The 56,084-nt window shown below is 55.7% G+C and carries 51 protein-coding genes and 2 pseudogenes; 28 read left to right on the forward strand and 25 right to left on the reverse strand.

The window, feature by feature from the left end; translation table 11 throughout:
• Positions 1-27 precede the first annotated feature (27 nt).
• The 3 genes from HDF16_RS25540 to HDF16_RS25550 form a co-directional block, all read right to left on the reverse strand.
• Positions 28-225, reverse strand: coding sequence for a hypothetical protein (locus HDF16_RS25540; protein WP_184222985.1), 198 nt, complete (start codon positions 223-225; stop codon positions 28-30).
• Between the two features lie 1,302 nt (positions 226-1,527).
• Positions 1,528-2,274: a hypothetical protein gene (locus tag HDF16_RS25545; RefSeq protein WP_246410121.1), complete on the reverse strand. Its 747-nt coding sequence runs from the start codon at positions 2,272-2,274 to the stop codon at positions 1,528-1,530.
• A 346-nt stretch (positions 2,275-2,620) separates the two neighbouring features.
• Positions 2,621-3,025, reverse strand: coding sequence for a hypothetical protein (locus tag HDF16_RS25550; RefSeq protein ID WP_184222989.1), 405 nt, complete (start codon positions 3,023-3,025; stop codon positions 2,621-2,623).
• 289 nt (positions 3,026-3,314) lie between these two features.
• Between HDF16_RS25550 and HDF16_RS32175 the strand changes: the two genes are divergently transcribed.
• Both HDF16_RS32175 and HDF16_RS25560 read left to right on the forward strand, forming a co-directional pair.
• A complete protein-coding gene (locus HDF16_RS32175) occupies positions 3,315-4,307 on the forward strand; it encodes a tyrosine-type recombinase/integrase (RefSeq protein WP_432432287.1) in 993 nt (330 codons plus the stop codon).
• A 712-nt stretch (positions 4,308-5,019) separates the two neighbouring features.
• Positions 5,020-5,634 (forward strand): ParA family protein, encoded by a 615-nt coding sequence (locus HDF16_RS25560; protein WP_184222993.1) that lies wholly within the window; start codon positions 5,020-5,022, stop codon positions 5,632-5,634.
• A 706-nt stretch (positions 5,635-6,340) separates the two neighbouring features.
• On the opposite strand, the gene HDF16_RS30370 is transcribed toward HDF16_RS25560, so the two are convergent.
• The 8 genes and pseudogenes from HDF16_RS30370 to HDF16_RS31690 all read right to left on the reverse strand — a co-directional run bounded on the left by HDF16_RS30370 (position 6,341) and on the right by HDF16_RS31690 (position 13,132).
• Entirely contained in the window at positions 6,341-6,907 is a 567-nt protein-coding gene (locus tag HDF16_RS30370; protein ID WP_221313176.1) for a PDDEXK nuclease domain-containing protein, read from the reverse strand.
• Between the two features lie 55 nt (positions 6,908-6,962).
• Positions 6,963-7,229: pseudogene (locus HDF16_RS32180) on the reverse strand (DUF1016 N-terminal domain-containing protein); the annotation flags it as partial.
• Between the two features lie 455 nt (positions 7,230-7,684).
• Entirely contained in the window at positions 7,685-8,095 is a 411-nt protein-coding gene (locus HDF16_RS25570; protein ID WP_184222996.1) for a hypothetical protein, read from the reverse strand.
• Between the two features lie 189 nt (positions 8,096-8,284).
• Positions 8,285-8,752 (reverse strand): single-stranded DNA-binding protein, encoded by a 468-nt coding sequence (locus HDF16_RS25575; RefSeq protein ID WP_221313179.1) that lies wholly within the window; start codon positions 8,750-8,752, stop codon positions 8,285-8,287.
• On the reverse strand, positions 8,746-10,983 hold the full coding sequence (locus HDF16_RS25580; RefSeq protein ID WP_184222998.1) for a tyrosine-type recombinase/integrase: 2,238 nt from the start codon (positions 10,981-10,983) through the stop codon (positions 8,746-8,748). The genes HDF16_RS25575 and HDF16_RS25580 overlap by 7 nt, the downstream gene beginning before the upstream one ends.
• Positions 10,980-12,002, reverse strand: coding sequence for a tyrosine-type recombinase/integrase (locus HDF16_RS25585; RefSeq protein ID WP_221313180.1), 1,023 nt, complete (start codon positions 12,000-12,002; stop codon positions 10,980-10,982). Before HDF16_RS25585 ends, HDF16_RS25580 begins: the two co-directional genes overlap by 4 nt.
• A gap of 537 nt (positions 12,003-12,539) precedes the next feature.
• A complete protein-coding gene (locus HDF16_RS25590) occupies positions 12,540-13,037 on the reverse strand; it encodes a DNA-primase RepB domain-containing protein (RefSeq protein WP_348641438.1) in 498 nt (165 codons plus the stop codon).
• Positions 13,001-13,132, reverse strand: a complete 132-nt coding sequence (locus tag HDF16_RS31690) for a DNA-primase RepB domain-containing protein (RefSeq protein WP_348641439.1) — start codon at positions 13,130-13,132, stop codon at positions 13,001-13,003. The genes HDF16_RS25590 and HDF16_RS31690 overlap by 37 nt, the downstream gene beginning before the upstream one ends.
• 123 nt (positions 13,133-13,255) lie before the next feature.
• Here HDF16_RS31690 and HDF16_RS25595 point away from each other — a divergent pair, with 123 nt between their 5' ends.
• Together HDF16_RS25595 and HDF16_RS25600 are read left to right on the forward strand one after the other, a co-directional pair.
• Positions 13,256-13,588 (forward strand): PadR family transcriptional regulator, encoded by a 333-nt coding sequence (locus HDF16_RS25595; RefSeq protein ID WP_348641435.1) that lies wholly within the window; start codon positions 13,256-13,258, stop codon positions 13,586-13,588.
• A gap of 9 nt (positions 13,589-13,597) precedes the next feature.
• Positions 13,598-16,255, forward strand: a complete 2,658-nt coding sequence (locus HDF16_RS25600; RefSeq protein WP_184223004.1) for an ABC transporter permease — start codon at positions 13,598-13,600, stop codon at positions 16,253-16,255.
• A gap of 181 nt (positions 16,256-16,436) precedes the next feature.
• On the opposite strand, the gene HDF16_RS25605 is transcribed toward HDF16_RS25600, so the two are convergent.
• The 3 genes from HDF16_RS25605 to HDF16_RS25615 all read right to left on the reverse strand — a co-directional run bounded on the left by HDF16_RS25605 (position 16,437) and on the right by HDF16_RS25615 (position 20,241).
• Positions 16,437-19,151 (reverse strand): ABC transporter permease, encoded by a 2,715-nt coding sequence (locus HDF16_RS25605; protein WP_221313182.1) that lies wholly within the window; start codon positions 19,149-19,151, stop codon positions 16,437-16,439.
• Positions 19,148-19,504: a PadR family transcriptional regulator gene (locus tag HDF16_RS25610; RefSeq protein ID WP_184223008.1), complete on the reverse strand. Its 357-nt coding sequence runs from the start codon at positions 19,502-19,504 to the stop codon at positions 19,148-19,150. Before HDF16_RS25610 ends, HDF16_RS25605 begins: the two co-directional genes overlap by 4 nt.
• Positions 19,505-19,617: 113 nt before the next feature.
• Positions 19,618-20,241 (reverse strand): hypothetical protein, encoded by a 624-nt coding sequence (locus tag HDF16_RS25615; protein WP_184223010.1) that lies wholly within the window; start codon positions 20,239-20,241, stop codon positions 19,618-19,620.
• Between the two features lie 167 nt (positions 20,242-20,408).
• On the opposite strand from HDF16_RS25615, the gene HDF16_RS25620 reads away from it, so the two are divergent.
• Entirely contained in the window at positions 20,409-20,609 is a 201-nt protein-coding gene (locus HDF16_RS25620; protein ID WP_013579717.1) for a cold-shock protein, read from the forward strand.
• A gap of 795 nt (positions 20,610-21,404) precedes the next feature.
• On the opposite strand, the gene HDF16_RS25625 is transcribed toward HDF16_RS25620, so the two are convergent.
• Positions 21,405-24,485, reverse strand: coding sequence for a metallophosphoesterase (locus HDF16_RS25625; RefSeq protein ID WP_184223012.1), 3,081 nt, complete (start codon positions 24,483-24,485; stop codon positions 21,405-21,407).
• A gap of 107 nt (positions 24,486-24,592) precedes the next feature.
• On the opposite strand from HDF16_RS25625, the gene HDF16_RS25630 reads away from it, so the two are divergent.
• The gene (locus HDF16_RS25630) at positions 24,593-25,267 is read left to right on the forward strand and encodes a recombinase family protein (RefSeq protein WP_184223014.1); all 675 of its coding nucleotides are present in this window, start codon (positions 24,593-24,595) and stop codon (positions 25,265-25,267) included.
• A gap of 2 nt (positions 25,268-25,269) precedes the next feature.
• The gene (locus HDF16_RS25635) at positions 25,270-25,713 is read left to right on the forward strand and encodes an HNH endonuclease signature motif containing protein (RefSeq protein ID WP_184223016.1); all 444 of its coding nucleotides are present in this window, start codon (positions 25,270-25,272) and stop codon (positions 25,711-25,713) included.
• 370 nt (positions 25,714-26,083) lie between these two features.
• Here HDF16_RS25635 and HDF16_RS25640 read toward each other — a convergent pair whose 3' ends face one another.
• Positions 26,084-26,779, reverse strand: a complete 696-nt coding sequence (locus HDF16_RS25640) for a Crp/Fnr family transcriptional regulator (protein ID WP_184223018.1) — start codon at positions 26,777-26,779, stop codon at positions 26,084-26,086.
• Positions 26,780-27,151: 372 nt separating this feature from the next.
• Between HDF16_RS25640 and HDF16_RS25645 the strand changes: the two genes are divergently transcribed.
• From HDF16_RS25645 to HDF16_RS25655, 3 genes are all read left to right on the forward strand, one after another.
• Positions 27,152-27,412 (forward strand): GlsB/YeaQ/YmgE family stress response membrane protein, encoded by a 261-nt coding sequence (locus HDF16_RS25645; protein WP_184223020.1) that lies wholly within the window; start codon positions 27,152-27,154, stop codon positions 27,410-27,412.
• Positions 27,413-27,746: 334 nt separating this feature from the next.
• Complete coding sequence (locus HDF16_RS25650; RefSeq protein ID WP_184223022.1) at positions 27,747-28,106, forward strand: BON domain-containing protein; 360 nt, start codon at positions 27,747-27,749, stop codon at positions 28,104-28,106.
• Positions 28,107-28,138: 32 nt separating this feature from the next.
• Positions 28,139-28,771, forward strand: a complete 633-nt coding sequence (locus HDF16_RS25655; protein ID WP_184223024.1) for a DUF3341 domain-containing protein — start codon at positions 28,139-28,141, stop codon at positions 28,769-28,771.
• A gap of 826 nt (positions 28,772-29,597) precedes the next feature.
• Here the strand turns inward: HDF16_RS25655 and HDF16_RS25660 are convergent.
• From HDF16_RS25660 to HDF16_RS25670, 3 genes are all read right to left on the reverse strand, one after another.
• Positions 29,598-29,993 carry a LysM peptidoglycan-binding domain-containing protein gene (locus HDF16_RS25660; RefSeq protein WP_184223026.1) on the reverse strand — a complete coding sequence of 132 codons (396 nt, stop codon included), beginning with the start codon at positions 29,991-29,993 and terminating at the stop codon, positions 29,598-29,600.
• 23 nt (positions 29,994-30,016) lie between these two features.
• Positions 30,017-30,430, reverse strand: a complete 414-nt coding sequence (locus tag HDF16_RS25665; protein ID WP_184223028.1) for a YidB family protein — start codon at positions 30,428-30,430, stop codon at positions 30,017-30,019.
• Positions 30,431-30,522: 92 nt separating this feature from the next.
• Positions 30,523-30,999, reverse strand: coding sequence for a DUF3761 domain-containing protein (locus HDF16_RS25670; RefSeq protein WP_184223030.1), 477 nt, complete (start codon positions 30,997-30,999; stop codon positions 30,523-30,525).
• A gap of 343 nt (positions 31,000-31,342) precedes the next feature.
• On the opposite strand from HDF16_RS25670, the gene HDF16_RS25675 reads away from it, so the two are divergent.
• From HDF16_RS25675 to HDF16_RS25730, 12 genes are all read left to right on the forward strand, one after another.
• Positions 31,343-32,092 (forward strand): YsnF/AvaK domain-containing protein, encoded by a 750-nt coding sequence (locus HDF16_RS25675; RefSeq protein ID WP_184223032.1) that lies wholly within the window; start codon positions 31,343-31,345, stop codon positions 32,090-32,092.
• A 36-nt stretch (positions 32,093-32,128) separates the two neighbouring features.
• Complete coding sequence (locus HDF16_RS25680; RefSeq protein WP_184223034.1) at positions 32,129-32,632, forward strand: OmpA family protein; 504 nt, start codon at positions 32,129-32,131, stop codon at positions 32,630-32,632.
• A gap of 46 nt (positions 32,633-32,678) precedes the next feature.
• The gene (locus HDF16_RS25685) at positions 32,679-33,491 is read left to right on the forward strand and encodes a YsnF/AvaK domain-containing protein (RefSeq protein ID WP_184223036.1); all 813 of its coding nucleotides are present in this window, start codon (positions 32,679-32,681) and stop codon (positions 33,489-33,491) included.
• A 78-nt stretch (positions 33,492-33,569) separates the two neighbouring features.
• A complete protein-coding gene (locus HDF16_RS25690; RefSeq protein ID WP_184223038.1) occupies positions 33,570-34,148 on the forward strand; it encodes a YsnF/AvaK domain-containing protein in 579 nt (192 codons plus the stop codon).
• Positions 34,149-34,528: 380 nt separating this feature from the next.
• Positions 34,529-35,095 (forward strand): hypothetical protein, encoded by a 567-nt coding sequence (locus tag HDF16_RS25695; RefSeq protein WP_246410124.1) that lies wholly within the window; start codon positions 34,529-34,531, stop codon positions 35,093-35,095.
• Between the two features lie 158 nt (positions 35,096-35,253).
• Complete coding sequence (locus HDF16_RS25700) at positions 35,254-36,024, forward strand: hypothetical protein (protein WP_184223040.1); 771 nt, start codon at positions 35,254-35,256, stop codon at positions 36,022-36,024.
• 21 nt (positions 36,025-36,045) lie between these two features.
• Positions 36,046-36,510, forward strand: a complete 465-nt coding sequence (locus tag HDF16_RS25705) for a hypothetical protein (RefSeq protein ID WP_184223042.1) — start codon at positions 36,046-36,048, stop codon at positions 36,508-36,510.
• Positions 36,511-36,537: 27 nt separating this feature from the next.
• Entirely contained in the window at positions 36,538-37,074 is a 537-nt protein-coding gene (locus HDF16_RS25710; RefSeq protein WP_184223044.1) for an SOS response-associated peptidase, read from the forward strand.
• A 204-nt stretch (positions 37,075-37,278) separates the two neighbouring features.
• Positions 37,279-38,814, forward strand: coding sequence for a PAS domain S-box protein (locus HDF16_RS25715; protein WP_184223046.1), 1,536 nt, complete (start codon positions 37,279-37,281; stop codon positions 38,812-38,814).
• A 103-nt stretch (positions 38,815-38,917) separates the two neighbouring features.
• Positions 38,918-39,241, forward strand: coding sequence for a hypothetical protein (locus HDF16_RS25720; protein ID WP_184223048.1), 324 nt, complete (start codon positions 38,918-38,920; stop codon positions 39,239-39,241).
• A gap of 569 nt (positions 39,242-39,810) precedes the next feature.
• Complete coding sequence (locus HDF16_RS25725) at positions 39,811-40,077, forward strand: hypothetical protein (protein ID WP_184223050.1); 267 nt, start codon at positions 39,811-39,813, stop codon at positions 40,075-40,077.
• 65 nt (positions 40,078-40,142) lie between these two features.
• Positions 40,143-40,616 carry a PP2C family protein-serine/threonine phosphatase gene (locus tag HDF16_RS25730; RefSeq protein WP_184223052.1) on the forward strand — a complete coding sequence of 158 codons (474 nt, stop codon included), beginning with the start codon at positions 40,143-40,145 and terminating at the stop codon, positions 40,614-40,616.
• A gap of 1,193 nt (positions 40,617-41,809) precedes the next feature.
• Here HDF16_RS25730 and HDF16_RS25735 read toward each other — a convergent pair.
• The 5 genes from HDF16_RS25735 to HDF16_RS25755 form a co-directional block, all read right to left on the reverse strand.
• Positions 41,810-42,586, reverse strand: a complete 777-nt coding sequence (locus HDF16_RS25735; RefSeq protein ID WP_184223054.1) for an alpha/beta fold hydrolase — start codon at positions 42,584-42,586, stop codon at positions 41,810-41,812.
• Positions 42,587-42,629: 43 nt separating this feature from the next.
• A complete protein-coding gene (locus HDF16_RS25740) occupies positions 42,630-43,526 on the reverse strand; it encodes an SDR family NAD(P)-dependent oxidoreductase (RefSeq protein ID WP_184223056.1) in 897 nt (298 codons plus the stop codon).
• A 63-nt stretch (positions 43,527-43,589) separates the two neighbouring features.
• A complete protein-coding gene (locus HDF16_RS25745; protein WP_184223058.1) occupies positions 43,590-45,242 on the reverse strand; it encodes a GMC family oxidoreductase in 1,653 nt (550 codons plus the stop codon).
• Between the two features lie 134 nt (positions 45,243-45,376).
• Positions 45,377-46,009, reverse strand: a complete 633-nt coding sequence (locus tag HDF16_RS25750) for a response regulator (RefSeq protein ID WP_184223060.1) — start codon at positions 46,007-46,009, stop codon at positions 45,377-45,379.
• A gap of 414 nt (positions 46,010-46,423) precedes the next feature.
• On the reverse strand, positions 46,424-46,867 hold the full coding sequence (locus tag HDF16_RS25755; protein WP_184223076.1) for a cupin domain-containing protein: 444 nt from the start codon (positions 46,865-46,867) through the stop codon (positions 46,424-46,426).
• A gap of 228 nt (positions 46,868-47,095) precedes the next feature.
• Here HDF16_RS25755 and HDF16_RS25760 point away from each other — a divergent pair, with 228 nt between their 5' ends.
• The 4 genes from HDF16_RS25760 (at position 47,096) to HDF16_RS25775 (ending at position 52,284) form a co-directional block, all read left to right on the forward strand.
• Positions 47,096-50,086, forward strand: coding sequence for a sensor histidine kinase (locus tag HDF16_RS25760; RefSeq protein ID WP_184223062.1), 2,991 nt, complete (start codon positions 47,096-47,098; stop codon positions 50,084-50,086).
• Between the two features lie 202 nt (positions 50,087-50,288).
• Positions 50,289-50,882 (forward strand): DUF417 family protein, encoded by a 594-nt coding sequence (locus HDF16_RS25765; RefSeq protein WP_184223064.1) that lies wholly within the window; start codon positions 50,289-50,291, stop codon positions 50,880-50,882.
• Entirely contained in the window at positions 50,882-51,310 is a 429-nt protein-coding gene (locus tag HDF16_RS25770) for a hypothetical protein (protein ID WP_184223066.1), read from the forward strand. Before HDF16_RS25765 ends, HDF16_RS25770 begins: the two co-directional genes overlap by 1 nt.
• Positions 51,310-52,284 (forward strand): alcohol dehydrogenase catalytic domain-containing protein, encoded by a 975-nt coding sequence (locus HDF16_RS25775; protein ID WP_184223068.1) that lies wholly within the window; start codon positions 51,310-51,312, stop codon positions 52,282-52,284. The genes HDF16_RS25770 and HDF16_RS25775 overlap by 1 nt, the downstream gene beginning before the upstream one ends.
• 465 nt (positions 52,285-52,749) lie before the next feature.
• On the opposite strand, the pseudogene HDF16_RS25780 reads toward HDF16_RS25775, so the two are convergent.
• Positions 52,750-54,288: pseudogene (locus HDF16_RS25780) on the reverse strand (IS3 family transposase).
• 727 nt (positions 54,289-55,015) lie between these two features.
• On the opposite strand from HDF16_RS25780, the gene HDF16_RS25785 reads away from it, so the two are divergent.
• The gene (locus tag HDF16_RS25785; RefSeq protein ID WP_184223070.1) at positions 55,016-55,378 is read left to right on the forward strand and encodes a PadR family transcriptional regulator; all 363 of its coding nucleotides are present in this window, start codon (positions 55,016-55,018) and stop codon (positions 55,376-55,378) included.
• Positions 55,375-56,084: permease prefix domain 1-containing protein (locus HDF16_RS25790; RefSeq protein ID WP_221313186.1), on the forward strand; the 710-nt coding region annotated here is incomplete at its 3' end. The genes HDF16_RS25785 and HDF16_RS25790, both read left to right, overlap by 4 nt.

Below are 56,084 nucleotides of genomic sequence, written 5' to 3' on the forward strand. Positions count from 1 at the left end.
GAAGACTGCCGGCCACGAGAAACTCAGCTAATCGTCTTCTGGAGTCTCGTCGAACTCTTTCAGTATCTCTTCTGCATTTTCGACATGATCGATTTGGACAGACTCCACGCCTGAATTGAGAATAGGAATCCGACGGATGACGAGATCATCCATGGTCCTGTTGAACGCCTCGATTGCAATCTCTGCATACTTCTTCTCTGTCAACACAAATGGAACAATTTTCACAAAACACATCAGTTTGGGCCCACACAACTCTTCACATTAGCGATCTGTCCCAAGATAACAACTTAGGTTCCCCCAAGAAATTGATTAGCAAGAGAGATTCCCCCCTTCGTAATGAAACAGCCTTACCTTGGTAAGTGTGCAGATCCATAAGAGTTCTGGAGGGAGCGCATTGCCGTCAGTGCAACCGCACCTGAAAACAGATCTAGCAGTTGGGGAATTCCATCAAGAGACGCAGATGTTGCCGGTGGCATGCTGACGACTCCGAATCCTGGGACACTGGGTTTGTGTATGAGATTCGGCAAGATAATGCTCAGGTCAACGATCAGATAAAGCTCAAGCGCGTGGTCGAGGTTTTACGAGTTCGCGGAGCAATTTAACACGTTGGCGAATGGTGTTTGACGACCGGGAAATACGCTCTAGTTACGATTCGCCAGCGGACGGACTTTGATAATCGGTTCGTTCGAGTTTGCCTCTTGAGTGCAAGAGGTTCCGACTGTCGAATTTCAATCAAAAACGGACCTTCCGCGTACACGCGATTATTGTGCCTCATCCGGCCTGAAAGAGTGTGGTGAAGTGGCTGGATAGTAGGGTGTATTCGCCAGAATGCTGTGTGGCGACGAGTTCGTCCCAAGTCAATCGGGGCAAATTTTGAAATCAACCTAAAATGGCTCGCTGGGCGCACGGGATAGCCATTCTTGGGGCTCCGGGGTGCAGCTTGGGTTCTAAATGCGTTGTAGGGCACTTTCTGCTCTGCCCCGCAGTCTTTCTCGATGTGAGGGATGCCTTTTTCTTGTTCTTGCTTTCATTAGGGAGCTTTTGCAGTTGCTTGTCCCTGCTTCTGTTTTGCGTCTTCTCCACAGGTATCGACTCCTGAATTTCACTTGATCTCAAGTACACATGCTTCTCTTGCTTCCTATTAAGGGTACGCGGAAGGTCCTGTGGAAATACGCGGAGGGTCTGCAGTTTGTACGCGGAAGGTCCAGCTGCTGTACGCGGGAAGTCCGCCCGATCGTACGCGGAAGGTCTTCGGGTTTTAGCGGTTTTCTTAGGTTTTTGTGGAAAGAAACAGTCTCAAATTGGATCGGGCCGTACGCGGAAGGTCCGTTTCTCGAGCAAACCGGACATGTAGGCAGATGTTCGTCGCTCTTGGGCGTACGCGGAAGGTCCGTTTTCGTACGCGGAAGGTCCGATTAGACGACAAAGCGATCAAATGTGGTGAATTTTCTTCCGCCGTACGCGGAGGGTCCATATGGTCGCGAATTGAAGCGAAAAATTCTGTACGTGTAGGGTCCACTTTTTCAGCTAATTCGCTGCGCTGAGGCGCCTTATTCTCTTTTTAGTTGGGTCGTCTGGGAGCAAGGGCTGAACGGCTCGGTCCACCCAAACGCCCTCCTTAACCACATCGATTCTTATCTCGGGCCAGAGGATTCGGAGCTGTTGTATCGCCTTTTTCACGCTTTGTTTGAACCGGCGGGGGTTCGTGTCATCTTGAGGAAACTGCTCTCTTAAGCCGGACCAAGGAATGACGGTTTCGCTCTGAGCGCAGTAGCAACGGTAGACAAAAAAAGTGAGGAGATCTTGGAGCTGCGGCCCTCCCTTTTGACCCTGAAGCTGCATCCACAGGCGACGAGGAATGGCGACATGATGCTTCTTTATATCCTGGAAGAAGCGCTCTTCAAGCTGGATGCCGAAGGGGTTTTCTAAGCCTGGAATCGACTTTTGCCCATTGCTTTCCGCCTTCAACTGCACGGTCAAATTGTTGGGTAAATTGGACGAAGCGATCATCGGAAGCATCACCGTCTGCGTCGATCCGCTCGACCTACGTTCGATGCCAATCACGAGTCCGGTCAGGCGGCTGAGGCGAGCCGCCAACTCTTTTACCCGATCCCCGTTGCGGCTCTTGCCTGTCTCTCGAAGATAGTCGCTTGCGCTCTTGATCGTTACGAAAGCTGTGTCAGAGTTGATTGCCTTATCAAAAAGCCAAGCCATCAGGTGCCGGTCATTCCCGAAGGCCATTCCGATGCCATTGATTCCTGCCGTGAAGGTCACGCGAAGAGTTGATCCGTCGCTGAGCCTGGCTGATCGCACGACCTGCCTCTCTTCAGTGGGCCTATATGGAAGAGTGCAAAGAATGAGGGCCTGCGCCATCTTGATAACTTCATCGCCGAGCACGCCGGTGTCGCGGTCGTCGCGAAGGGCGACAACGCGGTCGACAGAGCTTTCAATAGCCGATTTGCGCTCCTTGGCGTAATCGCGGCCTTTCCGTTCTATGACCATTTGGCTCATACAAGACCTTTTCTGAACTTACTTACTCTAGCAAGTGTTTCCGCGAGGAGGCAGGTGCTTGACGACAGTAGGACTCTCATACACTCATACTATACGTTGGAATTTCGCCTTATTTGAGGAAAGATCGGTAGTAGTCCATTTCTTTTGCGAGCGCTGCTTCTGCCGCAGATTCTTCCAGATCAACGACAGGTTCATATCGCGACGCGAACGCTGCCACATCATCTCTAAGAATCGTTGCGAGGTAGACGAGGATTTCAGCAAGTTGTTCTAGAGATTGAAATTGAAGTTTGAGCTCTCCGCGGCAAAGGCTTAGTCCGGTCGGCGGCGCATCCAAGTCAGCGTGATTGTCCTGCAACGAGAGGGTGCGAATCTGTCGGCGAACCCGGCGACCGCCGGCTCCCCGCAACTTTGCATATGCTTCGGTCGGATCGGCGGCCTCGTAAAGGCAGGTCAACAACCGGAGCAGCTCTTCCCTCTCCACTAGCCTGGCTCGCCCCACCGCGACACTAGGCATCGTCGCGATCAAATGTTGCGCAGATCTGGCCTGGATGGCGAAAAGGCGTTGCAGGTCCTTTCGGTCATAGTGTGACCGTGAAGATTCCGAAACTACGCGCAAGATTGATCCCAGTCGATCGAGCCACGATAAGGTACGTGCCAAATTCCGTCCCCGGATCCAGTCGATCAGCGGGCCTCCTCATCTATTATTGCGCGTAAGCGCAATATAGACCTACCACTAAAACTGATGTTTCTGACTTTTGATAATGTACGTTATCCAAAGTGAGGTATGCTGGGACGCAGAAAACATGGAACTTGCACTCTTCCATCCCGCCTCCCACTTCCCTGGCTCTTGGCAGACACTCAATCCGCCTCCGGCCATTCTTAGGCTGCTTGAAGGGGTCGAACGCAGTCTTACGGCTGAGAACTCGCGTCGGGCCTACCGTACTTCCCTCCTCCAGTTCTTCACCTGGTGCGGCTCTGGTAAGGGCGATGGTAGATTCTCACGGTTGAGCGTTCTTCAATACAAGGATGACCTGATTGGCTCCAGCAAACGGCAGCAGAACGGCGAGTGGGGACGGAAATACTCGCCTGCCACGGTAAACCTTCGGTTGGCTGCTGTCCGTGCGCTTGCACAAGAGGCCGCCGACGCGGGGATACTTGATCAAAATGAAGCTGCAGCGATCCGTCGAATTCGTGGAGAAAAGCAATCTGGCTCAAGGATCGGCAATTGGCTGCAGAAATCTCAGGTAGACGTAGTGTTGAAATCTGTAGACCGTAGATCTATTCGCGGGAAGCGTGACTATGCAATTGTCGCTGTCCTCTTCGCCACTGCTCTTCGTCGTCGAGAACTCGTTGAACTTCAGGTCGCGACGATGCAGCAACGAGACGGCCAATGGGGCCTTATTGGGCTCCGCGGTAAAGGCGGAAAGATTCGCAATATCAGCCTTCCGGAGTGGGTGAGACTGGCAATCGTGGATTGGCTACTGGCTACACAGATTGTGCAAGGCGCAGTATTCCGGAGTATCTCCCGCCACGGGAAGCTGGGAAGCCAACAAATGTCTGAGGAGAGTGTGAAAATCATACTGTCACACTATGCAACTTTATGTGGGCATAACACCTTCCGACCGCATGATGCTCGCCGAACTTGCGCACGGCTTTGCCGAAGCGGCAACGCTGCCTTAGAAGATGTACAGGAACTCTTAGGGCATTCATCCATCCAAACTACGGAACGGTATCTCGGCAAAACTGACGGATTTGGAAGAGCTATAACAGACTTGATCTGCGCCCCTACAGTGTGACAGTCCTACTCTCATATGGTCGTAGAACCATCCCATGTTTAGGCTATTCGGCTAAGCAGTGGATGCATAAGTCGGTACAGATTGTGTCACATGATCGTACAGTAAGAGACACGTACTGTGTGACTCTCATACGATACTCCTGATGCGGAGCACCGCTAATTGAGAAATGCTTCAGAAACTCGCCAAATATCCGTCCCTAATAGGTATGAGTGTCCTACTGTCATACTAGCGGCAAATGAGCGTAAGCCGTATGACTCAGTCTCCCACTCTCACACGCACGGCCGAAAGAGCATGGCAGGTCGATCACGCCTGCATGCATCGTCAATATGGGACTGCAGAGAGTTGTCGGAGAGTATGAGAGTAGGTACCTCATACAGAGGTTTGTGTAGCCAATTCTCTTGATTGGAGCCCGCTTTATCGGGAAATGCTCTGGCGCGCCGCCAGTCACCCGTCAGGGGACACGTATGAGTGTCATACTGTCATACATCTGGAGGCGAGTTGAGATAGGTTGTCTACGCGTAATCTCCTACTCTCACACATACGGCAAAAGCGCTGCAATCGATCACGGCCACACAATCACTGTCAAAGCAGTTTCACTAACTCTATTGGAGAGTGTGAGAGTAGGTACCTCACACAGAGGCCTACGTAGCCAAACGGCTGCCTGCGGCCTACAGTATGAGAGTATGATGTTGAGCGGTTAGGAGAGTAAGACTTGAAAATCGCGTTCTTGGCTAAAAAGGGTGGGGCAGGGAAGACGACCTCAAGCCTCCTCGTTGCAGAAGCTTTGAGGCAGGCTGGGAACCATGTAGCCTTACAGGACTTTGACAAACAGGGTTCAAGCACAAAAAGCATCCGGCACTCAGGCTCCGAGGTGGAGATAGCTGTACCGAAGAGCCAATACACCTACATCGTCTTCGATACCCCTCCCAATCTCGAGCACGCGGCCAGCTTGGTTGCTGTCCAACAAGCAGATGTAATTATCATCGTGACCGGCCAGACGGTGGTTGACTTCTGGGAGGTCAGCGAAGCGGTGGAGTTCGCCGAGAAGACAAATCCCCGCGCGGCTGTCCGCGTGCTCATCAATCGTGTGAAATCTGGAACCATCCTGGCCCGTAGCGTAGACGATTCAGTTGCGGCCCTGAAAATCAAAGCACTCAAGACTCAAATACCAGACCGGCAGGTCTTCGCTCATTTTGTGGGGGGAGGCGGCTGGAACGTACTTGATCGCAGCGCTCAGGCGCTCGCGGGAAAGTTGGCTTTGGAAATCGTGAGTCTTCCACAAACTTCTTCTCTGGAGCAGGGAAGCAAAGAACAAGCGAGGGCGTAACCGATCCCATGGCAAAAGCAAAATATAACCCTCTTCAGGCTATTCACAACGACCCACTCGCTGGCCTAAAAGCAGCGACTACCGAACGAGTAGACGCTGAGTCGTCTACGATCCAGGAAGATTCAGGAAGTCAGGATAGTAACTTAGGAACAAGCAACAACGATCCAGCCCCCATCCAAGCGCCGCCGCCTCAGGCGGCTCGTCCGCAGTTGTCGAGTGCGCCCATAAAGCCGCTCTCCCCATCACTGAAGCCATCCCGAAATACGGTTTACCTCTACCCGGAGGATCTGACTAAATTACGCCAGCTCAGCGGCTACGCTTCCACCGAACATGGGATTCGAGCCAATGACAGCATGATCGTACGCGCCGCACTTTCGCTAATCGAGACAGACGTGAGGTTTCTTCATGCGCTGAAGGATGCGGTTTTATCTGATCGCAGGCGAACCCCGAAACACTCTTGATGATCCATCACTCGCTGACGAGGACATCCACACTCGCGCCCGCTGTTCGCGCTCCGAATTGTTGCATGCTGGAGGTGAGACTTTTACCGCGCCAACCGTGTGGTCGCAATTTAGTGCAAGTGTAATCGAGCCGCACAAGACCATCCAGCACCCGATGCACGATTTGGATGTCAGGCTGCTGGGCGCGGGTTCGATTAGCAGGCTTTGGCGAAACCCCACAACCGTTTGGCAAAGAACAAGGGCTGTCAAGAATTGTCGGTCGTTTGTGACGCGCTCCATTCCTTGAGCTTTTGCTGAAGCTCGTCCTTGCTGGGAAGATAGAGTTGGTACTCCCGGGCATGAATGTTGGCGTCTTTGGGAAGAGTGATCTCGACTAGCGCCTCGTTGTTTGATTTACAGAGAATGATGCCGATCGTAGATTGTTCGGCTTCGGTTTTCATAAAGCGATCGAAGTAGTTGACGTACATCTGCATCTGGCCGAGGTCCTGGTGGGTCAGCTTGCCAATCTTCAAATCGACCAAGACGTAGCAATGAAGCAGGCGGTTGTAGAGCACCAAATCGACAAAGAAGTGTTCCTCGTCAAACGTGAATCGCTTCTGGCGTGCTTCGAATAGGAAACCCTTGCCCAGCTCAAGAAGAAACCGCTCGACGTGGTCAACTATGGCTGCTTCAAGGTCCGATTCCGAGTAGCTGACTTTCTCCTCCAGCCCTAAGAATTCGAGCACGTATGGTTCTTTCAGCAGATCTTGAGGTTTGGCGATCAGTTGTCCCTGCCGGGACAGTTCTCGGATCGATGCCTGATCTGTGCTCAACGCCAGACGCTCGTAAAGCGCTGTATTGAATTTGGCGCTTGAGTTCGCGCAGTGTTCAACCTTGTTCCGAGGCCTCTATCTCGTGAAACGAGCGCTGGGCTGCTTCCTTAAGCCCTAAAAGGAAGACGTGATGAGACCAGCTGAGAGCGGCCCTGCGCTCTTCTTCGACCGATTTCCCAGACACTGTCTGGGATATCTCTCGGCCACGGTTGGGGTACGTCAGGTGAAACCGGCGCATGTACTCAAGATTGCTTCGCGAAAACCCGTTGTCGAAGTCGGCTGTAAGGCGCTCCGCCAGTTCCATAAGCAACTGCTTTCCATACTCTGCACGGTCTGCGACCCGCTATTCCTGCTCCACAATCCGACGGCCAATCTCGTAGGTCGTATAAACCTGGAGGAAATTGATACCCCTCGACGCTGACTGACGCCCGGACAGGATCAACGATCGAATACCGTTCAACAAATCGAGAGGGTTGAGTGCTGCGGCCATAACGAAGTATAGGAGTTTCAGCTGGGCTCGTTCACTGAGCCGGGTGGACCTCGTCCATTATCCTGCCGCACTCATACACGCCGGGAACGCTTCCCACTCGCCGCAGGGTCCCGGGCCTTCTTGACGAATGGGAATCCGCCACCGAGTGGGAATAGCAAGCCTTCTCACAAATGTCTTAAGACAGCCGCGTTCTTATCGCCATTCACCCCCGTGAGGAAGCGAACTTCGAAATGAACGCGCTTAGGGGTGGTGACAAGGACGACCGACACCGTACCGGAGATGACGTTCTAGGCTTCTTTCGTTGGCGCGACAGACTTAACGGCAGGCGCACGCTTAGCGGCGACGGCCTTCTTCGCCGGCGCGACGGTCTTACTCTGCTTCACCGCGATCTTCTTTGTAGCGGGCTTTGCGACGTTGCTGCTCTTCTTGAGCGCTGCCCAACGGGCCTTTTGTGCCGCCGCAATCCGCGCTTTGCCTTCAGCGCTCATGGTGGCTCTTACTTTCTTTGCCGGCGTTGAAGCGATGTTTTCAGGCTTCTTTGCGACTGATCCCTTGGGCCGACCGCGTCGCTTCCCGCTCGGCTTTGTTGTTGCGGTGATGGCTTGAGCGGCTACAGGGGCATCAGAGAGTAGGGCTCGAGCCTGTTGCAGTTGCGCGATCTGTGTATCGATGGCTTCTAATATCTCGTGTGTATTCATTTCGCCTCGAGATAAGAATAACCGCAGAACAGACCTGGGAGTGGATGACTACAACGGAGCGTGGCGGACAGGGTTCGGCAAACTACTCGTGCAGGCCAAGTACAGAGTGAACGATCCAGAGACCAAGTCGTAAAGAATCGGGGGAGGGAAATGGGCGAAGCCAACCGGCTCCGCCCACATGGTCGACGACTATTCGTCGTCGGCCCCGTCCGAAGGATCATCAGCGGCCTCAACTTTCGAGAGCCGCTTCATGCTGATGGCGTGGATCTCTGCGATTCGATGCTTGAACTTCGCTCCTTCGACTTCATCTTCGACTTCGCGATACCTGAGAATTCCTTCCAGAGTGATGAGCTGCCCCTGCTGGAGAGTCTTGGCGAACTTCGAGAGATTCCTCCAGGCATAGACGCGATGCCATTCGGTGCGATTCTCGTAGTCGCCCTTGTCGTTCTTCCAGCTTTCCTGGGTAGCGATGTTGAGGATGACGTACTCGTTCTTGTTCTGAGCGGTTTTGGCTTCTGCGTTCTGTCCGAGGCGGCCGATGAGGATGACTTTGTTGATTATGTGGAATTGGGGCGGTTTAGCCAGCGCGATTTGCCGCGCCGCCCCCGGTCTCCAAGCGCCCGATACCGCGAGTGCAACGATGGGTTGGGTCAGCATTGTTTCTCGCTTTCATTTGAGGGCAGGGACTGCGCCGGTGCGATTTGCAGAAGACGGTCTGGAGTCGGCACATCTTGAAGGTTTGCGATGAGCTTTTCGTAAGCTGCCAGACCGTCCTCGACCGCCGCCAGCTCGGGTTCCGATAGCGGGATCTCTTGTCGCATGCGCAGCAGATTGGTCTTGGCTTCAAGCATTTGCGCGCGCGTGGATTCTTTCGCCACATAGAACGAACACTGGGCACAGGCCATGCGATGAAGGCATTGATCGAAGAAGTCGTACGTGCAGTATCCGTGCCCGAGATCGAAGAACTTCCACGACTCCTGGGCCGCCAGTCCTTTGCGCACTACATCCTGATCGATCAGCACTTCGATCGCGCGGATGTTTCGCTCGAAGTAGCCTGCCTTTTCGTACGACTTGGTCAGCTTCGACGGATTCAGCTTTGCATAGTGTTGCGTGGTAGACGGGTTCTTATGCCCCAGCCATGCCTGGACCTCGAACAGCGACATTGGTTCACGCGCATTGAAGAGTTGCGTGGCGATGGTGCTGCGCGCGCGATGGCTGGTGATGCGGCCACGGAGATCTTTATTTGGGATTCCCGCCTTGGCGCACAGCGCGGGGATCAGTACCTTGTTGAGGTAGTTATAGCCGAGCGCTTTGGATCGATACGCGAGCAGGTATTCGACCAACTCGCCCGTCTTCAGGTCGATAAGTTTCATCTGTGAGGGCCGCTCCTTTTCCCAGGCCTCGATGACTTGGCCCACGACCGTATCGACAGGCTTTGAGAACGCCGTGCTCGTCTTGTTGACCGGGACCGACAGCAGACAGACGCGTTCGTCCGGAGCCTTCTCTTGCCCGCTCTCCTGCCAACGGATACAGCCCAGTCGAAGTCTGCGGATTTCGTCCCAGCGCAGTCCAGCGAAGAGCCATGTCACCGATAACGCTTTCACCAACGGCAGAGGATAGTAGTGAGTTCCATTGCTCGCCGTGGATCCCTGAGAAGACAGGTCGGCTGCCGTGATGTTCAACCCGGCCCAGATCAGCTTGGCCCATACGTCGTCCGCCAGAACACGGGGATCGCTGCCTATGAGCGCACGTAGAGATCGCGGAACACGGAACGCGACATGGGGATCGAAAGACCGCGGGATGATCTCCCAGTGCTGCAGATCGCGGAAGAAGGTTCGTAGCGAATAGAGGATGTCGACCTTGCTGTTCGCCTGCATGGGCTTGCCGGAGTTAGGAAAGCGGCTCGCCGTTGTGCTGAGCGACCATTCGCAGCACTTCAGATTCACAGACATCGCCACAGCTTCGGACGCTACGGTACGATTCCACTGCACCGGGCTCTCGATATGGGGACGCGTCGCCTGGAGCCAACGGCCTACCGTCAGAAGTCGGTAGTACATGCGAAGCCGACTGCGTGGTGCCAGTGTCGATGTGTCGTGCCAGTACCGCGTCAGACGGCCCCATTCCTGTGGAACATCGGCAACGAGTACCTCTTGCGCGCCGTCTATCATCTTCGGCTGTAAACCGAGCCGGCGTACAGGCTCGTCGATGATTCCCTCCGATGCCAGCAGGCGAGAGAACGCGATCACGCAGTTTTCCAACGCAATCGTGCCGCTTCGCTCTTGCACCTGGAGCAGAGATACCTCGGTGATGTCTTCCATGCGTGGTGATCGTGCGATCAGCAGCAACTGGGCCAGTGTCAAGGGCATCAACCGCAGCGTGCGCGCGCGATACCCCAGTTCGCGCAGTCTGGCCTTGATCTTTCGCTCAGTTGCCGCGAGCATCTTGAACCCGAAGACCCGGCGCGCCAGACAGGAGAAGACATGCCGCCGTTTGGGGAAGCTGGCAAGCGTATCAAAACCCCGGAGCAGATAGGCCGTCGCAATGATGCGATTGCCGTCATAACGACGACACTCGACAAGCTCCATCCACTCTTCATCCGTCCATGCCCACAGAGCACGGTCACGGCGCCCCATCTCTTCCAGCAGATAAAAGACCAGGGAGCGGCGTTTCGGCCCCTTGAACTCGATGTGGTCGAAGACATCGTGCAAGGGACGCGCGAGTCGATGTACAGGATCGAGCGATGGCTGCCGAGTCTTACTCGTCTTGATCCGCGACGGCAACTCTATCGCGAGGAATCGGCGCTCCGTCGCAGTCAGGGTGTGCTCGCGATCATATGCCGCTGCATCGACCGGCCATATCCATGTATCTGTTGTTGTGGGTGCGATCATTGAAAAAGCCTCCCCATCGTTTCCAGCCGCTGTTTATGAAGCTGCGTCATTGTGGCGTTGAACTTGGCCGCCAGATCGCGAGCGCTAAGATGCACATAGATCATGGTGGTCTCTATGCTGCGATGGCCCGCGAAGATCGCGATTTCATGGATGTCCCAGTCGGCTCGCGCGAGATCGGTCAGGCACAGATGCCGGAGTGTATGAGGCGTGAAGCCAGCAGCCCCGGCTCGTTTTGCGATACCGTTGACGATCTTGGACCATGTCCAGATCGAGACGGGCTCGGCACGGTTGCGAGGCGACTGCGACAGGAACAGCCGCCCGCGCTCGCGACTCAGAGTCCGCCGGTGCTCCAGATACTGGCCATACAGTTCGTCCGTCGTCACCGAGTAAGGCAGAACACGCGCCCTGCGATTCTTGGTGGTCTCGGCGCGAACACGGATCGTGCGTCGCGACGGATCGATGTCGCGCGTTTCAAGGAGACACAACTCTTCCCGACGAAGCCCCGCGTCGTAACTCATCGCCAGCATCAGGCGATTGCGAATAGGCTCCTTCGCGGCCTCGCTGAGAACACGGCACCATTCTTCCTCGGTCGGGATCGACGGTAGCTTATGCTCGCGTCTCACCAGTGACCGTGACGAACGGCCTACACCCTGGCGGTACGGGTTTCTTGTACAGCGCCCCTCTTCCACTAAGAAGTCATAGAACATCCGCAGTGCCGCCAGATGCTGCTGGATCGTCGCATTCGCCATGCGAATGACCGGCTCTTCCGGCGTTGCGGACGGCTTCACCAGGTCGCGTAGATAGGCCCCGACGGTCTCCTGCCCGATCGCGTGCGGTTGCTTATCGCACTTGCTCAGGAATCGCAGGTATCGCTCCAGGTTGCGGCCATAAGCGTCCAGCGTGTTGAGGGCCAGTCCACGGCATGCCTGAAAGCCAAGCCATGCGCGCGCATCATTCTGACCGGCCACAAGGGGAACGCGATCCCACTGAATTTCACTGATGAGTTCGTTGGACTTCACTCGGTTCTTCTCCTCGGCGTGACTTGCCGACCGGGTGCGCCTGCTCGGCCACTCGTCGGCAGCCAACCCATCGTTGCACTCGCGGTATCGGGCGCTTGGAGACCGGGGGCGGCGCGGCAAATCGCACTGGCTAAAACCGCCCCAATTCCACATAACTAATAACATGGTGTTTGGCTCCGTTTCTTTCTGGTTTGTCCGCTGTCTGCGGTACATGCTTGCCCAACGGGTGTGCCGTCGCGACCCACTCCCTCGGCGACTGAAAGGGTTCTGCGGAAGGGGACCACAGCTTGCCTGGGGGCAGGAGTCCGCACCTCGAAGAGGCGCGTAGCGGAATCTTGGAAGGAGAGCGTGCGTCCGAAGGGCGTGGGTGTCTTGAGCGCGGCACGCTGAACGCAGACAGAAAGGTAAACCGGAAGGGAGCTACCCTGTTCAACTGTCCTGCTTCATGGCGCGAGTAGCAGCAGCCTACTCAGAACTAGAACAGTCAACTCAACCGCTTCAGGGAATGGAAGGCAAGGGCACTCAAAGAACCCATGGCTAACGTAATGCCCAGTCTCTCGCCTTCGTCATAGTTCTCCGGATGTAGGAAGCTCGCTTGGAAGGACTGGGATCGCGCGAGAGGTAGTCGTCCTCAAGGGCAAGTGCAATCCGAGCTTCATCCATGCCATTGGCGTAAGCGGCGACACAGAAGGCGATGTCGGCGGCGGCGGGACGGTCGTTGTACTTGCTGGATGTCCTGAACCGTTCGAGGGACAGACTGGAGAACCTCGTCCCCCTTCGGGGAGAAAGAGAGGCCCGCAGGCGTCTTGCTTCACGCTGTTGCTCGCGATCTTCGTGCAGCTTCGCAATTTCCTGCACGAAAGTGTCGGCCATCGGATACTGCTCGCCGCTACAGCTCTTAAGACGGACGAAGGGAAAGAGGCCATCAGGTCTGCGGTACTTGGGCTTGCAGTTTGTAAAACCGGGCAGTCGTCCGAACCGTCTCCAGGCCGCCGCGCTCAGGTCAGCGCGTACCGTGCCGCCAAGGTCTGTGATGCGATGGTTCCCAGAAGCTTCGGGAGAGTTGCCGGGTGCTTGAGCCACGCCTGGAAGTTGCCGGCACTGGTCTCGACGACGGCGCACGGAGTGATAGCCGTTTATCGTGAAACCGCTGGTAATGGGCCGTAGATCAAGTAAGTTGCCATTATTTCTCTCCTATTGACATCCTGTAGGAGTCGCGCCCATACTCCTATCGGATGTCAATAGGAGCGACCGTGGGAGAAGGGCAGACACATCTGTTGCAGGGCACGCTCGATCTGCTGATCTTGAAAGCGATTGGAGATAGCGAGTTTCACGGGCTGGGGCTCTCAAGGCGGATTGAGCAAATCACGCAAGGCACGTTCTGTGTGAAGCCGGGATCTCTATTTCCAGCGCTGCACCGCATGGAAGAGGCAGGATGGTTGACGTCATTCTGGGGTAATTCCGAAAACAACCGTCGAGCGAAGTTCTATCGGCGAACAAAAGCAGGGCATCGCCAGCTCGGTACTGAAACCGAAGAATGGACGACGATTGCGCAAGCCATTGCGAGCGCACTGAAATCAACATAGGGGCAAGCGATGAACGGATGGCGGCGCATCAGAGCGGTTTTCTCAACCCTGTGGGACAAACGAGAAGTAGAAAACGATCTCGATGCGGAGATAAGCGCGTTCGGGGAGATGCTGGCTGACGAAAAGATGGCAAAGGGAATGACGGAGAAAGAAGCTCGCCGAAGCACGCTGGCAGAGGTGGGCGGCCTGGAACAGCTTAAGCAGGCAGTGCGGGATGAGCGGGCGGGGAGCGGTGTCGAGCAACTTTGGCAAGACGTGCGCTTTGGAGTCCGGCAATTGCGACGTTCCCCCGGCTTCGCTATAACCGGCCTTCTGATCATAGCGATAGGGCTAGGTTTGACGACAGCGATGTACAGCATCGTGTATGCCGTGATTTTGAAGCCTCTGCCCTTCGCTCATCCTGAACGGCTAGTTGCGGTAGAAGCCAAGCCCTGGAAACCCTTCAGCCTGCCCACGATCGCGGACTGGATGAATGGCAGCCGCGCTTTTGAGTCGATGTCAGCCTATACCGGCTGGTCGCCGCGCATCGAATCATCCGCAGGCGTAGGACGCGTAAATGCCGTGCTGGTCTCACAAAACTTTCTGAGCGAGCTCGGTCTTCCTTTGCGGCTGGGGCATGATTTTACTCAGTCCGGTAATGAGAAGGATTGCTTTGGCCAGGCGATTGTGACGGAGCGCTACTGGCAGCGGATGGGTGGAGGCAATGCTCTTGTTCGCCGTACTCTTCAGCTCGACTACCAGACTTACACAGTCATCGGGGTTGTCGCATCGCGCGCACCACTCGAGGATATGGATGGGTTGGATCAACCGTCTATCCTGACCCCGATCGGCTGCGATCCTGCGAAGCACCCGGATCGGCGGGGGGATGGCTCCTTCCAAGTAGTCGCGCGGCTTAGGCCGGGCGTCTCGATGGGAAACGCCCTCGAAGAACTTTCATTGGCGCAGAAGAATCTTGCCGGAACGTATCCTCGGGAATATCCGGCCGAGTTTTCTCCGGTCTTAATTCCATTGAACGACTTCATCAGCGGAACGGAGAATCGTTCGGCGCTGCTTGCTACGCTGACGGCGTGCGGGATGTTGCTGCTCATCTCGTGTGCGAACCTGACAAATCTCCTGCTGGCGCGCGATATGCGTCGCAGGTCAGAGTTCGCATTACGCACGATGTTGGGCGCAGGGCCGCTGCGAATCTTTCGACAGGTGCTGACGGAGAACGCAACACTCGTTGCGCTTGGATCGATTCTCGGGATCATGCTGGCGAGCGTGCTGGTGCGCCTTGCAAGCCGGAGTAAGCTGATGAATCTTCCCCGGCTGAACGAAGCAAGCGTCGATCTTCGGGTCGTAATGTTTGCCGTTGCTCTGTCTTCAGTCATCGTGATCCTGCTTACGATCTTGCCGGCGCTTCGTGGTCGACGGACTGGACTGACGGAGGATCTGAGATCCGGAAGTTCAAGCTCCAGCTCGACACCGCGTGGACCGCGTGGACTGCGGAGAGCAGGTCACTTGCTCGTGGCTGCCCAGGTAGCAATGGCCTTCGTGCTTGTGGCGGTTTCCGGATGGATGGTCTCCTCGGTATACATCCTGCTGCATCAGCCGCTTGGTTTCGATCCGGATCATCTGCTTTTCGCAAGTACGGATCTGCGTGGTCCTGAGCACAGCGCAAGTATTGATCCGGCAGTGACAATGGCGAAGTTACGCAAGATCCTGAGCGATGTCAGTAGAATTCCGGGTGTCGCGGAGGTAGCCGCCGCCAACGACAAACCGTTAGGCGGGAGAGTTAACCAGTACGGCTTCTGCTCAGACGTCCATCCGGAGGATTGCCAACGGGCAAATCCGAACGCTCCCGATGTATTCGCGGTGACTCCAAGGTATTTCGACACGGTGAGCCAGATGCTGTTCCGAGGTCGGGCATTCAATGATGCAGACGACGGCAAGGACCACGTGGCAATCGTGAATCGAGCGCTCGCGCAGCAGCAATGGCCTGGCGAAAACCCGGTCGGCCATCGGATCTTTTCAGGCGGTTTGAATGCGTGGGCTACGGTAGTGGGGGAAGTGGGTGACGTGCGCAGCTACTCGCTTGAGCGCGCTCCCATACCGAACCTATATCTTCCCGAGGCCGACGGGCGACCTGATACCTCAATGACGATCATGCTGCGCACCGTTGGTGATCCAAGCGAGCTGGATGAGACGGTGCGACGTATTCTGCGTGAAGATGCAGGGATCACCGTGCGCTACGTGGAGAGCATGCCTGAGCTGATGGCGCATGCGGTGGCGATACGCCGATTCTTCATGTGGGTTGTAGCGGCCTTCGGCGGGCTGGCGCTCGGACTAGCCACCCTGGGCACCTATGCCTTAATAACGTACGAAGTTTCGGTGCGAGAGCGTGAGATTGGAATCCGCCTCGCGCTGGGATCGCAGCGCCGGGCGATTCTGGCGTTGCTGATTGGGCAGGAAGCACAATGGATTGCGCCCGGACTGGCCGCCGGGCTCCTAGGGGCAGTTTTGGCGGGATATTTGCTGCGTGCGGAGTTTTACCACGCTTCCGCAGCTTCGGCTCTGGTATTGGGCGTGACATTTGGTCTGCTCACTGTGTCAGCGTTGGCAGCGGTGGCTATTCCTGGCCGACGCGCAAGTCTCCTTGACCCGAGCGAGACATTGCGACGCGATTAGGGGCGAACCCTACCGGCCTCTTGGAGGGGGCACCTCAAGAACCCCGCCTGGAAGGCTCAGTGCGGGAGATTATTGCCACGTTGGACAACGCGATGGTATGGACTTCCGGTGAGTACAGTCGTACAGTCACACGCGCTTCTATCAGTGTGAGCAGAGTCGATTCAGGGCAACATGTGACTGTCTATTCATCGCGAAGCGTTTCTAACGGATCAACGTACGCTGCACGGGAGGCGGGAACAAGCGTGGCGAAGGTGCCAGCCAACGCGAGCACAACGGTCGCTAGGATGATGGCGAGAGCATTGGCGTTTATTGATCCGTACAGGAGATGACTTGCCGTGCGGAGCGCGAGGACCGAAAGTATTGCGCCCGGCAGAACGCCCGCAAGCAGGATTCGCCCTGTCTGGCTGAGGATCAGCCCCTGAACGTGAGCGCGAGTGGCACCGAGAGCGAGGCGTATGCCGAATTCCTTCCTGCGCCGCCTCGTACGCGACGACATCACACCGTAGAAGCCGATTGAGACAAGAAGCAGTGTGAGGCCCGCATAGATTCCAGCTAGGCTTGCGAGGAGCGTCTCCGTCCCGAGGTCTCCGTTTAGCTCCACAGATAGAGGCACAATTTCATCGATAGCTAAAGTAGGATCGACATCAGGTAGCGCATGACGCACGCTTTCTGACAGCGCGATTGGATCACCCACAGTCCGCACTCGGATGCTGTTCACCGGTGCAGGATTCTGATTGATGTTCATGTAAACAATCGGCGGCTCCTCGCGCTGAGCCCCGTTCACGCGCGCGTCAGCCACTTCGCCTACAATCAGGAACTTGTGATCAGCGGGTGCTGGCCCATAGCCAACCATGTGCCCAACGGGGTCCGCATCTCCGAACAGTTGACGAGCGTAGGCACGACTGATGATTGCCACAGGCTGCCCTCCCTTGGTGTCGCTTGAAGAGAAGTCGCGACCTCGCAAGAAGGGGACGCCCAACGTGGAAAAGAATCCGAGTCCGACATGGTCTTCCTGCCCATGTACCTGACCATCCGTCAGGTTGCTACCGCCTTGCACGTAGAGAGAGGTAATCCAACCGCAATGAATGCTGCCGCACATTTCGACGGCTGCGCTGCGCACCCCTGGAAGTGATTGCAGGCGTTGCTGAATCTGGCTGTAAAGCGCAGGCAGCAATTCAGCATGGTTAGTGTATTTGGGTTGATGGAAGTCGGGTCGCACAGTCAAGACGTGCTCGCGATCCATACCAACCTCTACGGTCTCCCAATGCACAAGCGTCGCAGCGAAGCAGGCCGCCATAGTGGAAAGAAGCAGAGAGAGCCCCACTTGGCTGCTGAGCAGCACGTTCGAGCGTAGGCGTTGGCACGCCGTATCCTTGCTGCCGGCTATCCTTGCGCTCGATCCTGCGGTTCGTGCAACTCCTGAGCGCATGAATAGTAGGGCCGGGACGATGCTGAAGCTAATCAGAGACAACAGCATGAGACCCACGCCCAGCGCAGCGAGGGGGAGACTGAGATGCAGATCCAAGGTGAAAATGGCGTTGCGATTTGACGCCCAGCGAATAAGAATGACGCTGGCGGCGCGGCCACATGCGAATGCGCAGCCAGTGCCTATCGCCACTATCAGCGCATCCTCGAAAACAATTTGCCGAATGAGCCTGTGCCTACTTGCCCCGAGCGCCATGCGGATGCCGAGTTCATGCGATCGCGCATCCAGTCTAGCCAATTGAAGACTTGCAAGGTTCATGCACCCTACAAGAAAGATTGACGCAGAAAGAGCCATCAGCAGCGTAAGCGGAGAGGTGAATCGCTCCCGCATACCATTTTCGCTGAGCGGGGCTATGGTCGTCTTGACACCCAGAAGTTGGGTCTTTGCCGCTTGATCCGCAGTTGCCTCGGTCATCAACTCACGATCACTGCGAAAGACATGGTCCCAATGTGCCATCACCGCTGCGCGGCGTTGTGGCGGGATGCGCGCCGTGAGGAAGAGCCAGAAGATCGTAGGCTGGTTATACCAAGGCTTATCAAGTGATACGTCGTGGCCCGGCCCCAGCGAGTCCCACGGAATCGCGAATGCACCGGTGGCTTGAAGCGCTAGTGGAAACCAGATGTCTGGAGCACGACCTGTTATATCGCCCAGGAATCTGCGATCTGCGACGCCTACGATGAAAAACTGCTTCTTATTGAGAAGTATGTGCTGACCGACGGCCTGCGCTGCGGTCCCAAATGTTCGGCGTGCAAATTCGTAACGAAGTACCGCAGGCCATTCATACTGTCCGAGACGTTCGTCCGCTTCAATAAATAAACGTCCCGCTGCTGGAAGGACACCAAGTCCGCTGAAGTAATTGTCGGAAACAGGCTCGCAAGCGACCTGGATCGGTGAGTGGTTGGGCAGCTGAAACGTCGCATCATCTGCGTACGCCGTTGCCATGAGCGGGATGTCAGGCGTGGCGGCACGGAGCCGCTCGTAGGCAGGAGACGAAATGGTCCAGCTTTGATCAAATGGGCTAAGCGCAGCGTGTACCCGCACGATTTCGGTCGGTTGCGGAACGGGTAGATTGGCTAAGACGATCGAATACAGCAACTGAAAGACGCTCAGGTTAGCACCGATACCAAGCGCCAGCGTAAGTAGTGCCGTGGCCGTGAATGCCGGAGAGCGACGAAGCTGTCGCAGGGCATGACGGAGGTCGTAAAGCATATTTTCGAGCCACACCCATCCCAATTGCTCCCTCGTGACGTCCTTGATGAGTGAGACGTTGCCGAGTTCACGCAGTGCTGCCGCCCGGGCTTGTGTAGGGTCCTCCCCGTTCGCAATCCGATCCGCTATGGCCATACGCAGATGCGAATCGAGTTCTTCGGATAGATCCTGCTTTGCTCGCTGCCAGGGCCTGATTCTCACGCCTGCACCTCCGGCTCCATGACTGCTCCGATAGCGCGCACCAATTGGAGCCAGCGCTCATGGTCCGTGACAAGCTGCTTTCTGCCTGATGCCGTGAGCTGGTAGTACTTCGCTCGTTGTCTGCTCTCAGTCAACTTCCATTCCGATTTCACCCATTTCTGGCGTTCCAATCGGTGCAAGGCAGGATAAAGCGATCCGGTCTCGACCGCGAAAGCCTCACCGGATCGGCTGCGGATGATTTGGGCAATCCCATATCCGTGATTAGCCTCAAGCGACAGTGCTCGTAGAACGAGCATGTCTAGCGTGCCCTGCATCAGTTCAATTCGATTCTGATATCGCTTAGATTCTGTCATCAGGATGTAGACATCCTACTGCTCCGGACCAAGAGTGTCTACGCATTCGGTCATGAATGCCACGATCGCATTTCACCCGACTGCACTTCGAAGACTTGAGGTGAGGGAAGTGATCAGGCTGGAAATTGTGCGGCTTTGCTTTTCCTATCCCATCGCGTGATGAGGACTGCGACCACAACGCAAAGAATGAGCGCACGGAGCGGGTAAACCATTGCCAGGTAGTCATGTCGGTCTGTGAGGTCCACCGTAAGGCCAATCAAAGCGATGAGGACGTTGATACCCCACTTTTCCATCGGTTCCGGAGACGGTCCTGCCTTCCAGTGCCAGAGGCTTTCCAGTGTCGGCAGGTAAGCGACAGACATGACCAACTGGAATCCGGCAAATCCGATCCATCCGGTCTTGGTAAGCATCCATGCCAGGGCCGCTAGGCATGAGATTCCTAGCGATACCAGCTCATTCCGAGTGAACTCGATCCGACGGCCCCCCTGTTCGATCACAAGTGATATGAGGATTACGGTCACCTGGATGCTGTCCGCCGCGTTGAGCGCGGCCTTGATGAGGCTGTGATCGTTCCCCGCGAGGTACGACACCAGGCTCATCACGACCCCGACCTCGAAGATGATCCACGTGGCGATTCGCGGTGAAATCTCCTTGCGGAAAAGCTTCGTGCAGTAGCGAGCGCCCACGTAGAAGACCAGAAGGACGACCGCGATGGCGGCTAGGGTTGATGCGTTCATCCGGGTAACGGTCCCTCATCGGCGCACGGCATGGGCGAAATCAGCTTTCGCATCCTCGTCTCGATGCTATTCTTTCGACACCGAAGTAGAGAACTGTTGGTCCTGTACTAAACGTTCGGTCTCCGACTCGATCTCGACGGTAATTTCGCACCGCCAAAGGAAAAGACATGGAACAGGGAACAGTGAAGTGGTTCAACGACGCTAAGGGGTTTGGCTTTATCAGCCGTCAGAATGGCGAGGATGTCTTCGCCCACTACTCGGCGATTACCTCCAGTGGCTTCAAAAGCCTTCAGGAAGGCCAGGCTGTCCAATTCAACGTGGTCAAGGGACCCAAGGGCTGGCAGGCCGCAGACATTCAACCGCTCTAAGTTCAGATAGCGGTTCAATCACCGGAGGGGACGGCTTAGGCTGTCCTCTTCTTCTTATCCGTATCGGCTAAAACGATATCCCTTTATCCGTTTACGCTGATGCCTGGTGTCTGGCAAAGGGAGGAGTGGGCCGGTTCTTGCCGGCGCACTCTGGAAGCTCACTGCATGGCTGGCAGGTGATCGGCTGTGCAATCGTGGAGCACGAGGGCCATCAAGGGCTTTCCGATCGCTTGCGGCGTTCTCGGGTCGAAAAAGGACTCGAAGTTGCATTCAGAACAGCAGAGGGCGTGCCGAGTCTCGTCATACGCTTTTCGGAGAACGTCGTCGGGGAGCTTGTCGTCCGTAACGTACATGATCGCCTCCAGTCCTTGACGCGCAGAATTATAGGCGTATTCTATTTATGACTTCCGGCGGGCTCCACCCCACCGGAAGGTGCTACATCTGCCTTACCTCATGAGGTAGAGCAGAGCTGCAATCACCGCAAGGGCAAATGGATTGCAAGGTCGAAGCGCATGTTTATCGAGAACATGACTTCTACCTCCTTTCAACGGGAATGACGGCCCTGTCAGCGCAGGGCCGTGTTGCTTTTGGCAACCTCGGTTTTGCCCCTGCTCGAACCAATCGCACATTATGAAGCCCCGTTGAGAGCGCTCTCCTAGTTTAGTGCGGAGGGGCCAAACAGGCACGTACGGTTGGGGCCGCTTCCGATGCGCAAACAACTCACTCGCTGGCTAACCGATCTTCTTACGGCTGTTCATAGCTCGTGAAAGGATTGTCTCAACTGCTTCGAACCGATCACGACTGGGGTCGTCGCGGAACGTGGCCTGCATTTCTGAGAAGCTGGGTCGGATTGACCCTCAGCTCTCCCGCAATCTTCCGTAGTGTGTCTCTATGCAGGGGAATGATCTGTGTGTGCCTCTGCACAAGATCTGATAGAACAGCGGAAGCGAGTCGGCTTTCCTTTGAAACCCTTCTATTGGCAGTCTGAAAAAACTGCATAGGAAACGCTTCGCTATGGTCTAGCTTTATTGCGAGCCCAAGCAACTGAGTGGCACATGTGTCTCCAACCTTGGCAGCTGCGTTTTCGTAGGCTTGTTCAATATCACTAACACCAACAGCCTGAGAAATGCCGATCAGCGCTCCGTCACAATAGAATCGCGCGAAAAGGGCGACCAGATCATTGACAAGCACCCTAATCTTATCGCGTAGGTCTTTGTCTTCAATCTTTTCAAACTGCTCATTTGATGAGGTTGCAAAAACCGATAAGACATTTAGCACGCAATGAAGGGTCCGAAGGCCAAGCTTGAACACGCTCTCGAGTATTTCCACTTTTTTCGTGAGATCCAACGTTCCAGAGAAGCCTCGGATGATTTGCCCCAGAAGTTCCATACGAGCGTGAGCGAACCTGATCTTCACTTCGACCGAGAGTTCATCACAATACACAGCCTCCAGAGGCTTCTCTGGGCGGCTGTTACTCTCTGCCTCGGTCCGATCCTGCGTTTGAAGCCGTACAGGAGCTTCTTGAGTGACAGACACTTCCTCATCAATATGAGCCTGCTCAAGGACGTGCAATCCCTCGTCTATGAAGCGTACATCTGATGTAAGGTCACTAACGGCTTCGTGGGGAAATGTTTGGTTGGCAAGGCTAACGAGCCTGTCGATGATGGGATCTCTGCTATGGAAGAACAGGTAGAAGATTAAAGTGAGCTGATTGTCACGCATCAGCGGCCGGTCCGCCATATCGTTCAACTGATTTCTGGCTTCGGAGGACGGATCGGCGTCGATCAGGTCGCGGAGATGCTTAGCCAAGAAGAAGTGATAAAAGTACGGGTGCCGAAACAGCAGATTTCCATCTATTTCCTTTAAGATTCTCGCTTGCAGGAGTTCTTTGAGCATCGTATCGATGTTGACTCGTATACCAATCTGCTCAGAGTACAAACGAGCTGCTTCGTCAAAGTCAGCCCTAGAGCCACTCTCTGTATCGGTGATGAACAGCGCATAAGCAAAGCGACGTAAGATACCGTCTTTGCGGTCTATATACGGTTTGGTATTCGTGGATGTTGTGTTGAGCGCATCTGTCACCAGACGCTGGAACAGAAAGCCAAAAGATCCAGGGTCTACGGTGTCCCCGGCATCGTCCTGTCGAATCTGAAGGACTCCCACAACTAAGTAAGGTAGCGCCGGAAGCGCCTTGCGTCTGATCAGGTCTGACAGCACGTTTTGCTCTCGTTCTGCATCTCTCCTAAATTCCGGAGAGTCCTCGGAATCTTGCCGTCCCATCCGCAACCACTTCTGCACAATCTCAGCACGAGAGGAGGGCGGGAGCTCCCTAATTGTGACCAATGCAGAAAAGATTGGCTCGTGCGTTTCTACCGTCGTTGCTCCATAATCGGCTACATCTGGCAGATCGCTTGACACAATAACCACCAGGTCTGCTTCAGCTTTCAATATCTGCAGGAGCGCTTGCTTTGGCACCGACCCCGTTCGCCGTTTGTTGAAGTCATCAATCAGGATGACCTTGCGAGATGAATCTAGTTGTCCAAAGGGCTCAACAGCATCAGAGCCGTATTGGTTTCGCACAGATAAACGGAGCAGATGTGAGAAGTTGCCGTCGAGCGCTTCGCCGGAAAGAAGAACGGGGATTCGCGAAGACGACTTTAAAATGTCCAGGTAGAGAGTTTTGAGTAAAGAGGTCTTACCCGCCCGCTCTTGGCCGCGAAGATAGACGCATCTTTGCGTCAAAAGGTATTTCAATAGATCCCGGCCCGCCACCTGCTTCGTATCCGATGATCCAGGCGCGCTTACGCTCACGGGCGGATAGACGAAGAAATCCGCTAGAACAAGATCTGAGTGGAGTTTATGCGTAAAACCAAAATCGTCTTGAACGAGCTGGTTGTGAAAACGTTCTGTGAGGTTGAATCTGTCTTGAGATTTCTTGCTGAAAACGATGGCGTGGCTCACGCCATCTACCAATGCAGAATATCGATTGTTCTTCCAGCGATAGTGATAATAAAGCACAGACGAAGCGTCAAAATCAATTACAAGGCAATTGAAGCCGCTCCTTATTGGGTAGTCTTTCGCCTGCAAGGCATCAGCCTCTAGGTAGGCGGTGTTCTCTCCGGTGCTGGCTTCGGTCCAATGGTTGTCTTGTAGATGCTCATGCCCCGTAAAAACGATGTGAGCATTTGATTCCACAAACTTTCTAAACTCTCGTCGTAGGTTTGGTTCCAGCCAATTGTCTGGATGGTGATAGACGCATAGTGTGACATCCACATCAGACTCTTTCACGGGAAGATCATTGAGCAGGGACATCGGTACCCCCAAGGTTCCAACCTGCTCATCACGTTGAGAAAGAAGCGCGGTGTTGATCCCAATTAGCTCGACTAACTTACTAGCCACGCGAATTGTTCGTGATCGACAGACACGCTCATCACCGAGAACCGGGGTGACAGTAAACTTCTCTACAAACTCATGGAAATGACTTTGCGGATTTAGGAGAATGTTGAGGTAACCCCGATCTGGGGTTTTTGTGAGGATGCGTTCTGGGGCTCCGGCTACTAGTGCAGCACGAACACCTAGCTCGTCTTCCGCCTGTAGGCAGTCGTGGTTGCCAGCGATCACCTCAAAAAACACATTCTGATTCCCGAAGAACTCGGCCAACTGCACTCGCAGCCCTGACAGGAAGATAAATGCTCGCTTATACTCGGTCTTTTTGCCTGAAAACGCGATGTCGCCGGTCAACAAAACAAGGCACGCATCGGGTCGGGGTCTGATTGACAGAACCGCTGCGAGTAAGGCCTCGAGGCGATCGTCGACGGGGTTACTGCCCTCCCGAAAGTGTATGTCGCTTAATTGAACGGTGAGGAGTTGGCTCATGTCTTATCGTATAGCGGTGCGTGCGTTGGGGTATACCGTATCGCGGCGTCGCATTCCCGCTGGAAACGCGTTGCTTTAGAGTTGGTTACTGATTTAAGATACACACAGTGCCTAAAGTCATAAAGCCTAAAGCAACACCTAAGACTGACCGGCATCCGAAGGGGCAACGGGTTGGGTACGTCCGCGTTAGCAGCCTCGATCAGAACGAGCACCGGCAGCTCGAAGGGATGGACCTAGACAAGACGTTCTTGGATAAAGCTTCCGGGAAGGACGTGAAGCGCTCTCAGCTCACCGCGATGCTGGACTTCGTGAGGGAAGGGGACTCGGTGTTCTGTCACTCGATGGATCGCTTGGGGCGAAATCTGGGGGACTTGAGGAATCTGGTTGATCTCATGACGGAGCGCGGAATCTCGGTTCACTTCTTGAAGGAGGGGCTGACGTTTACCGGCGAAGACGCTCCGATGGCGAACCTGATGCTGAGTGTCATGGGTGCGGTCGCTCAGTTTGAACGTGACCTGATCCGAGAGCGTCAGAGAGAAGGAATTGAGCTTGCAAAGCGGGCCGGCGCGTATAAAGGCCGCAAGCGTAAGTTCTCGCCAGAGAGAGCGGCGGAGCTGAGCCGCCGTTTGGCCGAAGGCGAGGAGAAGGCGAGTTTAGCCCGCGAGTTCGGTGTCAATCGAGCGACGGTATATCGGTACTTGGGCTGGGCTGCGGCTGAGACCGCTTCCCGTGCAAAGAAACCGAGATCGGCAAAACGGGGTCGATCCTCGTCGGGAGCGTAATTATGAAGGGTCCGGTTCAACGCTCGCTGCATTGTCCCTGCGGGAATGAGAAGATCCTCGCCCTAGGCCTCTGTTCGACCTGCTACACGCTGAAGCGTCAAGATGAGGAGTATTTCGGTGGTCATCGCGAAGAAGTCCTGGCTCGTGATGGCTATAGATGTCGTGTCCCCAACTGCGCGACGGTAAAGCGGGGAAAGCGATCGGTGGCAGTTCATCACCGTAAGCCTGGCAACAGCGATCCGAAGCTGATGATTACGCTCTGCCTCCCTTGTCACGCTAAGGTAAGCCGTACACAGTTTCTTGAGAATGAATGGCCGGAGTTGCTCCGTATTCTTTGGCGCGAGCAACACCCGGACGCGCACGAGCAGACCACCCTCGACTTCAAAGTGCGAGGTCCTGGAGCCGCAGCCGTTCCCTTGTTCGAGATCAAGGTTTCGCAGAAGTGAAGGCAGGCTACCCGGTCACTCCGGACGGACGATACTTCGTGGTCAAAGGGCGTCTTTGGCGATGCACGAACCCTTCACTTCGGTCCGAAGCGAAGCAGCTCCTGGTCAAAGAGTTAATGGAGGCACGGAGGGCAAAGGGCGCAGCTATGCGTATTGGGGACTCGGTCGGCCGCGAAGCAGCCCGGAAGAGGGTCGATCAAGCCAAGCATCAATTGGGTGAGCGCGGGCCGGTTTGGTGGACTGACGGTGCTCCGGACTGGAATCGGCATATGGCAGTCAACACGCCATATGCCGATTGGTTTAACTGTTTATCCGTTTAGCAGTGTGATTTTTAAGGCCGAACAGGTCTGCGACCATCACTGGTCATTGCTTACAGGTATAAACCCTCATGGAGATCCTTGACGGTCGAGTAGCAGTCGCAAGCCGCCGCTTCCAGTGCTTTGCGGTTTAAGATGTGGATGTGTCCGCGCCGGTACTCAATCAACCTGTCTCGCTGCAAGCTGCCGGCCGCTGCTGCGATCGTCACACGTTTGGTGCCGAGGATCTCGCTCAGTACCTCCTGGGTAATATCGATGGTCGACGACTCCGTTAAATCCTGCGCGGTCAGGAGCCAGCGCGTAAGGCGCTGTGAGGCTCCATGGATGGAGTGACATCCTGCTACCTGGCTCAGGATGTGCATATGCACCTGTACAAACTCGAGGATGTGGCGATGGAGATCGTCGTCCTGATCAAATGCCTTTTGGAGGTGCTCGAAGGGAATCTGCACGGCCGCGCCGGCAAGCTGCATGCGGCAGTGCGTCGGAGTGTCGACCGGCCCGATGAGGTGCAGGCTTCCCGTGAAACCCTCGCGACCTACAACGCCAACTTCAGACGCGAAACCGACCGTGGTCACCGCAAGAATGGAAGCCAGGCCCGAAGTCAGAAAGAATGCGTGCGACGGCCGAGTTTGCGACTCGTGAAGCACAGTTTTGGTTCCCAACTCGACCTCGGACGAAGTCGACAGCAGATGTTTCCTGCTCTTCTGGGAAATGGCGGCAAGAAAACGATTTGGATGGGACTTAGCCATAGATCCTTCTTGAAGCCAGGTTAAATTGCTGTAAGGGCCGCACGCGTATACGCCCGCTGATGCATTGGATGGTCCAAACGGGCGAACGTCGCAGCAGAAAGGCTTAGCTGCCTCAGTCTGCCAGTCTCCCAATGTTAAGTATGTTACATAACCGTTATGTCTAATATTTGACATAACGAGGCAACGGCAGTGAAAGGCCACGCAACTCAATAGGTGCGCATTCGCTGCAGGTATCGATCCGAACGCAACGCCGCGCCGTCAATAATTACGTCGCCTGCGTCGACACGGTCACCATCCGTGGCTGAAGCATGCTCACTCGGCAATTAGTTGCCTCTGTTTTTCTAACCGAATTGAAGCACTGGAGGTGCTCACATGTTCATTATCTGGTGGATTGTCGTAGGTCTGATTGCAGGGTTTCTTACCGGCAAGCTCATGAAAGGTTCTGGTTTTGGAGCCATTGGGGACATCGTCGTCGGCATCATCGGCGCTGTGGTCGGAGGCTTTATCATGCAGCATTTGGGCTACGCCGGATCAGGCGGCCTGGTCTATACGGTCTTCGTTGCTGTCATCGGCGCTGTACTGCTTACACTTCTTCTGCGGCTCGTGACCGGCAATCGGGCGCGTAACCTGTAGCGTCGCCCTAAATTTTCCTTGCATATATACGCTTGAATGGGTGGAGAGTTCGCTGTCCACCCATCTTTCTTGGACCCAGTGTTCCTGATCATTGTCAGTAACCGACGGTTCTATCAAGTCTTGCGATCCCGCGCGTTTAGGTCGGGCTCAGTGACAATACATGCCTCCCATTACCGGATTGGAACTTAGAGTTGCGCGGTTGGATGCGCATAAATGTCATGTGTGGGAGGGACAACTAAGATGTTCAACTCTCCGTCTGATGCAATGAAAGTCGCCTGCACGATCGGCCCCTTTCGACAATCAGAAAGTCCACGATCTGTGGCAAGGCCATCTCATGAAGAATCTCATTTTGAAGGTAGCGGCTCCGGCTGCATTTGTTCTCCTGGTTGCAGCACATTCAGGGTATCCGCAGACAGCGGTCGATGACTCCGTTCACAACAAGGGTCAGAAAACCACGGCGGACAGCCAATCCAATGCAAAGTCCGATCGCTTGACGACCGCAAAGGTTCGACGCGCCATCATCGCGGACAAAGGTCTGTCGATGTATGCCCACAACGTCAAGATCATCACATTGAATGGCGCTGTCACGCTGAAGGGACCTGTGAAATCGGAAGAAGAGAAGCAGAAAGTTGCAGCTGACGCCGCCGGTGCCACCTCGGCCGACGCAATTACCAATCAGCTCACCATCAAGTAACTCAATCGCTACCCAGTAACCAGGAGTTTCAAATGTCCAGCAAACACATGGCAGTATTCGGTATATACGCAACCCCCGGCACCGCTGAAGCGGCGGTCGATCACCTTCTGTCGAAGGGTTTCATCAACGAAGACATCTCTGTCCTGTTGCCCGATGATGAAAGCACCAAGGCTTTCGCCCATGAGAAGCACACAAAGGCTCCAGAGGGAACGACGACTGGCGTAACGACCGGTGGGGTCATCGGTGGCACGCTCGGGCTGCTCGCTGGAATCGGCGCGTTGGCTATCCCAGGCGTCGGCCCGCTGATCGCTGCAGGCCCCATCATGGCGACACTGGCCGGTGTAGGAGTGGGCGGAGCGGTAGGTGGCGTCGTCGGCGCATTGGTCGGGATGGGCATTCCGGAGTTTGAGGCGAAGCGCTATGAGGGCGCTGTAAAAGACGGTGGAACCCTGCTTTCAGTCCATTGCGACACCTCGGAAGAGATTGACGCCGCGAAAGCGTCGCTCAAGGAAACAGGAGCAAAGGACATCTCCTCCGCAAGTGAAGCGGCTTCAAGCGACAAGTCGGGGGCACGCGGTACCTTCGGCAACATCTCTGAAGGCGAGGCCGTTGCCGATCGGGAGGAAGTCGTCACGACTCATCCCGTTACCGTCGAAAAGTACTAGGTAATGTCCAATGGGGCCCGCTCGCCAGCGGGCCCCATTGTCTGTTTGCCCTGGAGAAATGATGAGATCGAGTTCCCGAGAAAGACGTTCCTTTGCATCCACGGCTCGCTGTGCTGTGATGCTGACCTTAATTTCAAGTGGTGCGCTTTCGCTTACTGGGTGCATCGTAGCTGGGGCCTCAAGCGGAGGCGGATTCTTCATCTGGCCAGGAAGCATCGGTCTCTTGCTGCTCATTCTGGTAGTCGTTTTCATTCTGCGTCGCAGGTAGACGGGCAAAGAGAAGTGTTCGCTAAGAAGAGCAAGGAAGATGAAGCGAAGACATCTCGGTGAACCTGCGGCTCCGGGGACGGCCCCAACTTCGAGTGGCAGAGGCTTTGCAGGGTCGGCAGGTAAGCGACAGACATGACCAACTGAAATCCGACAAAGCCGATCCATCTAAGCTTGTTAAGTATCCAGGTCAGGGCCGCCACTCCGGGAGAAGGCCACCGGGGGGCGCCGATATTTTGTAGTCAAAGGGCGTCTCTGGGATGGACAAATCCTTCACTTCCGTCCGAGGCGAAGCAGCTCTGGTCGTAGAGTTTATGGAGGCGCGCAGGGCAAAGGGCGCAGCTATGCGCATTGGGGACTTGGTCGGCCGCGAAGCAGCCCGGAAGAGAGTCGATCAAGCCAAGCATCAATTGGGTGAGCGCGGGCCGGTTTGGTGGACTGACGGTGCTCCGGACTGGAACCGGCATATGGCGGTCAACACGCCATATGCCGCTTGTTCATCACTTTATCCGTTTAGCAGTCTGATTGTTCAATTCCGAACTGGTCTGCGTACGCTGTTTCAGGACTTGATGAGTGGGATGTCGAGGAGCTGGCCAACCTGAATCTTGTTCGCATCGCCCAGGTGATTGGCCTTCGCGATCTCATCGTACTTGTTGGCGTGACCATAGAAGAGCTCGCTCACTTTGCTAAGATTGTCGCCCGATTGGATGGTGTAGGACCCGTCCTGACCGCCAGTGTTGCTGATCTCGTGCTTGAGATCGGCGTACTGTGGGTCGACCTGCTTGATGATGTCCCAAACGCGTTCCAACACAACCTGCGATGGAACCTGAGCAACGAGATGGTACTGCTCACCTACCAGTTCGGAGCCTACGAACTTGGCACCGTAGGGCTCGAACTTCTTAATCATGTCGACGACGGGAGCGTATTTCTGCTGCAATGCCTGAAAATCAGCCACTTCGGTTCTCCTGGAATATGGGTTTAGAGGAACTTGCTGAGAAGCTGTGACGCCATGCCACCGTAGCCACTTTGCGGCGGAGCCTGCTGGCCGCCATTGGTGAAGTGCGCGAGGACCATGGGAAGCACCGTTGCCATGGCTACCTTAGCGATTTCAGGAGAGACCCCAGCCTTCGCAGCAACGTTCTCAATGAAGCCTGTGTTGCCGAGACCTTGTTCGATCTGGCCAGGCGTGGCGGCGGGTTCCTGGCCGTTGGACCAGTTTTGGACGTGGTCGGCCATGCCGTTGTTGCGGAAAGAGTCGATGACGCCGGAGAGGCCGCCAGGATGCTGTTCAAGAGCCTGCATCATGCCGCTAGCGACACTCGCGTTCGTGCCTGGGTTGGTACCCTGGCCCTGTTGACCGGCCATTCCTTCAATTGTGTCTAGTAGTCCCATACATGACCTCGGGTGTGAGATGCCGAAAGCTGGTTGAGCTGAATGAGGTGCGTCTCAGGCTTCTCCTCGGCCTGAGACCTTGGGGTGAAACGCTACTTGGGGCAAGGCTTTCCAGCATCGGGGCGTGCGCCTTTGGCAATGGCGTCGGACTCGCTCATGTAAGCACCCTTTTTCGTCTTGCCGTAATATCGATCGCCGCTGCAATGGTAGACCTTGGTGGAGGTATTGACCCAAACCTGGCCCGGTCCGCCCCCGGCTGCGGGCTGGCTCGGCGTAGTTGACGGGCTGGAGGTCGCAGAGGGGCGAGATGCGGTCGCAGAGGTCGGGGCCGGAGGCGGCGTTGGAGCTGCGCTGGGCGTTGCTGTTGGGGCCGGTGCCGGTGCTGCCGAAGCTGTTGCGTACCAAGTCTGCACGCCCTTGTGTCCGGAGCAGGCTCCGCTCTTAGCCTTGGCGGTGGAGTAGGTGCCGTCTTTACACTGTCCTGTCGCCCCGGCGGGAGCCTGTGCGTGAGCAAGGGTACAGACGGACATAAAGAGTGCGGCGAAAACAGCGATGGCGCGTTTGGTCATAGATCCCCTCCATAGATCCGGCTCAAAGGTCTTGCTCGCAGCCGGTTGCGCCATTGGATGCGCGCTCTAGCCTTCCCCTGTCGCGACCAAGGTGTTTTCCATGAAATTGCCGGGATTTATGTCGTCTCCCAGACGCACATTTCAAAGTTTCAGGTACAACCGAAGCCAAAAAATAGGCAACTCAATACTGGGAACCTAGGGGCTGCAGGTATCGATCCGAAGGCCGCTCTCCTATCCATCCAGCACGACTAGCAGCCATTTGTAGCACCTGAATCGCGGCCTACGCCGACGTAGAACTGTGCCTGCAACCGTAAGATCTCGCGATTTCACCTATGGAGGATTCATGGCAATGACCGACGAGCTCACTCATCTTGTGTGCCTATTCCATCACCAAGATCAGGCTGCCGCAGCAACTGAAGATCTTTACAAACAAGGCATTCCTCCCACATCGATCGCGGTCATTGGAGACGAAGGACAGGAGCATGCCGCCGGTTCTGCTCTCGACGAATTTGGGATTCCGGCCCGTGACCGCCAACATCTGCTGGAAGGAATACGCAACGGCGGCGTTGTCGTGGCGGTTTCGACCGTGCAAGGGCATGTTTCTGCTGTTGAGAAGATCTTTGGAAGCCACAAGGCTACCAAGATTGATGATGCTGTCGTGACGCCCAAAGCCGCTGCACTTTCGGTTGGAGCGGAGAATGAGACAACTATTCCCCTCGTCGAAGAGGAACTCGCCGTGGGCAAGCGGACGGTGGATCAAGGTGGTGTCCGTGTTTATCGGCGGGTCATCGAGATTCCTATAGAGGAGTCGATCGACCTCCGCGAGGAGCATGTCGTTGTCGAGCGAAATGCCGTGGACCGTCCGGTCACGGATGCAGATTTGGCACTTCAGGGCAATCAAGTGTTCGAACTCACCGAGACAGCCGAAGAAGCCGTGGTCGGAAAGACAGCGCACGTTGTAGAAGAAGTGGTCGTGGGCAAGACCGCATCGGAGCGCACGGAGCATATTCACGATACGGTCCGCCATACCGAGGTTGAGATTGAAGAGATTCAGCCCGAGAGCGAACTGAGAACGCCAGTCAAAACGAACTAATTTGTAGGCACATCCCGTATCCCCAGGAGCAATTTCATGGCTGAACGCGTCAAAGTCTACGAAGAGACCAAGAAGGGAATTCCCGTTTGGGCTTGGCTCCTGCCACTCCTTCTTCTGCTGGCTCTCCTCGCCTATTTCCTCACCCACCGCCATCCTGCTGACGGCGCACCAGTTGTCAGCTCAACGGCTGCCGCGCCTGCATTTCCGGACCTCGGTTCTGTGCATTTCGACACGGACAAAGCCACTCTGACACCGGAAGGCCAGGCGACTCTACAGCAAGCTGCAGCGGCGATGAAAGCAAACTCCTCCGCCCATCTCCGGATCGAGGGTTTCACCGACAGCACCGGTTCAGCACCCCACAATGCAGATCTTTCGGAACAGCGAACACTCGCAGTCGCTAGCTACCTTAAGGAACAAGGTATTGATGGAAGTCGATTGACTGGCGGAGGCTTTGGAGCTCAGAAGCCCACCGACACCAATGCGACTCCGAACGGCAAGGCGGATAATCGCCGCGTCGAACTCTTCTCGCAGCCGCAGTAAGCACTGCAAACAATTCAAGCAGCTAACTCACAACAGGAGAATATATATGTCGAAGACAGTCGTAGGGCTTTTCAGCACAATGGCGGAAGCGAATAAGGCGAAGCAGGAGTTGATCACGGACGGCTACGAATCCCATAACATCCACGTCATGGCCAATGATGAGGGTCTAGCTTCATCGTCTGCGCCAACTGCAAACGAATCAGGCTATACAGATATCGGGAGCGGGGGCGGCACGGGGATCGGAGAGAAGATCAGCAGCTTCTTTCGTTCACTCATCGGCGGCGATGACCACGCCCATGATCATTACGCGAAGGGGGTAAACGCGGGTGGTGCGCTCCTCGCAATCACGGTACCGGACGAGGAAGCTGCCGAGGCAGCCACTTTTCTAAAGCAGGTTGGCGCTCGCGATATCGAGGGCGGGTCGAGCAGTAAGTACGAAGGTTCCGCGACAACCGCAGCAGAAGGCGTAGCGATCCCAATCGTCGAAGAAGAGCTCGTAGTCGGGAAGCGCGAGGTTGATCGCGGTGGTGTCCGCATCTACTCCCACGTTGTAGAGCGTCCAGTCGACGCGGACATCAACCTCCGCGAAGAGCAGATCAATGTGGAGCGCCGCGTGGTCAATCGGCCTGCAACCGCAGCTGATTTTGCTGCCGGTAGCGGATCTGTCATCGAGTTGAACGCAACTGGAGAGGAAGCCGTCGTGGGCAAGACGAGCAGAGTCGTAGAGGAAGTTCTCGTTGGCAAGCAGAGCAGCGAGCGTACTCAGGCCATCCATGATTCCGTTCGCAAGACAGAGGTGGATGTCGAGGAGGTTCCCGGCGAGACCACTGGAGCCGGCATCTCGAAGGATCGCTACTAGACGATCACGTATTTCGCTCACCACGCAGGCCGGACATCAACACGTCCGGCCTGTGGCATTTGCCTCTCAGGAGTTTCTATGACTGACACTGAATCTGCCACGTCGACAGTGGATGACCAGCCCACTACCCGGCCCAATGTCCTTGCCGTCTCTGGGCAATTCGACCCGACTCAACCATTTACTGAGATCTGGATGGCCAACGGTGAAGTGGTTCGCCTGCCGACCAGTGTGCTTCTTCAAACCTCTGACGTATGGAAGTCCGCTGACATGCGGGCGGACGTTCTCTCCTCGAGAGATAGCGTCACAATCCCGTTGGTTGAAGAAAGACTGGAAGTAGGGAAGCGGACTGTTGCTACGGGTACCGTTCGCCTGAACAAAACGGTCCAGGCATACACCGAAGCCCTCGATGAGATCCTCGCGGTCCGCACATTTGATGTGGAACGCATCGTTATCAACCAGCCTGTAGATGCTCCTCCGCCGGTCCGCCAAGAAGGGAATACGACTATCTACTCGCTCGTAGAGGAGCGATTGGTTCTTACGAAGGAGCTTGTTCTCAAAGAAGAGATTCGCATCATTCAGCGTGATACAGAGCGACACGACACTCAGCACGTCACCCTACATAAAGAACACATCTCGGTTGAACGCGTTCCGAGATAAGACGATGTGGGTGCACCGTCTGTGTCGCCGCAAAGATCATCAACTTTGAGAGGTACGGCTATTGCAATCTGGGTTGGGGGCGGGCGGACTAGAGGCGACGTGAAGAGAGACGCTCACCATCTCGTTTCCGTTCATCGTGGCCACAAGGATACAGGCTTGCTCAAGCTCGTCGGCAGCTTCGATCTGCCATGGCATTAGGTTGATGCCGTGTCGTTCGGTGTGAGTATGCCCCTGCATGATCACCTCGCTGGCAGTTTTCGGTTCCTGATCTATACAGTGGCGCGAAATCCTAGCGTATGCAATCCAACGGACGGGTTATCGGCCGTACCTTTGCTGGTTCAATCGCCAAAACCATCCTGTAGGCATCGAAAACAAGAGCTATGGACCAGATGGTAGGTACACCAGTACAGCTTCGACAAATACTGCGCAACATCGTGCGCGAGCCTGTAAAGACTCTAGTTCCGCCGTGGAGTTGGAAGGCCGCGGCCTTTGCCGCAGCGGTGCGTGGAGCAGCCTTTTTCTTGACGAATCTTCAGGCAGGGCGAGGAGAAGCGACAAAGGCACTCGTCGTCGAAGCGGTATTTGCTTTCGTCACAGGAGGATTGATCGGAGCGATCTCACAGCAGTTGCGGAATGCTGAGCCTCTTTGGGCGACCGCTGCCGTGGTCTGGATAGGTTTGCCGGGCATGATGCTTCTGGCTCAATCGGGAGTTCACCGACTCGCGCACACACCTCACCTCAGCGGCGGGCTCCTCCTATCATTCTTAGTGTCTGCGATCTCAGCTGCCTTCAGTTGGTACGCCATGCGTCATGGTGCGATGTTGGGCGGCTCTGATGAGACGACCGTTCTTCACGACATAGAAGTGTTGCCAATGATCCTCCTTAATTTCCTTCTCGCTGGTCCGACCGTGTTGGCTTCGTTTCTGCGGAGAAAACGCCTTGGCTAGATTGCGGAGCGCCACAAGCCGGGCTGTTCTCAGTACCGTTTTCCTTCTCCGCGCAACCGAACATTAAGTCTTGGGTTTAGGTTTCAGGCAGCCTTTTTAGCTCCTATTGCGGTCCAAGTTCACGGATCTGCTCACTAAATAAACCAAGGAGCACCAACATGCGTTTCTGCGCTAATGCGCTCGGTCTCTCGACCGTCTTAAGCTTTCTCCTTGCTGCTTCGTTGAAAGCAGAACCTATTCCAGTTCGGTACGGACAAGGGTCCAGTCACGGCTTCCTTGCTCTCAAAACCTTGGATGGCACGACAATCGCGACAGGCGAGTCAACGCAGGTCGTCAGCAGAGGCAAGGTAACATCTCGGTTGATATTCCGCTTCAAAGATGGGTCTGTGGATGAAGACGTAACGGTCTTCACGCAGGATAAGGTCTTTCGCTTGTTGACCGACCATCACATTCAGCACGGGCCTTCATTTCCTAAGCCGATCGACTTTCTCATTGACATGACAAGTGGCAACCTTACATTCAAGGCTGAAGACGGAAGCGTTTCGACGGAGCATATGGATCTGCCTCCGGACGTATCGAACGGGCTTCCGCCGAATCTCATCCTCAACATCCCTCCTTCGTCTCCGGAGACGAAGGTCTCCTACATTGTGCCGGGCAAGAAACCACGGCTCATCCATGTTGCAATCAGGCCAATGGGGACTCTCTCATTTCGAGTAGGCACGTTCCGGCGAAAAGCCACTGATTTTACCCTCCACGTCGAGCTGGGTGGGGTAGCGGGGGTTGTCGCGCCCATTATTGGCAAGCAGCCTGCCGACTACCATATCTGGCTCCAGGCCGGTGATCCTCCGGCATTCGTTCGAGAGGAAGGACCCTTGTACGAAGAGGGGCCCATCTGGCGAATGGAACAGATCAGCCCGTCTTTCCGGTAAAGTGCGAGAGTGAGGCCGAAGATGAATCCTGATCTGACAACGTATCTTCACGACCATCTTGCCGGTGCAAACGCAGCGATAGAGGTTATTGGTCTGCTCCAGAAGCATTCAGGAGAGCCCGTTCTAGTCAGCTTCCTCACCTCGCTATTGATCGAGGTCCAAGAAGACAAGCTCACCCTTGAAAAGTTGTTGTCATCCCTTTCCCTGGGCCCTAGCACCCTCAAAGACTCTGCTGCCTGGGTCGGTTCACAAGTTGTCAGCCTCAAAGTGCGAGGAGGAAAGAACGCATTTGGAGCCTTTGAAGGCCTCGAATTCCTCTCGCTTGGAATTCAAGGGAAACTTCACCTTTGGAAAGCCCTTGAACGTAGCGTTGCCTGCGGCGGGGTACAGGACAAGCCTGATTTCCGCTTGCTCATAGAACGGGCGGAGGTACAACATCGCAATGTTGAGGACCTCCGCCTGGCCCTAGCCACCATCGCTCTGTAACGATCTCTCTCGCGCTAAGATGTCTGCATGTGTGGACGCTACGGACGCCGATCCGACAAACAACATATCGCTGAGCATTATCGTCTGCGCGATCTTCGAGAAGTACCACTAGAGGCCGGCCCCGACTGGAATATCACCCCGGATTCAATCCAGCCCGTCATCCGCCTCGGCAGGGATACCGGCGAGCGTGAACTGGCGTTGCTAAAATGGCGGCTTGTGCCTTTCTGGTCTAAGACGCCAAAGCCCCCGTTCGACACCATCAATGCAAGGGCGGACAAACTATTGACCAGCGGCTCCTGGCGAGAACCTTTTCAACGGCGAAGATGCCTCATCCCCGGCGAGTTCTTCTATGAGTGGGAGCCGATCGACAAGAAGACGAAGCAGCCCTACGCGGTAGCTCTAACCGACGATCGACTATTCTCCTTCGGCGGGATTTGGGACCGGTGGAAGGATCACAACAGCGGCCAGGTGATCGAGAGCTTCGCGATGATCACCTGCGACCCGAACGAGACTATGGAGGCATTCCATGACCGTACGCCCCTCATCATCGAACCGAGGGACTAGCTTCTGCCGGATGGATCCTTTTCTTGCAAATCACTTCGCGCGCGTCACTTTTCTTTCGGATAATCGCGCCGATCTGCCTCGGATGACCGCCAGGACCTTAATTCTGCAGTGCCAAAAGGATGTTATCGCCAGTACCAGCGTGGGAGAATACGTACACTCGTGTCTTCCGAACAGCCAATTCGTCCTAATGAATGCGACGGGACATTGTCCGCATCTGAGCGCACCTCAGGAAGTGATCGGAGCGCTCAGGGCATTTCTCAACTAGGTCTTTCCTTCGGCCACGCAGCGAATGCTTCGTTCGCAGGGCAGGCTCTTGAGTTTCTGCCTAGTGGATTTCTCGTCGTCAGCGAAGATGGCACCCTGTTGTATGCGAACCAGACCTTTCGGAAGCTCGCTGGACGGCAAACTGGCAGCCTAGACGGGACGAAGTTCAGCGAACTCCTCTCCCGGGGAAGCGCGATCTTCTACGAGACGCATTTTGCGCCCAGTCTGCTTTTGCGTGGTGCGCTAGACGAGGTTTCGCTCGAGCTTCAGCTTCCTGACGGATCGGTCCTCCCTGTTTTTGTGAATGCCGCACGCCGTCCAGGCGACGATGCAATTCCGTCTCAACTTCACTTAACCGTGTTCAGTGCGCAGCAACGCAAGCTTTACGAGGCCGAACTCCTGCGTGCCAAGCGTGAGTTCGAAGAAGTCGCGGAAATTGTGCAACGGTCTGCCGATGGCATTATCCGGTTCAATGAAGAAGGTGTGGTCGGAAGCTGGAACAACGGGGCGCGACAACTTTTTGGGTACTCGCCGGACGAATCGACAGCTCTCACTCTCCACTCTCTTCTTCCCGCTGAGTCGTCAGAGGCGATCGCCCATGACATTCAGCGTCTAAAGGAAGGTGAGGATGTATATCGAGATACGCCCGCACTGCACAAGTCCGGTAAACTTTTCCACGTCTCGATCAGCCTCTCGCCTCACATGGAAGCTCCCGGTATCCTCGTAGGCTTTTCAGGGATTATTCGCGACATAACTGCCAGTAAAAAGGCTGAAAGAGCGATCTTGGAGAGTGAAAAGCTGGCTTCGGTCGGGCGCTTGGCCAGCTCAATCGCCCATGAGATCAATAATCCGCTGGAGTCTGTGACCAACCTGCTCTACATCCTTGCCGATCGTGTTCAGGATGTAGAGACACGGCAGTTTGTCGTTACGGCACAGGAAGAACTTGCGCGAGTGTCTCACATTGCCACGCATACGCTCCGCTTTCACAAGCAAAGCTCCAACGGGACAGTTGTTGATCTTCGTACGTTAGCCGAGTCGGTCTTCGCTCTGTATCGAGCACGGCTTGAAGGCTCTCAGGTGACGGCGATCATCGAATGTTCAAGCGATGCTCGTCTCTTCTGTTACGAAGGCGAGCTGAGACAAGTCCTGGTCAATCTTGTTTCGAACGCCTATGACGCCATGCGGGCGGGCGGCACACTCATCATCCGTGCGCACCCATGCCGGGATTGGAAGTCTGACTCAATCGGGATTCGGCTACTTGTCGCTGACAATGGCAGCGGAATGGATGCGGAAACCCAGCGCCGTCTCTTCGAGCCCTTTTATTCCACCAAAGGCATTGGAGGCACCGGTCTCGGGCTCTGGATCTCAAAAGATCTGATCGCAAAAAATGAAGGTTCCATTTCTGTTCGCAGCTCCTCTCGCCCGGGGAAGTCGGGCTCGATTTTCAACCTGTTCTTTTGCCACGCCACTGTGTAGATTGCAACACGATGCGGCTCATGTTGGAGCAAAGCTAAAGCGTCGCCAGATCTGCAAAGCGGTTCTGTCATCATAGTGCGTCGTAGTTGTCGTGCAGTGCGTAATGTGGGAATCGACGTTCTTTGTCGTTTCCAAGGCCTTTGGGAAGAGTGGGCAGTTCATCGTTCCAGGCTTTCCATCAGGCCGTCATTTCCACCGCAGGCGGCAGTGCGAGTTTAGCTTTGTAATTCACCCCGTAAAGCTGACGTGGATTCTTTTTGTAGCCGAGCTTGTCGCTGTTGGTCTGCACCTTCGGCTCGCGCTTTACTTCCTGTTCTGCTTTGATGATCTTCAGCGCATGTCTAAGTCGTTTGTTCTCGACGACCGCCGTGTGGCTGACACGCTGGTCCTCGCTGAAGAAGCGATAGGGAAGCGAGCGCCCCTTTGATCGGACCTCGAGCTTGCCGTCAGGGAACTCATAAAGATCGACGTACTCGCCGCCCAGACGCTCAGCTCGTTCCGTTCGAGGATGATCTGCTTGCGGTCGTAGGACATCGTGAGCTGTTCGCTGACGTAGCGCTGTTCACGAAGGCACAATGTGTCGTCAAGCGATTGGGCGGTTCGCTTCATCGGCCCTTGCGGCCAAGTGCGCATCTGCCCCTGGCTTCTGCACAACATCGCGGTATTGAGACAGCCTGTCACAAACGCATTTATCTCTCGCAGAACCGTGATACGAGTGCATCCTCAATGGAGGCTAGTATGCCCTGTCCAGCTTAAATTTGGTTACGTCTGCTTCGGTTAGATTCTTGTCCAAATCTTGAGTGCATTGATCCACCGCCGAATGAGAGCCGCCGACGAATGGCTTTCAGTCATTCACAAGGTTCTGGCATCGCAGCACAGCGGCTTCAAAATCCGTCAACCGCTTCTTAGCGTCTAGCAACTTAGTCTTAGCCGGATAGGCTGCATCGTCTTTGTAGAAGGCCATCCGGCTCATCGGCTTTGCTGGCACAAGCCTAGATGACGTTCCCCAGATGGTTCGGGGAAAGCTGGCAGGGTCACGTCGGAGGTATTGGCGTCAGAGCGCCGGACATCAGTTCCCTCCTCCTCATTCTCGCAGTGCTGGCCATCGTCCTCTACCGTTTCATCCGAGTCAGCGCAACCGAGCAGCTCGCCTCCTCCGAACTCGAAGCCGCCCGCACCGTCCAGCAACTCCTCATCCCCGCATCCAATCCGCCACCCTGGGCTTCCTCGTCGAAAGCGCCTACCTGCCCGCGCGTCAGGTAGGCGGCGACTTCTTCCTCATCCTCCCCACCAATGACCCCGCCACTATCAACAGCATCCTCGTCATTATGGGCGACGTCAGCGGCAAGGGCTTGCAAGCGGCCATGGTTGTCTCCACTATTATCGGAGGCCTCCGCATGCAGCTCTCATCCCAGCCCTCCGAAGTCCTCGCACAACTCAATCGCTTGCTCGCCGGACACGTCACCGGTTTCGCTAGCTGCTGCGCTGCGCTCCTCCACCCCGACGGCCGAATGCAAATCGCCAACGCCGGCAACCCCGCCCCCTATTGCAACGGCGTCGACCTTGAGACCCTTGCCGGGCTTCCCCTAAGCCTCGTCCCCGATGTCGCCTACGAGGAAACCCTCGCCACCCTCCCCGCCCACGCCCGCCTCACCTTCGTTCCCGAAGGAGTCATCGAAGCCACCGCAGCCCGCACCAACGAGCTCTTCGGCTTCGACCGCACCCTGGCCATCAGCCGTGAAACCGCAGCCACCATCGCAGAAGCCGCCTTCCGCTTCGGCGACGGCGCCCCCCCAGGCTGACGACATCACCGTCCTCACCATCGTCCGCACCTAGTCGTCCTGGCCAATCCACGCCTTCACCACCGGCAGCGTATCGCCGCCAGCCGCTTCGTACGCTGGACGGAGCAGGGTAGGTACCGTTCCCCGACCGCCCGTTATTCTCGGCAAGATCGAGAGCCGCAGGGCTACCGTGAGGCGTCCGGACGGGCTGCTTCATTCGAGACTGGTCATATCCCGGTTTAGGACTACAACGCGATCGACTGAATTCGATCGGAAACAATGCATGTATCGCTTACGTTAGATGGAAAGAAGAACGTCTAATTCGGTCGGCGGAGGGGGCAGTACCTGAGACTTGACAACCATGCCATAGCTTCCGCTGCCGATGTCGACAAGAACTTTATTCGTGGTGTCTTGGGTACGCGTAGAAGTAACGTGCAACTGCCGCGTAGCTTGAGCTAGTGCGTGGCAAAGGGTATACCGGTTTGGAATACGAGACGCTGCCAAGAAAACATTTTCAGAGCGCATTTGAGAGAGCTCCTCTTGAGGTAAGTGTTAGGGGCTGAGCAGCAGTTGCAAAATGGCTAGATAGCGATTTATTGCAAAATCTGCACGTCAACTATGCACCGGTCAATTGCTTGAGCACGAGCCTCCAGCACTGCGACCGAGGTTGCGTGACGGCTAAGGTTAGAGAGTTACAAACGACGTGCCTCCGCCCGGAAGCCGTCGCTGTCGCCGGTCCATTTTGAAATCAACTTACGGAGCTGCTCTTCAGTGGCCATGTGGAATTGTACCTACTGTACATAAGTCACGCCTATCGGACCTAAGTCATGCCCTGTGAACAACTTTACAGCGCTCGTATTTGCCCGAGAGCTCGTCGGAATTCAGCTCTAGACTTGAACGCCTGCGCCTCAAATGCAGATCCTGTAACGTTTGCAGCCCCCAGCGGATTTGCGTTGTGAAGCGCGAATTTTAGAAATGGGCTGACGTCGTTATGTTGGACGTCCAGGAGGCTGGGGCACCCCGTCGTGGACGGCCCGCTCGTTGTGTGCTCACGGGATGACAAGCCCTTTAAACATGGTTCGTGACGACCTTACAGAGCTTCACCATTCCGGAGCGCCTTCGATGCGTTCGGCCAAGAAACCATTTGGGAAGGCTCATCATGCTGGCAGCACTTCCACAACATTCTGAACGGCACATGTGTGCTCGCAGGCCACCTAACTTGTGAAAGCGAGTTGGAGAAACGCTGAGAGCATAGCGTTTACCTGTTTCGGTACGAGCCAGGGAGCAAAGTGTCCTGCTCCTAGGGTCTGGCCGTAGAGGAGGTGTGGGATTAATCTCTTTAGTTCTCCAATATCCGCGAAGTCGCCGGATGCCGCTATGTATGCGATGGGCATGGAACAGGCTGTCGCAGCCCTCGCGAAGTCATGGCGGACCATGTGCTGTTGAAGGGCGGCGAGTAACACGTGCTGAGGCGCCGCTGGCAGAGTGTGCAGTAGGCCCGTCAAAGCTTCTCTCTCCGTGGCACGACTGAGATTGTGCATGATTGAACGATACGCATTCTCATAATCATCTCCTTCGAGATCGTGGAGAAGAGGAGCAAGGAGTTCCGACAAGCAAGAAGCGGGTTGAAATACCGTATCGATCATGGCGACTGCCTGTACCAAGTTCGGATAGAGGTGAGCAGTTTCGATGGCGACCGCGCCACCCATACTATGTCCAACAAGAATCACATTTTCAATCCCCAACCTTCGACAGAGCCACGCGATGTCATCGGCGAATTGCCCGACTTCATAGGTCATTGCTGGGGAGTCGCTCTGTCCATGTCCTCGCAGGTCGACGTTTATGACGCGGCATGTGCGACGGAAGAACTCCTCTTGATACTGAAGAGTCGTGTGGTCACAGCCCCATCCGTGTATAAGCAGTAGCGGCGATCCGGACTCTCCACTATCTGTGAACGCCAACGAGATTCCATCCCTGAGCTTCTTCTGCATGGTGTTCCGATCTCCTAATGTGGTCTTCAGCAGACGCAAGCTGTTAACGAGATTGATTTGTTGCGGATTGTCGTAGATTCTTCGGTCCAGAGAGGAGCTTCAGGCCAACTTTGTCACCAATCAATTTGTCTACCCATCGTGATGGCAACCTGGTTGGAAGAATCCAATTAGAGAAAAGCCCTGCTACGCGGATGTATGTGGCTTTCGGCCGTTTTGCGGTCAAAGCTGTGAACACGGTGTCGCCGATGATTCGTGGCTCCATGCCGTTTCTTCCATCCCGGACCATGGCGTCGCGAAACGCCTGAATCAGGTTTACATACGGCGTATCGCTATATGCGCTAAAGTTGAGAGCCTCTGCTTTATCCCAGATAGCCGTCTTCACAGGCCCGGGCACAACTGTGATCACGTCGACACCGTACAGCATGAGTTCGCGCCGAAGTGACTCGGATAGACCGGTGAGTGCATGTTTCGATGCCGCGTAGGCCCCGAAGAAGGGAATGCCGATACGACCGGCTGTCGATCCGATGTTGACGATTCTTCCAGGTCTTTTTCCTGAGCCTTGGATAAGTGGGAGAAACTGCTGAATGACATTGAGGGTTCCAATGACGTTGACTTCGAGCTGCTGGCGAAATTCGGCGATCGGTACGTGCAAGAGCGGGGCGGCAGTCCCAGTACCTGCATTGTTAACAATTCCTAACAGAGGATCATCCTTCAGCAACTCACGCACCTGTTCGCTTGCAGCCGTAACAGCGTCCCTGTCCGTTGTGTCGAAGATCAAAGGAACGACCTGGTCCTTGAACGTATCGAGCAGGCGTTCAGCGTCGCGCTGACTTCTGACGCTGCCGAAAACGCGAATATTTCTCGCTGTCAGGGACTCGGTAATTGCCAAACCAATCCCCGAAGAGACACCCGTCACTAAGACGTTGGATTGCGCTTTCATCGTTCTCTCCTAAAGTGGACCAATAGACCGCAGTTCGGCCCAACGGCGTAAACGATTCGTGAGCTACGCTGTTTGAAGGACCGACTCCGTAACAGAAATCGTCGTCTTCTGATGGATAAAATCAGCAGCTTTCTCGCCGATGACGACACATGGAGCCATCGTGTTACCGCGCGTGACGCGGGGCAGCACGGACGCATCGACGATGCGCAGGTTCTCGATGCCATGAACCTTTAGCTGGCTGTCAACCACGGAGCTCTCGTCGCTGCCCATCCTGGCGGTACCGGATTGGTGCCAGAACGTGACGAGGCCGTTTCGCAAGAAGTTTTCCAGTTCCGTACCTTGAACAGGTCCGGGATGAACCTCGCGCTTTGCGAATGGTCGCAAGGCTGTCGAGTTGCCGATCTCCCGCGCGCGAGTGATCCCTGCGACCAGATCCTTCATGTCCTGCGGATCGCTGAGATATCCTGCATCGATCGTCAACGGCGCATTTGCATCTGCGCCTGTCAGACGGATCGAGCCACGGCTTTGGGGAGACATGCCGCATATCATCGAAAAGCCCTGCGCAGGAGGAGCGGCCCAGGCTGCGTTTTCGGGTGTTGGGAAGGGGACTCCGATAGCGTAGGTGTAAAAGTTCGGGGCGGTAAGTGAAGGATCGCTCTTCCAGAATCCTACTGTCTGGCTACGTGGCGTCATCGGCAGCGGCTCGCCAGTGCCTTCCCAGATGCAGGCAAAAGAGATATGGTCGTGCAGATTTGCGCCAACGGCAGGGAGCGCTTGTAGAACGGAAATCCCGAACTGCTTCAGATGAGCAGGATCGCCGATGCCTGATTGCATGAGAAGCTTCGGCGTCTGTATGGCGCCTTGCGAGAGAACGACCTCGTGCGACGCACGGAACGTCTTTGTAGAACCGTTCCAGACCGCTTCAACACCAACCGCCTTTGTGCCTTCGAAGACAATCCTGCGGACGAGTGCCTGAGTTAGAACAGTGAGATTGCCCTGTGCCATCGCTCGATAAGCATAGGAACGGAAGATCGAACGGCGTTTTCCAGCCATGACGGTTTCATCGACGAATGAACAGCCTTCGGCGGACTCCATCAACATTCCGTTTTGATTAGGGAAGCGCGGGAGTCCGCCGGATTCGGCACCGGCGAGTAAGGCGTCGGCAAAGGGATGTGGATCCGGCGCAGGCTGGACGTGTACCATCCCGCCCTGACCTCGCAGCACGTCAGAGTTTCCGGTCCAGTCTTCGATGCGATTCCGATAGAGGGAAAGCACAGAGTCGTAACCCCAACCGGCGTCTCCCGTTTCGCGTGCGAAGAAATCCCAGTCAGCTTTATGTCCTCGGGACCAGGTGGAGACATTAATGCTTGAGCCGCCGCCAAGAATCTTCCCCATGGAGTACGAAACAGAACGCCCATTGAGTCGCGGGTTGGGAGCGGCGGAGAAGCCCCAATCCGATTCGCTGCCAAGCGTCATGACCCAGCGGTTTGGGTCTTCGATCGTCTCCGACTCGTCGGAGCCGCCAGCCTCGAGTAGAAGCACGCGAACACTTGGATCTTCGCAGAGACGATAGGCGAGGACTGAGCCGGATGTGCCCGCGCCACAGATGATGTAGTCGTACTCGCTGGCGAGGTCTTGAGTGAGCCGGCGTTGAGTCGATGCGACTCGCGCGGCAAAGTGCTGCGATAAGTTTCCCTGATCTTCAAAAGTGCTCATGTGCTGACTCCCTCCGAAACCTCAACGGTTCCATACCGTGAGACTACGGAGAGCTTCCTTAATAGGCGCACCCTAAACCAATAGACTTTTTACTGGAGAATTCAACAGTTCCGGGCTCTCGGCGAACGAACCCATCACATCGAAAGCAGGCCGCGGCGCACTGCGAGAGTGACTGCATGCGTACGATCGTTGGCGCTGAGCTTATCCACCAGATTCTTCACATGGAAGTTCACCGTCGTCTCCGCGATACAAAGCACATCCGCAATCTGTTTATTGCGATGACCATCACGAATGAGGCGGAGGACTTCAAGCTCACGCGTCGTCAGTTGCTCCTCGCCCACTTGATCGGCGAGACGCGCAGCTATGGCGGGCGAAATACTCTTACCCCGGCTATGAACCGTGCGGATCGTCCCCAGGATTTCATCCCGTGGCGAGCTCTTGAGGATGTAGGCTGCGGCACCAGCCTTGAGAGCGCGAAGAATGTCAGCATCGCTCTCTGACGTTGTCAACACCACAATCCGCGCGTCCCGATTGATGTCGCGCATGGTCGCCAAAAGGGTAAGTCCGTCCGAATCCGGCAGACGCAAATCCAGAAGGGTGACATCCGGTCGTCTCTGCCTGAACTCCGATAAGCCGGTTCCGGCATCCGCGGCCTGGGCAACCAGGGTCATGTCCGTTTGGGAGCCGATGATCGCACTCAGACCCTCCCGGAAGACCGGATGGTCCTCGATACTGAGTATCCGAATTGGTGTCGATGGTTGTGTCATAAGGCCCTTCCACGATCGATACTCAGCGATGACGCAGGTGCAATACGCAAATGCTACTTGTTCGACCGGCCCTTGACTACTCAGTAAAGGTATCGGGAACGTTAGAAAGCTCAGGTCAAGATGTCAGTGCGCGCCCTAAAACATCCGATATCTCATACAACGCGCGCTGAAGGTGTTCAGGCTGAGCGGGCGTAGCAATCGCTTTGCCGGCGATCTCCCTGCACCCCTCGATCCCCAAAAGAAGCTTCTCACAACGTTGTCTTGCTTCAAGCGTGCGTCGATTCAAAAGCCAGTCGAGGTCCTTGCTCATCGATCGAGAGATATGGTCCAGGTGCCTTTTGTAGAGAAGTAGAACGAGGGGCACGCCGGAGAGGATGCACAGGGTGCGAATGAAAGAGTGGCGACACATGGACATCACTCCGGACCGGTTCCCACTTCAGCGGAGACCTCAGGCCACTCCCGTAAAAGCGTGATGCCAAATCTGGGAGCGGCAGCTCGCATCCGCTCTATGTCTTCACCCGAAGTCGGCTGAGGTTCCGAACCGGGAGAGAGAAGTAACCCTCCGGAAGCAAGGAAGCCCTCGAAACCACTCGGCGTACAGAGCAGCAGATAGCGAGCCGGCTCCGAGCTTTCATTGAGCAGCTGATGAGGGACGTTTCGTGGCAGAAGGATTGAGTCGCCAGCACGTAAGATGACTCTCTTCCCGTTGACGACAGCCGTCATTTCGCCCTCGAGCATATAAAACGTCTCGTCATCATAGGCATGAACGTGGATTGGCGTACGGGAAGACACAGGAGCACAGTTCTCAAACAAGGAGAAAAGAGAGCCCGTATCGGAGCCTGAAAAATGTTGCTCCATGACGGTGCCGCCAAGTACGTATCGGGTACGAAGTGTTTCTGAAGAGTTTTCGAGTTTCGTATTCACTCCTGGACATTAGCGGCCTTTCAGGCAAGTCACAACCTAGGAAGTGTCAGCAGGGCAGCTGTAGATTTCTACAGCGCAGGGAAGACGCCCGTCCATGTACAACAGGTGTACGCAAGAGTTTTCGGCGAATCTTGGCCGGTCGTACTACAGGAGCAGCAGTGTATGGCGAAGTCGTGGTTTCGAGTGATGCTGATGCTTTGTCTCTCCGCCCTACTGACTCTCCCCGCATGGTCGGTGGATCCAACGAAGCGGATTCATCAGTACGCACACACTGCATGGCGAACATCCGAAGGAATCTTTGACAGCCCGCCCACAGCCTTTGCGCAGACAAAGGATGGTTATCTCTGGATCGGCTCCGCATCTTCACTCCTCCGCTTCGATGGAGTGCGCTTTGTGAAGTTCACTGACGCTCAAGGAACCAAGCTGGCGTCTAATAGCGTCTTCTCGCTGCTTACAGACCGCGATGGAAGCCTTTGGATAGGCACCTCGCTTGGTCTCTCTCATCTGAAAGATGGCGTGCTGACCAATCTGACCAGCAGCAGGGCTGGCATCAGAGGTATCGCCCAGGACGACGCCGGAGCCATCTGGGTCGCTCGGGCCAACATGCTTGACCCCGGCGGCGGTGCACTCTGCAAAGTGGAGGGTGATGCGCTTCAGTGTTTCGGGCCGGCACAGGGTGTCCAGATGCCGTTTGCCGCAACGGTCGTCTGTGACCATGAAGGCAATGTCTGGTTGGGTGGTGCGCAGACTTACACCCGCTGGAATCCCAAGTCTCAAACCGTGTACGCGCCGGAAACGTTCAAGAATAACGCTGATAATGCCGCCATCGGTGCCATGGGAATCGCTCCCAATGGTCATGTGCTGGTCGGCATGACCAAGACCGGTCCCGAGGTCGGGCTTCAGGAGATCATTGACGGACAGCCGCATCCTTACGGACCGATAGAAGGCCTCAACAGCGAGAAAGACATTCTGGCGAACGTCATCCATGCCGATGCACATGGCGCTTTGTGGCTTGGCACACAGGCGGGAATCATTCGGGTCTACAAGGGCGTCGTGGACCGCTATGAACTCACCGACGGCCTTTCGGGCCCATACGTGATGGACCTGTTCGAAGATCAGGAAGGTGACCTGTGGGTCATCACAACCGAAGGCATCGATCGGTTTCGCGACCTGCCTGTGACCAGCTTCGGCGTACCGGATGGCATGGCCTCTGAGATCTCACACAGTGTCCTGGCGGATAGAAGCGGACGCTTACTCGTCGCCGATGGCTTCAGGCTGAGCATTCTGCAGAACAACGGGATCATAACGGCCGAGCAGGACAAAGTGATCAGCGGAAAAGGCCAGGTTCCAATGGTGTTTCAGGCCGCCGATGGCTCCTTCTGGATGAGCGCGGCGAATCAGCTTTATCGCTACGATCGCGGAAAGCTGCTTACCATCGCTCGCCCCAAAGACGCCCCTCCTAACACGGAGACAAAGGGACTTGCGGAAGACCGGGATGGAGACATCTATGCGCTGCAGGGTCTCAACCCGGATCTTTGGAAGGTCCGCAAAGGTATCGCGACGCGGGTCGTGACGTCGCCGGAACTTCCGCCCGCTCATACGATGACCATGGATCATCAAGGCACGCTATGGTTCGGTCTGGCGAGTGGAAAGCTTGCCCGGCTCCGTGGGACTTCACTTGATTTCATCGAGGTTGAGCCACCAGGCAAACCTCATAGCTTCATTCGCCAGGTCACAGCAAGAGATGACACTATTCTGAGCTCATCAACGTTTGGCTTGATGGTCTACAAAGATGGAAAGACCACGTATCTAGGGAAGACCGCTGGGCTGCCTTGCGAGAGCATCTTCTCTTTCACGTTCGACCTAAGCGGGAACTTATGGATGACTTCCGCCTGCGGCACCATGGAAGTCTCCGGCCAGGAGTGGCAGGCGTGGCGCAGCGGCACGCGGACGTCTGTCACCCCACGTGTGCTGGATGGTCTTGACGGAGCCCGCTTCGCAAACTACCCGACCATTCATGCAGCCGACGTTACCCTGGATGGAAAGGTCTGGTTCGCGACGGGCGCGGAACTGCAGATGGTTGATCCGGCAAACCTCGCTATCAACACGATCGTGCCTCAGGTTCATATCGAAAGAGTGCTTGCGGACGGCACAAGTATGGATGCGGGCAGATCTTCGCGTCTGCCGCCGCTCACGCGCCAACTCCAGATCGACTATACGGCGACGAGCCTCTCATTGCCTCAGCGTGTGCTGTTTCGCTACAAGCTGGAGGGCCACGATAAAGACTGGCAATCAGTCGGAACTCGTCGTGAAGCCTTCTACAACGACCTGAAGCCGGGTACCTACCGCTTCACGGTGCTCGCCTGCAATAACTTCGGCCTTTGGAATGAAGTGGGCTCGAGCATCACGTTCACGGTAGCACCTGCATGGTTCCAGACTCGCTGGTTCATGGTCATGTGTGCTTTTCTCGTGGGACTGCTGCTCTATGGTTTGTACTGGCTGCGAGTGAGGCAGTTGCGAAAGCACCTGCAGATTCAGTACGAAACCCGCCTTGAGGAACGCACCCGCGTCGCTCGCGATTTACATGACACGCTCCTTCAGACCATTCAAGGAACGAAGCTGGTTGCCGAGGAAGCGCTCCTGGGGGGCAACGATTCAGCCCAGTTGCGCAACATCGTAGCCAGGATTCATGACTGGCTCTCGCGAGCCGTTATCGAAGGCCGCGCCGCGCTTACTGCGCTTCGTACGGAATCGAGTGCTGGGGACCTGGTCGAAAAGTTTCGTAGTGCTGCGGAGGAGTGCTGTGAAGGCAGCGCGATGACGCTGCGCTTCGAGACGAGCGGCGTGCCGATGGAGCTTGGCGCTGACGTGACCGAAGAGATCTTTCGCATCGGATACGAAGCGATCCGGAACTCTGTCGCTCATTCAGGAGGAAGCCTCCTCGAAGTTCAGCTTGTCTACGGCAAGGTCTTCAAGTTGAGGGTCAGGGACAACGGCATCGGGTTTGATGCGGATGCCTCTTCTGGAAGAGTCTCCGGTCACTACGGAATCGAAGGCATGAAGGAGCGGGCAGCAGGTCTGGGCGGAGTCCTCTCCGTGCGCAGCCTACCGGGCAGCGGGACCGAAATATCTCTGACGAAAACGATTGGGTGAGAAGAGGAGATGCGGCAGCCGCCAGGTGGGGAAAGCTTGTCCACCTAAAGAAAAATACAGCTCAATTTCCGTCGAATTCGATGGGGTGTAGATGGGTCACCATCGTCTACCTTGTGGATGTGGAGTAAGCCCAGAGAAAGTATCTTCCACCGCGTTTATTTCGGCAGAGCAGCGACGCCACGTGATCCATCGGAGGCCTTCCATGAAATCAGCACCATCAGCGACGCTTCTTAGGCTGTTTAGCAAAGCCGCTTCGCTGGATCGCATCGGCATGTCGATGCTTCGACTAGGTCTCATCGTCGTCTTGATCTGGATCGGCGGACTCAAGTTCGCAGACTACGAAGCGGACAGCATAGTACCCCTGATCGCAAACAGCCCTCTCATGAGCTTTGTCTATGCTCATCCCGCTCCGGAATATCACGGACACATGAACAAGGAAGGTGAGGTGGTTGCAGAGCACCACGCCTGGCAGGTCGGCAACCGAACCTATACCTTCTCGAACATTCTTGGCTGCGTCATCGTGCTGATCGGTCTTCTTATCGCGTGCCACTGGAAGTTCTCTCAAATCGCCGCTGTCGGGAGCGCTTTGCTCGTCTTGATGGCCTGCACCACTCTGTCCTTTCTCGTCACCACGCCCGAGGCCTGGGTGCCTGCCCTGGGCAGCCACACCCACGGATTTCCTTTCCTCTCCGGCGTCGGTCGGCTGATCATCAAGGATTCCATCATGCTCGGCGCTGCTGTTGTCACGATGGCAGATTCCGCGAAGAAGTACCTGAAACAAATAGGGGAGATTTGATGAAATATTCCATCACGATTCGCATCGCTATCGTCGCTCTCTGGCTAAACGTTCCCGGGTTGATCCATGCGCAGATTGCCAGGCTCGATCTGAAGCACGGAACCTACGTGAATGCATCGATCAGTTGCACAGCATCGCCGTTTGCAGCTATGCGATCCTGGGACGGCATCGGGTTTTCCGGGCCGCACTCAAGCCGTTGCATGTCCCGCGTGCTAGGCCACAAGGGGAATCATTTTAAGATCAGCACTTCTTGTTCCGCTGTCGGAGACGGCACACCGAGCCCAGCGGGCCAGATAGATATTGAAAAGCTCTCGCTGATTCGACTTTCGAATGTCGACTTCGTAGTCTCTGAGGGGGCTAAGCCAAAGACAACCTATCGTTGGTGCACAGCTAACACTGGACTTGGAAATTTCAAAGGAAGCAAATAATGAGAGCGTATCGAGTTGACACGGCAGGCGGTCCTTTTCGCGCGGTAGATCTTCCCGAACCGCAACCCAACACAGGCCAGGTAGTGGTGAAGGTCTCTGCGAGTGGAGTGAATCCTTTGGACACTAAGATCCGCGCAGGGCAGGCGGCACATGCGAAGCAACCGCTTCCGGCAGTGCCTGGGTTGGATATGGCTGGAACTGTGGTTGCCATAGGACCCGATACAAGCGGATTCCACATTGGGGACGAAGTTTTCGGAATGGTTGGCGGAGTCGGGGGGGTACAGGGGACTCTCGCGGAGTTTGTCCTGGCGGATGCGGCACTCCTGGCACTCAAACCAGCGGCGCTTACTATGCGACAATCGGCTGCCCTCCCGTTAGCCACGATCACTGCATGGGAGGGATTGGTTGATCGTGCGAATGTCCAGGCCGGTGAGAAGGTCCTGGTGCATGCAGGGGGCGGCGGCGTTGGATATGCAGCCGTGCAGATTGCATTGGCACGGGGAGCGCAGGTCTACACGACGATTTCCGCCGACAAACGGTCGATCGTCCAGGAACTCGGCGTCACGGCCATCGATAAATCTACCCCGACAGCGGACTATGTAATTGAACATACGGGAGGCGAAGGTTTCGACATCATCTACGACACGTTAGGTGGACCGGTCCTGGACGCTTCGTTTGAAGCCGTCAAACGTTACACGGGCCGCGTGGTGAGCTGTCTTGGATGGGGGCCGCACGCTCTCGCACCATTGTCGTTCCGCGCCGGCACATACTCCGGTGTCTTTACCCTGCTTCCCTTGCTGAGTGGGGTAGGGCATGAACATCACGGGGAGATCCTTCGCCAAATAACACTTCTCGCGGACCGTGGCCAGTTGAAGCCTTTGCTTGCCATAGAACAATTTGGAGTGAGTCAGATTGCTGAAGCTTATGATCTGGTCGCGCGCGGTAGCAGAGGTAAGGTGGTCGTTGAGTTCTGATAGTGACTCGACCTCACGCTCTCCTTTCTCGCTACTGTCAGCTCTGTCATTGGCTGTAAGCTCAATCCCGCGTTTACACGCAACGAGACAATTTGTAAGGAGCTGCTAATTGTCCAGCGATGCTCCATCTCTAGCGTCGTCCGAAGTCCGCGAACCCTGGTCATGCCTAGCCAGACCGCCTACTTGCGTATCCCTACATCCTGTTTCGGCTCGACGTCCGGCCCCGCGCCTTGCGGATCAGGGCGCCGCCATCCATCTCATACATGGCAAATAATCGGTATGTCTGGCGCTCGCTGACAACACGTGCAACTTCTGCGCAGGCACGGTACGCCGTCCAGCCCGGACGTCGCTCAACATTTCGATCCGTTGTATCTCGTCCACTCATCGATACCCAACCAATCCATGGCCCCTGACCGTTCTACGGGCCAGACGGGGGTGCGGACGAAAACTTGGACCGGCTTCTTTTTATGCTGCGAGCCCAAGGCTCTTGCGGTATTCCATAGGACTGAGTGAACCGAGCGAGATTTTGATCCGCTTTTCGTTATACCAGCGGATGTAGGAGTCAACCAGCTCGATGAACTGGTCGATGGTTGTCGCCTGCCAGTTACGAGGATAGAACAGCTCTGTTTTCAGCCGTCCGAAGAAGCCTTCACAGGCCGCATTGTCTGGCGAGCATCCTTTGCGCGACATGGACCGGGTCAGCTTCGCATCGCTGATGCGTGAGAGCCATCCCGGCCAGCGATAGTGGGCACCGCGATCAGAGTGGACAACAGGCCGATCGTTGCTGTGGGTCACCTTCTCGATGGCTGCATCCAGCATCGCATTGACAAGCTCAGCCTCGGGATGTGTGCCTATTGTCCAGCTAACGACTAGACCGTCGAAGCAGTCGATCATTGGTGATAGATAAATCTTACCGGCCGGGATATGGAACTCAGTGATATCGGTAAGCCATTTCTCATTCGGGGCCGTCGCCTGGAAGTCGCGGTTGAGAAGATTCTTTGGCGCAGGACTGATCTCTCCCAGATAGGAGCCGTAGCGGCGGCGACGCGCAGTGGAAACGGCGAGGCGCTCTTCCTTCATTAAACGCCGCACGACTTTCTCCGAAATGAAGACTTGCTGCCGCGATAGAGCCGCTCGCATCCGGCGATAGCCGTAGCAACGATGATTGAGTTCAAAGAGGCTCGTGAGGACACAGCGCAGGTCAGCAAATTTATCAGAAGCCCGCTGCCGCGCACGGTGATAAAAGTAGGAGCTGCGGGCAAGTCTTAATTGAGCAAACAGTTCTGAAAGCGCGTAGGTCTGTCTCAGGGCATCAGCCAGCAGGGTCTTCTCCTGATTGCTCAGGAGCTGCGGATCGACGCCCAGACCTTTTTTTAGCAGTTCGTTAGCCTTCTTCAAAATGTCGTGTTCAAGCTGCAATTGCCGAATATCATGTCTAAGCAATTCGACCTGCCGCTCTAGTTCTCTCTGTTCAGGGACTTGTGGTGAATCGTCGTGGCGCTTCATCGATGCAGGAACCTCGCGACCAAGTATCTTGTTTTTCCAGTTGTATAACGTTGGCCTGCTCACGCCTACCCTCTGAGCAACTTGCTGCGCACTCTCCCCTCGAGTGCAGAGTGCGATGACCGCCGCCTGCTTTATCTCTGAAGGGTGAGAAACGCCCCCGGCCTTGCCGGTGACGCGTCTCCTGGGCTCAGGGGACAACTCATCAAGCCAGGCCGGTAGCTGTCATTTTCCTTGATATCCCAGCGCCCTCCGCGTTAAAGCAAGACAGCGGCCGTGGTTCAAGTAGTGAGCAACTGCCATGGCCTTCTGTTCGGGCGAGTACTTCGGCTTGGAGCGCACATAGCCAGCCGGCAGATCATGACGTTGCTGGTACTCCTCATGCCAGCGCTTGAGAGCTCTTGTGGTTGGGTAACCTAACTGAAGAACAGTAGCAGCTGCCCGCTTTCCGAACGTGACGTAGAGCTCGACCGCTCGAATGCGATCTTCATACGAATACATGGACGACCTCCAGGCCAGTCCAAGTTTTCGTCCGCACCCCCGACCATGACATTTCTAACGAGCCGCTACACTTTTGGTATACATAAGATGCGTTATCGGACGTAAACCATTTGTTATCTATAGTATATCGCTTTCGTCCGGTTCTAGACAAGAGATGATCGGATCAATCCGTAGACAAGGTTTTGAAAGGTGGCGCTCTCAATTCGAAAAACAGGGCGCGCCAGCTCCTTCGAGTTTCTCCGTGCTACTTTAAGCCCATGCCTAAGATCGAAGAATGTCTAATCAGTGTTGATATGGCACTGGCTTTGAAAGCCTTGGTGGAAGCAACAGGCCTACCAATACCCGACGGCAAGCTGGGGTTTCTCTGCCCGGAATGCAAACGCGCCGTCAAACCGCACACAGGCGACTCAGCGCATTTCGAACACCTCCGCCGCAACAGCAGGTGCTCCCTCAGCCATAAAGCTCCATGATGTGTTGGCGCAACATCATCCCGGTTCTCGCGATCGTGCCCGATGTGCTTGCCCCGGCTCACAAGGGAAAGGCGAAGTAGACCGTTCCGGCGAGCATGGCCGCACCTCAGGGCAGACCATGGATTTCAAGAGCAAGCGCTTGGAACGCGGAAACTGCCCGCGTCCCACATGCCACAGCCTCGACGGCGAAAGAACTCTCCTTGACAATCTAGGAAGAATTGTCCAATCTTACTCCTAGATTTTCTAGGAGTAAGAGCGTGTCAAAACAGGTCGATCTTTTGCAGGGTACCCTTGAACTTTTGATCCTGAAGGCGGTATCGCTCGGACCCCTGCATGGCTATGGAGTGCTGCTACGGATCGTACAGATCTCTGGCGAGCAGCTGGTGATTCAGCAGGGATCGCTTTATCCGGCGCTCTACCGGCTGGAGGCGTCCGGGGCGCTGACGACGGAGTGGGCACCATCCGAGAACAATCGTCGCGCTAAGTTCTATACGTTGACACCCATCGGCCAAAAGCAACTTGATCAGGAGATCGAGCAGTGGCGGCAGATGTCCCGCATCATGGGCGCCATCATCATGCTGGCAACTGCGCCTGAGGTTGGGGCGGAGGTGGCGGGATGAAAAACCGAGTGAAGCTACTGTTTCGATCGCTGTTCAACCGTCGCCGGGTGGAGGCAGAGATGGAAGACGAGATTCGCTTTCACCTGGATGCTCGCACCGCAGACCTGATCGCGGCCGGGAGGGCGCCGCGCGAGGCAGCGCGGCAGGCTCGACTGGAGTTTGGCGCGAGTGAGCCTCACAAGGACGGCATGCGCGCGGCACTTGGTGTTCGCTGGGCCGACAACCTGATCGCAGATTTGCGCTACGCTGTGCGACTGCTGCGAAAATCGCCCAGCTTTACTGCGATCGCCGTCAGTTCGCTGGCGTTGGCAATCGGTGCCAACACGGCGATCTTTTCTGTCGCGAACGAAATGCTTTACGAGCGTCTCGCGATCCCTCGGCCACGCGAGCTTCACATGTTCTACGCAGTGGGAAAGAGCCCGACAGTCATCCATGGCAGCTGGGGTAGCAATTTCCACGACGACGATGGACGCAATCATATGGACTCGGTGGCGTACCCGTTCTACCGGCAGCTGGTGGACAACAACCGCTCCGGACTGGAGATCTTCGCCGCCAAGCCGCTCCCCCAGCTGAACGTGACCGCAAATGGGCAGGCGCAGCCTACAAGGGGACAACTTGTCTCCGGCAACTATTACAAGGCTCTCGAGATCAAGCCCATGTTGGGCCGGTCGATCCTGCCTGCGGATGATGCCGTACCGGGGCGCGG

The sequence above is a fragment of the Granulicella aggregans genome, from assembly GCF_014203275.1.
GTDB lineage: Bacteria > Acidobacteriota > Terriglobia > Terriglobales > Acidobacteriaceae > Edaphobacter.

Excerpts from the sequence above, each read along its gene's own strand:
- HDF16_RS25550 (WP_184222989.1), bottom strand. The coding sequence starts at position 3,025 with ATGCCTAGTGTCGCGGTGGGGCGAGCCAGGCTAGTGGAGAGGGAAGAG.
- HDF16_RS32175 (WP_432432287.1), top strand. The coding sequence starts at position 3,315 with ATGGAACTTGCACTCTTCCATCCCGCCTCCCACTTCCCTGGCTCTTGG.
- HDF16_RS25570 (WP_184222996.1), bottom strand. The coding sequence starts at position 8,095 with ATGAATACACACGAGATATTAGAAGCCATCGATACACAGATCGCGCAA.
- HDF16_RS25575 (WP_221313179.1), bottom strand. The coding sequence starts at position 8,752 with ATGCTGACCCAACCCATCGTTGCACTCGCGGTATCGGGCGCTTGGAGA.
- HDF16_RS25580 (WP_184222998.1), bottom strand. The coding sequence starts at position 10,983 with ATGATCGCACCCACAACAACAGATACATGGATATGGCCGGTCGATGCA.
- HDF16_RS25600 (WP_184223004.1), top strand. The coding sequence starts at position 13,598 with ATGAACGGATGGCGGCGCATCAGAGCGGTTTTCTCAACCCTGTGGGAC.
- HDF16_RS25610 (WP_184223008.1), bottom strand. The coding sequence starts at position 19,504 with ATGACAGAATCTAAGCGATATCAGAATCGAATTGAACTGATGCAGGGC.
- HDF16_RS25615 (WP_184223010.1), bottom strand. The coding sequence starts at position 20,241 with ATGAACGCATCAACCCTAGCCGCCATCGCGGTCGTCCTTCTGGTCTTC.
- HDF16_RS25620 (WP_013579717.1), top strand. The coding sequence starts at position 20,409 with ATGGAACAGGGAACAGTGAAGTGGTTCAACGACGCTAAGGGGTTTGGC.
- HDF16_RS25625 (WP_184223012.1), bottom strand. The coding sequence starts at position 24,485 with ATGAGCCAACTCCTCACCGTTCAATTAAGCGACATACACTTTCGGGAG.
- HDF16_RS25635 (WP_184223016.1), top strand. The coding sequence starts at position 25,270 with ATGAAGGGTCCGGTTCAACGCTCGCTGCATTGTCCCTGCGGGAATGAG.
- HDF16_RS25640 (WP_184223018.1), bottom strand. The coding sequence starts at position 26,779 with ATGGCTAAGTCCCATCCAAATCGTTTTCTTGCCGCCATTTCCCAGAAG.
- HDF16_RS25645 (WP_184223020.1), top strand. The coding sequence starts at position 27,152 with ATGTTCATTATCTGGTGGATTGTCGTAGGTCTGATTGCAGGGTTTCTT.
- HDF16_RS25650 (WP_184223022.1), top strand. The coding sequence starts at position 27,747 with ATGAAGAATCTCATTTTGAAGGTAGCGGCTCCGGCTGCATTTGTTCTC.
- HDF16_RS25655 (WP_184223024.1), top strand. The coding sequence starts at position 28,139 with ATGTCCAGCAAACACATGGCAGTATTCGGTATATACGCAACCCCCGGC.
- HDF16_RS25665 (WP_184223028.1), bottom strand. The coding sequence starts at position 30,430 with ATGGGACTACTAGACACAATTGAAGGAATGGCCGGTCAACAGGGCCAG.
- HDF16_RS25670 (WP_184223030.1), bottom strand. The coding sequence starts at position 30,999 with ATGACCAAACGCGCCATCGCTGTTTTCGCCGCACTCTTTATGTCCGTC.
- HDF16_RS25675 (WP_184223032.1), top strand. The coding sequence starts at position 31,343 with ATGGCAATGACCGACGAGCTCACTCATCTTGTGTGCCTATTCCATCAC.
- HDF16_RS25680 (WP_184223034.1), top strand. The coding sequence starts at position 32,129 with ATGGCTGAACGCGTCAAAGTCTACGAAGAGACCAAGAAGGGAATTCCC.
- HDF16_RS25685 (WP_184223036.1), top strand. The coding sequence starts at position 32,679 with ATGTCGAAGACAGTCGTAGGGCTTTTCAGCACAATGGCGGAAGCGAAT.
- HDF16_RS25690 (WP_184223038.1), top strand. The coding sequence starts at position 33,570 with ATGACTGACACTGAATCTGCCACGTCGACAGTGGATGACCAGCCCACT.
- HDF16_RS25695 (WP_246410124.1), top strand. The coding sequence starts at position 34,529 with ATGGACCAGATGGTAGGTACACCAGTACAGCTTCGACAAATACTGCGC.
- HDF16_RS25700 (WP_184223040.1), top strand. The coding sequence starts at position 35,254 with ATGCGTTTCTGCGCTAATGCGCTCGGTCTCTCGACCGTCTTAAGCTTT.
- HDF16_RS25705 (WP_184223042.1), top strand. The coding sequence starts at position 36,046 with ATGAATCCTGATCTGACAACGTATCTTCACGACCATCTTGCCGGTGCA.
- HDF16_RS25710 (WP_184223044.1), top strand. The coding sequence starts at position 36,538 with ATGTGTGGACGCTACGGACGCCGATCCGACAAACAACATATCGCTGAG.
- HDF16_RS25720 (WP_184223048.1), top strand. The coding sequence starts at position 38,918 with ATGTGGGAATCGACGTTCTTTGTCGTTTCCAAGGCCTTTGGGAAGAGT.
- HDF16_RS25725 (WP_184223050.1), top strand. The coding sequence starts at position 39,811 with ATGACGTTCCCCAGATGGTTCGGGGAAAGCTGGCAGGGTCACGTCGGA.
- HDF16_RS25730 (WP_184223052.1), top strand. The coding sequence starts at position 40,143 with ATGGGCGACGTCAGCGGCAAGGGCTTGCAAGCGGCCATGGTTGTCTCC.
- HDF16_RS25735 (WP_184223054.1), bottom strand. The coding sequence starts at position 42,586 with ATGCAGAAGAAGCTCAGGGATGGAATCTCGTTGGCGTTCACAGATAGT.
- HDF16_RS25740 (WP_184223056.1), bottom strand. The coding sequence starts at position 43,526 with ATGAAAGCGCAATCCAACGTCTTAGTGACGGGTGTCTCTTCGGGGATT.
- HDF16_RS25745 (WP_184223058.1), bottom strand. The coding sequence starts at position 45,242 with ATGAGCACTTTTGAAGATCAGGGAAACTTATCGCAGCACTTTGCCGCG.
- HDF16_RS25750 (WP_184223060.1), bottom strand. The coding sequence starts at position 46,009 with ATGACACAACCATCGACACCAATTCGGATACTCAGTATCGAGGACCAT.
- HDF16_RS25755 (WP_184223076.1), bottom strand. The coding sequence starts at position 46,867 with ATGGAGCAACATTTTTCAGGCTCCGATACGGGCTCTCTTTTCTCCTTG.
- HDF16_RS25760 (WP_184223062.1), top strand. The coding sequence starts at position 47,096 with ATGGCGAAGTCGTGGTTTCGAGTGATGCTGATGCTTTGTCTCTCCGCC.
- HDF16_RS25765 (WP_184223064.1), top strand. The coding sequence starts at position 50,289 with ATGAAATCAGCACCATCAGCGACGCTTCTTAGGCTGTTTAGCAAAGCC.
- HDF16_RS25770 (WP_184223066.1), top strand. The coding sequence starts at position 50,882 with ATGAAATATTCCATCACGATTCGCATCGCTATCGTCGCTCTCTGGCTA.
- HDF16_RS25775 (WP_184223068.1), top strand. The coding sequence starts at position 51,310 with ATGAGAGCGTATCGAGTTGACACGGCAGGCGGTCCTTTTCGCGCGGTA.